Source organism: Methylibium sp. (genome assembly GCF_013817345.1).
In the GTDB taxonomy this organism is placed as follows: domain Bacteria; phylum Pseudomonadota; class Gammaproteobacteria; order Burkholderiales; family Burkholderiaceae_C; genus Methylibium.
This window is the reverse complement of record NZ_JACDCW010000023.1, coordinates 1-44910: the sequence shown is the minus strand read 5'-3', so window position 1 is coordinate 44910 and position 44910 is coordinate 1. Positions and strand designations below refer to the sequence as shown.

The 44910-nt window shown below is 66.9% G+C and carries 35 protein-coding genes and 3 pseudogenes; 19 read left to right on the top strand and 19 right to left on the bottom strand.

All coding sequences use genetic code 11. The features are described 5' to 3' along the window. Positions 1 to 62: 62 nt before the first annotated feature. Positions 63 to 236 (bottom strand): hypothetical protein, encoded by a 174-nt coding sequence (locus H0W40_RS06585; RefSeq protein WP_292444500.1) that lies wholly within the window; start codon positions 234 to 236, stop codon positions 63 to 65. Between the two features lie 609 nt (positions 237 to 845). On the opposite strand from H0W40_RS06585, the gene H0W40_RS06580 reads away from it, so the two are divergent. From H0W40_RS06580 to H0W40_RS06570, 3 genes are all read left to right on the top strand, one after another. Further along, positions 846 to 4340, top strand: coding sequence for a PAS domain S-box protein (locus tag H0W40_RS06580; protein ID WP_292444492.1), 3495 nt, complete (start codon positions 846 to 848; stop codon positions 4338 to 4340). 114 nt (positions 4341 to 4454) lie between these two features. After that, a complete protein-coding gene (locus H0W40_RS06575; protein ID WP_292444490.1) occupies positions 4455 to 4739 on the top strand; it encodes a hypothetical protein in 285 nt (94 codons plus the stop codon). Between the two features lie 271 nt (positions 4740 to 5010). Further along, a complete protein-coding gene (locus tag H0W40_RS06570; RefSeq protein WP_292444487.1) occupies positions 5011 to 7086 on the top strand; it encodes an ATP-binding protein in 2076 nt (691 codons plus the stop codon). 429 nt (positions 7087 to 7515) lie between these two features. On the opposite strand, the gene H0W40_RS06565 is transcribed toward H0W40_RS06570, so the two are convergent. Together H0W40_RS06565 and H0W40_RS06560 are read right to left on the bottom strand one after the other, a co-directional pair. Continuing rightward, complete coding sequence (locus H0W40_RS06565) at positions 7516 to 8142, bottom strand: PEP-CTERM sorting domain-containing protein (RefSeq protein ID WP_292444484.1); 627 nt, start codon at positions 8140 to 8142, stop codon at positions 7516 to 7518. Between the two features lie 862 nt (positions 8143 to 9004). Continuing rightward, positions 9005 to 9985, bottom strand: coding sequence for a chemotaxis protein CheB (locus tag H0W40_RS06560; RefSeq protein ID WP_292444482.1), 981 nt, complete (start codon positions 9983 to 9985; stop codon positions 9005 to 9007). A gap of 146 nt (positions 9986 to 10131) precedes the next feature. Here H0W40_RS06560 and H0W40_RS06555 point away from each other — a divergent pair, with 146 nt between their 5' ends. After that, on the top strand, positions 10132 to 10563 hold the full coding sequence (locus H0W40_RS06555; RefSeq protein ID WP_292444479.1) for a chemotaxis protein CheB: 432 nt from the start codon (positions 10132 to 10134) through the stop codon (positions 10561 to 10563). On the opposite strand, the gene H0W40_RS06550 is transcribed toward H0W40_RS06555, so the two are convergent. Beyond that, positions 10461 to 11543, bottom strand: coding sequence for an IS630 family transposase (locus H0W40_RS06550; RefSeq protein WP_292444477.1), 1083 nt, complete (start codon positions 11541 to 11543; stop codon positions 10461 to 10463). The genes H0W40_RS06555 and H0W40_RS06550 overlap by 103 nt on opposite strands. 17 nt (positions 11544 to 11560) lie before the next feature. On the opposite strand from H0W40_RS06550, the gene H0W40_RS06545 reads away from it, so the two are divergent. Continuing rightward, on the top strand, positions 11561 to 15502 hold the full coding sequence (locus H0W40_RS06545; RefSeq protein WP_367153753.1) for a CheR family methyltransferase: 3942 nt from the start codon (positions 11561 to 11563) through the stop codon (positions 15500 to 15502). 1160 nt (positions 15503 to 16662) lie between these two features. On the opposite strand, the gene H0W40_RS06540 is transcribed toward H0W40_RS06545, so the two are convergent. From H0W40_RS06540 to mfd, 7 genes and pseudogenes are all read right to left on the bottom strand, one after another. Then, entirely contained in the window at positions 16663 to 17622 is a 960-nt protein-coding gene (locus H0W40_RS06540) for a GTP-binding protein (protein WP_292444474.1), read from the bottom strand. Positions 17623 to 17627: 5 nt separating this feature from the next. Next, positions 17628 to 18020, bottom strand: a pseudogene (locus H0W40_RS06535) (amidohydrolase family protein); the annotation flags it as partial. Positions 18021 to 18097: 77 nt separating this feature from the next. Next, positions 18098 to 18271, bottom strand: a pseudogene (locus H0W40_RS06530) (LysR family transcriptional regulator); the annotation flags it as partial. 33 nt (positions 18272 to 18304) lie between these two features. Beyond that, the gene (gene serB / locus H0W40_RS06525) at positions 18305 to 19030 is read right to left on the bottom strand and encodes a phosphoserine phosphatase SerB (RefSeq protein WP_292444472.1); all 726 of its coding nucleotides are present in this window, start codon (positions 19028 to 19030) and stop codon (positions 18305 to 18307) included. A gap of 23 nt (positions 19031 to 19053) precedes the next feature. Further along, entirely contained in the window at positions 19054 to 19350 is a 297-nt protein-coding gene (locus H0W40_RS06520; protein ID WP_292444468.1) for a type II toxin-antitoxin system RelE/ParE family toxin, read from the bottom strand. Positions 19351 to 19352: 2 nt separating this feature from the next. After that, entirely contained in the window at positions 19353 to 19637 is a 285-nt protein-coding gene (locus tag H0W40_RS06515) for a CopG family ribbon-helix-helix protein (protein WP_292444466.1), read from the bottom strand. Positions 19638 to 19687: 50 nt separating this feature from the next. Further along, on the bottom strand, positions 19688 to 23305 hold the full coding sequence (gene mfd, locus H0W40_RS06510; RefSeq protein ID WP_292444464.1) for a transcription-repair coupling factor: 3618 nt from the start codon (positions 23303 to 23305) through the stop codon (positions 19688 to 19690). Between the two features lie 198 nt (positions 23306 to 23503). Between mfd and H0W40_RS06505 the strand changes: the two genes are divergently transcribed. The 4 genes from H0W40_RS06505 to ispF are packed head-to-tail and all read left to right on the top strand — an operon-like array spanning position 23504 to position 25570. After that, positions 23504 to 23860: a type II toxin-antitoxin system Phd/YefM family antitoxin gene (locus H0W40_RS06505; RefSeq protein WP_292444461.1), complete on the top strand. Its 357-nt coding sequence runs from the start codon at positions 23504 to 23506 to the stop codon at positions 23858 to 23860. Continuing rightward, a complete protein-coding gene (locus H0W40_RS06500; protein WP_292444458.1) occupies positions 23857 to 24243 on the top strand; it encodes a type II toxin-antitoxin system VapC family toxin in 387 nt (128 codons plus the stop codon). The genes H0W40_RS06505 and H0W40_RS06500 overlap by 4 nt, the downstream gene beginning before the upstream one ends. A gap of 5 nt (positions 24244 to 24248) precedes the next feature. Further along, positions 24249 to 25085: a 2-C-methyl-D-erythritol 4-phosphate cytidylyltransferase gene (locus tag H0W40_RS06495; protein WP_292444456.1), complete on the top strand. Its 837-nt coding sequence runs from the start codon at positions 24249 to 24251 to the stop codon at positions 25083 to 25085. Continuing rightward, positions 25082 to 25570, top strand: a complete 489-nt coding sequence (ispF, locus tag H0W40_RS06490; RefSeq protein WP_292444453.1) for a 2-C-methyl-D-erythritol 2,4-cyclodiphosphate synthase — start codon at positions 25082 to 25084, stop codon at positions 25568 to 25570. The genes H0W40_RS06495 and ispF overlap by 4 nt, the downstream gene beginning before the upstream one ends. A gap of 140 nt (positions 25571 to 25710) precedes the next feature. On the opposite strand, the gene H0W40_RS06485 is transcribed toward ispF, so the two are convergent. Both H0W40_RS06485 and ompR read right to left on the bottom strand, forming a co-directional pair. After that, entirely contained in the window at positions 25711 to 27165 is a 1455-nt protein-coding gene (locus H0W40_RS06485; protein ID WP_292444450.1) for a sensor histidine kinase, read from the bottom strand. Positions 27166 to 27278: 113 nt separating this feature from the next. Then, positions 27279 to 28016 (bottom strand): two-component system response regulator OmpR, encoded by a 738-nt coding sequence (gene ompR / locus H0W40_RS06480; RefSeq protein WP_292444447.1) that lies wholly within the window; start codon positions 28014 to 28016, stop codon positions 27279 to 27281. Positions 28017 to 28332: 316 nt separating this feature from the next. On the opposite strand from ompR, the gene H0W40_RS06475 reads away from it, so the two are divergent. From H0W40_RS06475 to dusA, 3 genes are all read left to right on the top strand, one after another. Beyond that, positions 28333 to 29049, top strand: a complete 717-nt coding sequence (locus H0W40_RS06475; RefSeq protein ID WP_292444444.1) for an SIMPL domain-containing protein — start codon at positions 28333 to 28335, stop codon at positions 29047 to 29049. 312 nt (positions 29050 to 29361) lie between these two features. Further along, a complete protein-coding gene (locus H0W40_RS06470) occupies positions 29362 to 29874 on the top strand; it encodes a hypothetical protein (RefSeq protein WP_292444442.1) in 513 nt (170 codons plus the stop codon). A gap of 238 nt (positions 29875 to 30112) precedes the next feature. Continuing rightward, complete coding sequence (dusA, locus tag H0W40_RS06465) at positions 30113 to 31114, top strand: tRNA dihydrouridine(20/20a) synthase DusA (RefSeq protein WP_292444495.1); 1002 nt, start codon at positions 30113 to 30115, stop codon at positions 31112 to 31114. A gap of 94 nt (positions 31115 to 31208) precedes the next feature. On the opposite strand, the gene galE is transcribed toward dusA, so the two are convergent. The 6 genes from galE to H0W40_RS06435 all read right to left on the bottom strand — a co-directional run bounded on the left by galE (position 31209) and on the right by H0W40_RS06435 (position 38900). Next, positions 31209 to 32216 carry a UDP-glucose 4-epimerase GalE gene (gene galE / locus H0W40_RS06460; RefSeq protein WP_292444440.1) on the bottom strand — a complete coding sequence of 336 codons (1008 nt, stop codon included), beginning with the start codon at positions 32214 to 32216 and terminating at the stop codon, positions 31209 to 31211. Between the two features lie 72 nt (positions 32217 to 32288). Continuing rightward, the gene (locus tag H0W40_RS06455) at positions 32289 to 33785 is read right to left on the bottom strand and encodes an aldehyde dehydrogenase (protein ID WP_292444438.1); all 1497 of its coding nucleotides are present in this window, start codon (positions 33783 to 33785) and stop codon (positions 32289 to 32291) included. 82 nt (positions 33786 to 33867) lie between these two features. Beyond that, a complete protein-coding gene (locus tag H0W40_RS06450; RefSeq protein ID WP_292444435.1) occupies positions 33868 to 35256 on the bottom strand; it encodes an aspartate aminotransferase family protein in 1389 nt (462 codons plus the stop codon). A 14-nt stretch (positions 35257 to 35270) separates the two neighbouring features. Next, on the bottom strand, positions 35271 to 36638 hold the full coding sequence (locus H0W40_RS06445; RefSeq protein ID WP_292444431.1) for a glutamine synthetase family protein: 1368 nt from the start codon (positions 36636 to 36638) through the stop codon (positions 35271 to 35273). A gap of 86 nt (positions 36639 to 36724) precedes the next feature. After that, positions 36725 to 37510 carry a gamma-glutamyl-gamma-aminobutyrate hydrolase family protein gene (locus H0W40_RS06440; RefSeq protein ID WP_292444429.1) on the bottom strand — a complete coding sequence of 262 codons (786 nt, stop codon included), beginning with the start codon at positions 37508 to 37510 and terminating at the stop codon, positions 36725 to 36727. A gap of 52 nt (positions 37511 to 37562) precedes the next feature. Then, positions 37563 to 38900, bottom strand: coding sequence for an aspartate aminotransferase family protein (locus tag H0W40_RS06435; RefSeq protein WP_292444426.1), 1338 nt, complete (start codon positions 38898 to 38900; stop codon positions 37563 to 37565). A 211-nt stretch (positions 38901 to 39111) separates the two neighbouring features. Between H0W40_RS06435 and H0W40_RS06430 the strand changes: the two genes are divergently transcribed. From H0W40_RS06430 to H0W40_RS06400, 7 genes and pseudogenes are all read left to right on the top strand, one after another. Continuing rightward, on the top strand, positions 39112 to 39603 hold the full coding sequence (locus H0W40_RS06430) for an Lrp/AsnC family transcriptional regulator (protein ID WP_292444423.1): 492 nt from the start codon (positions 39112 to 39114) through the stop codon (positions 39601 to 39603). 197 nt (positions 39604 to 39800) lie between these two features. Beyond that, a complete protein-coding gene (locus H0W40_RS06425) occupies positions 39801 to 40832 on the top strand; it encodes a MoxR family ATPase (protein ID WP_292444421.1) in 1032 nt (343 codons plus the stop codon). A 22-nt stretch (positions 40833 to 40854) separates the two neighbouring features. Then, entirely contained in the window at positions 40855 to 41742 is an 888-nt protein-coding gene (locus H0W40_RS06420; protein WP_292444419.1) for an MxaS protein, read from the top strand. Continuing rightward, positions 41714 to 42841, top strand: a complete 1128-nt coding sequence (locus H0W40_RS06415; protein WP_292444415.1) for a hypothetical protein — start codon at positions 41714 to 41716, stop codon at positions 42839 to 42841. The genes H0W40_RS06420 and H0W40_RS06415 overlap by 29 nt, the downstream gene beginning before the upstream one ends. Before the next feature lie 184 nt (positions 42842 to 43025). Next, the gene (locus H0W40_RS06410) at positions 43026 to 44069 is read left to right on the top strand and encodes a vWA domain-containing protein (RefSeq protein WP_292444413.1); all 1044 of its coding nucleotides are present in this window, start codon (positions 43026 to 43028) and stop codon (positions 44067 to 44069) included. Further along, positions 44060 to 44662, top strand: coding sequence for a hypothetical protein (locus H0W40_RS06405; protein ID WP_292444410.1), 603 nt, complete (start codon positions 44060 to 44062; stop codon positions 44660 to 44662). The genes H0W40_RS06410 and H0W40_RS06405 overlap by 10 nt, the downstream gene beginning before the upstream one ends. Continuing rightward, positions 44659 to 44910: pseudogene (locus tag H0W40_RS06400) on the top strand (hypothetical protein); the annotation flags it as partial. The gene H0W40_RS06405 and the pseudogene H0W40_RS06400, both read left to right, overlap by 4 nt.

The following is a 44910-nucleotide window of genomic DNA, read 5'->3' as shown; positions in this document are numbered from 1 at the left end:
GTCGGTCGTGCGTTCGTCGCAAACGACGCCCGCCCGCCGCCGTGGACAACTCTCCACCGATATCAAACCCGCAGGGCTCCACTTATCGAAGCCGATTCGGTGTTCGAACAACCGGAGCCACCTCTGACGAAGACATCAACGACTCGCACTGGGTTGTCGTCTGCGATGTAGTCGTCCAGACACTCTGGCAGCAGCGTGATCTGGCTGCGCTCCTCGCCTTCGATGAATCGCTTCATGTGGCCCGCCCCAAGTCGCGTTGCCTCACCTTAGGCGATCACCTCAGCCAATCAAGGCGTTTTCACACAGCCTCGACTGTGAGCGGACCCTCAAGTTGGACCCGATGAACGACCGCTTCCGCTGCGAAGCCGCCGCTTAGAGCGCACCTTCAACTTTTGCTTGGGTTCGCGTGCGTGGATTCGGCGCCGTGAGCAGCAATCGTCGGCCCGAGCTTTGAAAGGCACAGTTCCTGCGCTGCTGCTGGCTAGTTCTGCAGTAGGTCCGACACCGGCCCTTGGCGTCGCAGCCGGCTGGGCTTGAACGACCGCAATGTGGCCCGGACCGTAGCTGATGGTGCGGCAGTCGCCGGCCGCAACCCTCGCGAAGCATCGATTGGCTTGAGCTCGCTAGGGACTGTTCAGGGTCGATACCCGCTGCACCGCCACTAAAGCGGCGCTGATCTACACCCGAGAAGCAGCGTGCGGGTGCCGCGGTGGCGCCAATTCGGTCACGAAGCGTTCGAGGAGGCACTCTTTCTTGTACAGCCGGCCGACCTGCTGTCGATAAGCTCGATGATGAACCCACTGGCGGCAGTCACCAGGGCGAGCAGGCACCGAGACCGAGCGAAGATGATGAAGAGCGATTCGCCCGCGGGCTCCGGCCAGCCCCCTAAATGCCCCCACGAGCAGGCGGCCCGTAAGCTGAGCGATGTCGTGCAGGCGCTGCGCGACAGCGAGGAGCGCCATATTGCGCTGGTGGACGTAGCGCTTGACGCCATCATCAGCATCGACTGCGACGACCGAATCCTCGAGTTCAACCCGGCAGCCGAAAAGATGTTCGGCTACCCGCGCGCGGAGGTGCTCGGGCGCGAGATGGCCGAGATGCTGATTCCGCCGCGGCTGCGCAAGGGGCATCGCGACGGCATGGCCCGGCACTCCGCTACGGGCGAGACGTCGGTCCTAGGCCGACGCGCCGAATTCGAGGCCCTGCGGCGCGACGGCAGCGAGTTCCCGGTCGAGCTCACGGTGACCCGGCTGGGTCGCGTGTCGCCGCCGCGCTTCACTGCGTTCATCCGCGACATCACCTCGCGCCGTGCGTTCGAAACGGCGCAGCGCGGACGCGTGGATCGCTTCGTTCGGCAGCGCGACGCCCTGCTGGCGCTCATGATGGGACCGCGCACCAACGCTGACGACGCGCCCGGTGCGTTCCGCCGCATCACTGAAGTCGCCGCACGCACGCTAGACGTGGCGCGCGTCAGCGTGTGGCGCTATACACCCGACCGCGCGGCAATCCACTGCATGGATCTCTACGATCGTCTGACCGACGTTCATTCGGCCGGCATGGAACTGACCGCCGCGGCGCATCCCGCCTATTTCGCGGCGCTATCGCGTACCGAGGTGATTGCGGCCGACGACGCGCACACGGACCCCAGCACCGCCGAGTTCTCGGCCGACTACCTCCGGCCGTTGGGCATCGGCTCCATGCTCGACGCGCCCATTCACCTGCGCGGTCAGGCCGACGGCGTGCTTTGCCACGAGCATGTGGGCCCGCCGCGGCATTGGGAGGAGGACGAGAAGACCTTTGTCCTCGCCCTAGCCAACCTCGTCTCGCTGGCCCTGGAAGGCAGCGATCGCGCCACCGCCGAGGCGGCGCTGCGCGATCGCGAGCAGCAGTACCGATCGCTGGCAGAGAACCTGCCCACGGCGGTGGCCCGCTTCGACCGGCAGCTGCGCCACCTCTATGTGAACCGCGTCATCGAGCAACTCACCGGCCAGCCGGCGGCAGAACTCATCGGCTGCACACACGCCGAATGCGGCCTGCCGCCGGCCCTGGTCAACGTGTGGGAAAGCGGGCTGCGCAGGGTGTTCGAGACCGGCCAAGTCGAAACCATCGCGTTCGAGATCGAGTTACATGGCCGCAAGCTCCACATCGAGTCGCACCTAGTACCCGAGACCGCACCTTCAGGCGAGGTCGTTACGGCGCTGGCCCTATCGCACGATGTCAGCGCCGTCAAGCGCGCACTGTTGGAGAGCCAGACACGCGCGCGCCTGCATGCTTCGCTCACCCGACTAACTCAGGAGGCCCTGGCTGGCGTCCCACTTGCCCGGCTGCGCGCCAGCGCGGTGGCGGCCAGCGCTCAGGCCCTCGAGGTCGAACTCGCCCTGCTGCTCGAATGGCTGCCGGAGCCCGGCGCCTGGCGGCTCGTCGCGGGCAGCGGTCTGAAGAGCAGCACCGTCGGCGATCTCGTCTTCGACCTCGACGAGCGAGCCCTCGCCCGTCGCAGCTTGGCCAGCACGGAGCCGCTGGCGGTGCGTGATCGTCGCTGCGACGGCCGCATCGCCGACTGCCGCGTGCTCGCCGAGCATGGGGCGATCGGCGGCTTGAGCCTGGCTATTCCTGGCGAACTCGAGCCCTGGGGCGTGCTGTGTGCTTGGGCCAACCGCGAGCGCGACTTCAGCGTCGACGAGGTCAATTTCCTGCAAGGCGTTGCCAAGCTACTAGCCGACGCGGCCTGGCGCGCGCGTGCCGACGAGGCGCTCAGGCGCAGCGAAGGCTTGCTGCGCATAGCCAGCCGAGCCGCGCAGCTTGGCGGCTGGAGGCTGGAACTCGCCGACGGCCGTCTGACGCGCTCCGACGAACTGTGCAGGGTGATCGACGTGCCGGTCGGCTCCGTAGTCATGTTCGAGCACGTGATCGGGCTCTATGCAGCGCCATGGCGCGAGGCAGTGGCCGAGGCGTTCCGACGCTGCGCTTCCGACGGCAGCCCCTTCGACGTCGAAGGCGAGTTCGTCACCGCTGCTGGCCGGCGTCTGTGGGTGCGCGAGATCGGTCATGCCGAGCGCGATGAAGCCGGGAACATCGTGCGCCTGCACGGCGCGCTGCAAGACATCACCGACCGCAAGAACGCCGAGGCTGAACGCGCCCGGCTCGCCACGCAGCGGGGTCAGTCGCAGAAGATGGAGTCGCTCGGCACCCTGGCCGGCGGGATCGCGCACGATTTCAACAACATTCTTGGCGCCATCCTCGGAAACTTGGTCCTGGCGCGCGCTGAGTTGGGCGACACGCATGCGGCGCATGGCAGCCTGTTGCAGATCGAGCGCGCCGGATGGCGTGCGCGCGATCTAGTGCGCCAGATTCTCTCCTTCAGTCGCCAGCAACCGCAGGTGCTGGTGAGTCAGCCGCTGCGGCCGCTCATCGAGGAGGTGCTCGCGCTACTGCGCACAACCCTGCCCGCCGGGGTGGTGCTCGATGCGTCGCTGGCCGGGGCGCCGCTCTTCGTGCGCGCCGATGCCACTCAGATCCAGCAGGTCGTCATCAACCTGTGCACTAACGCCTGGCACGCGCTGGGCAAGAGCGGCGGCTGTATCGACGTGAGCCTGGACGCGGTCACCCTCGACGAACTGGCGGCGCGGGGCCTGAGCGGCCTGCCTGCCGGCCACTACGCGCGCCTGTCAGTTAGCGACACCGGCCAAGGCATGGACGAGGCGACGCGCACACGCGCCTTCGAACCCTTTTTCACCACCAAGCCGGCCGGCGAGGGCACCGGACTGGGACTGTCGGTGGTGCATGGGATCGTCACGTCCTGTGCCGGTGCCATTAACTTCGATAGCACTCCGGGCCGAGGCACTTGTTTTCGCATTTTCCTGCCGGTGCAACCGGAAGGCCCCGGCGTTCCCTGTGTACCCACGCCCCGTGTCGAACACGCCGACGCCGGGGGCCGGCATGTGCTCTACCTCGACGACGACGAGGTGATGCTCCTCACCGTCGAGCGCTTGCTGCAGCGCGCCGGTTACCGCGTGACGGTCTGTCCGGATGCCACAGCGGCGCTGGCGGCCGTACGCAAAGCGCCTTCCAGCTTCGATGCGGTGGTCACCGACTTCAACATGCCGGGCCTATCGGGCCTCGACGTGGTGGGAGAACTGCTGCGGCTGCGCGCCGATCTGCCGGTCGTTATTACCTCAGGCTACATCTCGGATGCGCTTCGAGCCGAGGCAGCCCGGCTTGGCGTACGCCAGGTGATCGGCAAGGAACGCCTGCACGAAGCACTCATCACGGTCCTGCATGAAGTGCTGCAAGTGGCGCCAGCCCGGGCCGCGCTTCCACTGCCGATAGCACTCAGCTAAGACGCCGCACATCACGCACATCATCTTGACCGCGCAGGGTGCCGGTTTGCCGCGATGAAGGCGAAGACTTCCGCTTTCGATCTGAGGCAAACTGGATAGCTTTTTTTTCAGGTCATGCTCTATCTGCAAGCGCTTGAACTCCTGCTCGACTTCGCGCAGGCGCTGAAGCTCTGCGACGGCAGCCGGCTCGAGCGGCGGTGGCTTGCCTACCAGCTCGCCCTCGCGCACCTGCTTGCGCCACTTCGACAGCATGAACGTTTGAATGCACAGCGATTAGGCAACGTCCTTGATCAGCACGCCGGGCTGATTGCTCATCTGCACGGCCTAGAGCTTGAACGCGACGCCATATCGGTTGATCTTTTGAGGCCCAGGCATTCCCATCGAACACTCCATCATTAAGTCAGAGTGTCAACGAAACCGTTACAAGCTCCCGGTCCGCTGGAACAACGGGTTAGGCCTCACTGCGGCCTTCCGGATGTTTAAAGCTGATACCGCATGAGGCGCATGCGTTGGGCCAAAAGCCGACCACGAAAGAGTAGTTGGCCTCTGAGCCTTCCAAGACCAAGTGTTCGTGCGCGAGGCGCATTTCCACATGCTGGGCAACGATAGCCAAACATGGACCAGACGACTATCCCGCCCGACGGGAGCGCGCCCAGGGCGGTGCTAAGGCATGATTGATCGCATGCTAGAAGCAATGAACCCAGCGGGCGGCGAGTACCGAAGAAAAGACGAGCGCCTTCGCGCACTGGCAACGACGACGCTTGCGATTGTCTGGACGGCCGGACCCGACGGTGTCATCCATGTCGACAACCCTTCGTGGGCGGCTTTCACCGGACAATCGCGCGCCAGTTACGAGGCCAACGGCTGGCTTGATGCGCTTCACCCAGACGACCGCTCTCGTGTCGTTGAAGCGTGGCGGCAGGCCGTCACTGACGCCTGCCGCTTCGTCGCAGAGTACCGGCTTCGCCGCCACGACGGTCAGTACCGTGAGGTGGCTGCCGAAGGTGCTCCGGTGTTCGAAGACGGGCGACTGGTCGAATGGGTTGGGTACTGCGTCGACATCACCGAGCGCAGGCGAGCCGAGGAGCTGCGGCAGGAAAGCGAGTCTCACCTGCGCTTCCTCGATCGCCTGAGCGTGGCTTCGCGTGGCGTCGTCGATGCGACGGAGGTCATGGGCATCACAGCGCGCCTGCTGGGGGAGCATCTCGGCGCGACGCGCACGGCGTACGCCGACGTGGAAGCCGACAGCGACCGTTTCCACATCCGCAACGACTGGGCCATGCCCGGGGTAGCTAGCTCCGTCGGCACGTATTCGCTGTTGCTGTTCGGGCCCCAGGCGGTCGCCAACCTGCACAAGGGCATCAACCTCGTGGTGGGCGACGTCGACCGCGAATTGGGCGACGAGGGCGGTGCGCTCATGTTCAACGCCATCGGCATCAAAGCCATCATCTGTGCGGGCTTGGTCAAGGATGAGCGGCTGGTGGCCATGATGGCGGTGCATCAGTCGCAGCCACGCCTTTGGACGGACAACGAGGTAGCCATCGTCAGCGAGGTGGTCGAGCGCTGCTGGGCACACATCGAGCGTGTACGCGATACCGCAAAGCTGCTGGAACAGGACCGTCGAAAGGACGAGTTTCTCGCCACGCTGGCGCACGAACTGCGCAATCCGCTCGCGCCCATGCGCTATGCGAACGCGATTCTCCGCAAGGTCCCTCCGGGGAGCAATCAGGCGCTGCGGGCGCAAGCCGTGATGGAGAGACAGGTGAGCCACATGGCGCGTTTGGTCGATGACCTGCTTGATCTGTCGAGAGTCAACAATGGCTTGATCACTCTCAAGCGCGAACCGGTCACGCTGCGTAGCCTGATGCAACAGGCGGTCGAGACGGTCCAGCCGGCACTTGAAGCCGCCCGGCACACGCTCGATCTGCGGCTGCCCGCCGAGGATCTCGTCATTGAGGCTGACCCCGCGCGCATCGTGCAGGTGATCGGCAACCTCCTCAGCAACTCCGCGAAGTACACGCCGGACGGCGGTCACATCCGGCTCGCGGCCAGGCGCACGGGCGAGCGTGTGGCGATCGAGGTGTCGGACAACGGCATCGGCATTCCGCCCGAACAACAGGGGCAGTTGTTCCAAATGTTCGCTCGGCTTCAGCACAGTGCTGACCGCTCCCAGGGTGGACTGGGCATAGGTCTTGCGCTGGTGAAAACGCTCGTGCAACTTCACGGCGGCGATGTGAAGGTTTTCAGCAAGGGCATTGATGAAGGGACCACCTTCACCATCGACTTGCCGCTGCAGGAGCCGCTGCAAGCAGTGCGGGGTAGCTTGACTCATGACGAGGCTGCCCAGCGGGGCAGCGACGCTGCTTCGAACACCCAGCTGCGCGTGCTCGCGGTCGAAGACAACGTCGATGGGCTTGCTTCGCTTCTCGTTCTATTGGAAACGATGGGGTTCGAGGCCTCAGGCGCCGCTGACGGAGAGTCCGGCATCCTCAACGCCGCCTCGTTCCGGCCGGACGTCGTTCTGCTCGACCTGGGGCTTCCTGGCATCGATGGATTCGAAGTGGCCCGGCGCCTGCGCGCCGACCCAGCGCATGCCAGCGTCAAGTTGATCGCAGTGACGGGCTGGGGCGCGGACGCGGACCGCCGCCGCACCATGGAGGCCGGCTTTGATTGTCATCTGACGAAACCGGTCGAGCCAGAAGCGCTGGGAGAGACGGTGTCGCGGCTGGCCGCGGCTCGGGGATGATCTACGGCCTGCATCGCTGAAGGGCGCTCTTGCCGATTAGGTTTCCCTGCGGATCCTTGACTCCACAGATGTCAATCGCAAGCATGCCTTTGCCGAGCTGGTAGCTGCGTTTGATCTCGTGTTTCATCCCTCAACGCCCGCGGGCTGCGCAACGGGCGCTAGCTGCTGCCGAGTAGGCCGCCGGCTCCTTCAGCCTCAGGCCCGACCTTCGGCATGCTGCTCGGGCGCTTGAAAAGCGGTCGGCCGACGGGCAGTGGCGCCCGCGGCGCAGCAGCTAGATGACGAGGAGGTAAACCCGTTAACCGGGCGATGCGAGCGCCGCCCTTTCGGGAGTCATGCCGCCCGCGCTACTGCCGTTCCCTCTCCAAACTCGACCTAGGCGGGGAGAGGCGGAAAGCCCGGCTAGGAGCTTATCGCCAATAGAGAGGCCTACTGCTTCTTGCGCCGCCGCACCATAAAGCCCATGGCGCCAAGGCCGGCGAGCATCAGTGCGTAGGTGCCCGGTTCCGGGATCGGTGCTGTGGCGTCCCCGAGCTCGAAGCGCACCTGCCGGGTGTCGGCCACGATATCGCTCTCAGTCCCGATCTGGTCAGAGAAGGTGGTGTAGCTCAGGGTTTGGAAGGGGCCGGTGATGGTGAAGAAGTTCTGGCCGTTAGCATCGAGCGAGAACAGTGAGGAGGTGTCGAGGCCATCGCTGAAGGACACGAAACCGTCCTCCGAGGCGTTGATGTTGAGCACGAGCAGGTCAATGACCTGTCCTTCTACGGCGATCGACAGGCGGGAGTAAGGGCTGTCCGTGCCCGCGATGAAGGCTTGTCCGCCCGCCTCGTAAGTCAACGATTCGTCCGAGCTGAGCGTGACGACCTGATTCTGGTCGTTGTTCAAGCAGCCGGTTACGCTGTTGCCCGTGTCGGTCGTACCGAAGTTGCAGGCGTTGTTGACGAGGTTGGTGCCAGTGCCGGACGGACTGGCGATCACACTGAGGGCGTTCGCCGCGCTCCCGATAGAGAGCAGGACGGCGGCGAGGGCGAGGGGTCGAGCGAATCGTTTGGTCATGTGAACTCCATTGGGGGCGGGATCGGTGTCGGTGGCATTAGGTGGCAACTGGCGAGCCTAGATCTATCGGGCGGCCCCCTCGTTTAAGGGGCGCTTGCAGCCCCGTCCTAGCTGGGCCGTCCAAAGGGCGTACCTCTTTGACAATCAGAAGGTCAGCCTCCGAGCGATGTGGCAACACTTGCGCAGACCTTTTTACAGTAAGTCATGCCGCCATCGGCCTCGCGCCGGAAGCGCGGCGGCGGTCGCCGTCCCACGCCGGCCGAATTCCTCGAGCTACGCGGCGACAGAGCGGTCTAGCGACCGCCGAAAGCTCGGGCAACGGGCATTCCGCCCTGTGGCCCGCTCTTTTGCTGCCCACAAAAGCACAGGGCAGCCTCGCGATCGCACGTCTTGTCGAACTTGTTCCACCCTGAACCAAGATGCGGTCTGGATCGCATCCAGAAGGCAACGGAGAGCGGCCTGGTGAGAGTGCTGTGGCCGCAGCAGGTTCGACAGCCGCCATTCGATTCAGCGTCGTCCGCTGGGTCTAACGGCCGCTTGGTGGCAGCCAGCGTGAGTTCGCCCGCCGACGGCCAGCGTCAGCAACCACTGCAAAGCGGCCCGCTCGTGACGCGGCTCGACTCTCACCTTTAGACTCCGTGCCGCCGGTCGGGTTTGGAGGTTGGATGACAGCGGCCACCAACAGCAGTGGTGACCACCCGCGTGTTTCTTGGAAGCGCAGCCCTTTTGCGAGAGGACCGGCTGCCCTCCTCAGGCGCAACTGCGGAGTTCGGCGCCTAATCTAAGCGCTGCTCGGAATGGGTAGGCTCTCAACGGAGAGCTGGGCGCGATGAAGCGCCCTCTGCCGTTGTGCCCGTTGGTGTTATTCGAGCGGATCGGGCGCCTGCTCCATTAGTCGCTCGAGCTGGTTCAGCTGGTGTTGAAGCTGTGAAACGGCGGATTCAATCGTCGCGTGTGGAATCGTTTCCGGTTCGACCGATCGCTTCATCTCGCGCAGCAAGAGCAGGCGTTCCTGGAGGGCGCGGCGCGCGCTCCACAGCGATTCGTCCGAAGTCGTCGCCAGCGTGTCCTGCAAGGTGCGGATTGTGAAGGCATGGCCGGTATGACATCGGAATCGGCGAGGCTGCGCATCGACGATTTCCCAAAGCGAGCCGTGGCAATCGGGGCAGACAAAGCTCGAGGGCGTAGCAATCGCGCCGAGGTGTTCCATGGGGTCCCCTTCGGCGAGAAGGATCGCCTGCTCGTGGGCAGGCCACTGGCGTTGCGGTTGGTGGGCGGCGGCTGGCGCGCGCTTCGTCAGCGTCACCAGTAGCTCCGGCAATGCGGCGAGGGCAACGCAATGGTCGACGTTAACGAAGCGGCAAGCGCTGGCCGGCATGTCGGGCGCCTCCGCTTCATCAGGATCTTGGACGATGGCTGTGCCGCCACATTCCTTGATCGCCTGCAGGCCAGCGGTACCGTCATCGAGCCTGCCGGTGAGAACCACGCCGATCGCGCCCGGTCCGTAGGCCAGCGCCGCCGAGCGAAAGAGCGGATCGATCGCCGGCCGGGAGTGGTGCTCTTTCGCGCCGCGGCTCAGTTGCAGCCGCTCGTCGGCGAGGAGAAGATGATGATCCGGCGGCGCGACATAAATCCGGCCCGGCTCGACGCGCTCTTCGTGCCGAGCGTGTGTCGCAGGCAACGGTCCGGCGCGCGTCAGTATCCCGGGCAGGACACTCCGGTAGGAGCCGACGTGTAGAACGACGACGAGCGCCGCCGGAAAGTTGCGGGGAAGGTTGTGTGCTAGCGTGGTTAATGCCTTTACACCTCCGGCGGACGCCCCGATTACAACAATCTGGTTCACAGTGCTCTCCGAATGCTCTAAGTCTCAGCAAGCGGCTTGCCTGGCTTCGTGCCGCAGGCGCGCGCCTTGCTCGCAAAACCACTTCTTCACTGCTTCGGGTAAAGCCGCGTCGAGCGACTCGCTAGCGAACGGCATGACCGGCGACCATGTCTAAAGAGCCCGCTACATTCGGCACCGAGCCGCTTCGCTCCACCCGAACCGGCGCCGCGGTCGAGGCAGGCGACCCGCTGAAGCAGGTCAGCCATCTCGACTTCCCGGTCGTCGGCATCGGCGGCTCCGCGGGCGCATTGCCTGCCCTTCTGAGCCTGTTCGAAGCGCTGCCCGAGCACCCGGGTATGGCGTTCGTCGTAGTGATCCACCTTTCTCCCGACCACGAGAGCCACATCGCCGCGATCCTGGGCCGCGCGACGTCGATGCCAGTGATACAGGTCGTGCAAAGGACCGCGCTAGTGCAGTGCGCCACTCTGTTCTGTACTTATTTTGCGGAGGCGACGAGTGCGGCCTTTGCCCGCGTGACCTTGGCCAGGATGTCGGACGCGCGGGCGGTCCAGATGAACGGCTTGGGATCGATGTTGTGATGGGCGACGTACAGATCGATGGCCAGCTCCAGTTCTGCCACGCTGGTGAAGCTGTCGCGTCGGATGCGCTTGTCGGTGATGTCGCGGAAGAAGCGCTCGACCATGTTCAGCCACGACGCGCTGGTCGGTGTGAAGTGCATGACGAAGCGCGGGTGCCGGGCCAGCCACGTCTGCACGTCGGGATGACTGTGCGTGGCGTAGTTGTCCACGATCAGATGCAGGCTCAGGTGCTTGGGCGTGCGGCGGTCGATGAGCCGCAGGAACTTGAGCCATTCACCGTGGCGGTGCCGCGGCTGGCACAGCGAGATCACGCTGCCGTCGAGCGTGTTGAGCGCCGCAAACAGCGTGGTCGTGCCATGGCGCTTGTAGTCGTGGGTGACGGTGCCGGCACGGCCGCGCTTCATCGGCAGGCCCGGCTGCGTGCGGTTGAGCGCCTGGATCTGGCTCTTCTCGTCGCAGCTGAGCACCAGGGCGTGCTCGGGCGGATTCATGTACAGGCCCACCACGTCCAGCAACTTGTCCTCGAAGCGTGGGTCGCGCGAGAGCTTGAACGCCCGGCTCAGGTGCGGCTTCAGGCCGTTGCTGCGCCAAACGCGGCGGATGGTCGTGGCACCCACGCCCAGGCGTTCGGCCAACGTGCGGGTGCTCCAGTGGGTGGCGTCGATGGGCTTGTCATGCAGCGTGGCGTGCACGATCCGCGACTCCATCTCGCCTGTGACCGTGGCGGGCCGACCCGTGCGCGGCGCGTCCTTGCGAAGCGCATCGATGCCGCCGTCCAGGAAGCGCTGACGCCACAGCGCCACCTGGCGGCGATCAAGCCCCGCCTGCACAGCGATGTCCTTGTTCTGCAAGCCCTTGGCGGCCAGCAAGACAACCAGCGCCCTCTGCTGAAGCCGGGCCTCCACTCGCCGGCGCTTGGACAGCACACGAAGCTCCCGCTCGGTGTGCTCGTCCAGCTCGATCGTCTTGGCAACACGCATCGCTCCAGCCTCCTGGGCTGTACGAGTATGCCGAGATCGATAAGTTCTATAACTTCACGTGCACTGCACTAGAGCGTGACCACGTCTACGTGATCGCCCCAGGGGTCAACTTGGTGACCGATGACGGCCACGTCCAGCCGGCCGTGCCCAGCGGCAGGCGCCGCCCCTCAACGGCGATCGACGTCTTCTTTCGAGCCCTTGCCGACGTCCACCTCGAGCGAGCAATGTGCGTCGTGCTCTCCGGCACGGGAAGCGATGGGGCCATCGGGGTCGGTCGGGTGAAGGAAATGGGCGGTCTGTCGGTTGCCCAAGCCCCGCAGGAAGCCCAGTTTGCGCAGATGCCACGCTCGGCGATCGACACCGGGTTGGTCGACCTGGTATTGCCCGCGGCGGAGATCGGCCCGCGCCTTGTCGAGCTCTGGCACCTCGCTACGAACTCGCCGGTGGCAGCCGCCGAGCCGACGTCCACGCCACAAGACCCGTTTCAAGCACCGAAGCGAGGTGCAGGGGCCGAGGGTCCGGTGGCCGAGATCCTATCGCTGTTGCGCTTCCACACGCGGCACGATTTCAGGCACTACAAGCGCTCGACGGTGCTGCGACGGATCGCCCGACGGATGCAAGTCAATGGCGCTGCCGACCTACTTCAATACCGCGACTTCCTGGCTGGCAACCCCCAGGAAGCGGTGCCGCTTTTGCAGGACATGCTGATCAGCGTGACGAACTTCTTCCGCAACCCGGAGGCATTCGCGGTACTGCAGCGCGAGGTCGTGCCGCAGCTCTTCGAAGGCGTGCGAAGCGGCGAAGACCTTCGAGCTTGGGTCGTGGGCTGCGCGACGGGGGAAGAGGGCTACTCGATTGCCATGCTGCTCCAGGAGGCGGCCGAGCGGCGCGCACAGCCCGTGAACGTGCAGATCTTCGCGACCGATATCAACGAAGCGGCACTGGCCGTCGCCCGGCGCGGCACCTACCCCGCCGCCATCGCCGCCGACGTATCGACGTCGCGGCTGACGCAGTTCTTTGAGCAACAGGGCGAGGAGTACCGCGTCGTCCATTCGGTCCGCGACCCCGTGCTGTTCGCCAAGCACAACCTCCTGGGCGACCCGCCTTTCTCAAAGCTGGACCTGGTCTGTTGCCGCAACGTGCTGATCTACCTTGACACCGTCGCGCAGGCCGCCGCCCTCGAGACGTTCGCCTATGCCCTGAAGCCGGGAGGTTTCCTCTTTCTCGGCGATTCGGAATCTGCGGATTCCGGTGGCGACCTGTTCACGCCAGTTGACAAGGCACGGCGGATCTTCAGGGCCAACGCCGGCGCGATCCGAACGCCCCGTGTGGCGTTTCATTCCCCGACCCCCTTCGCTCAAGCGCCGCGGCAGCCCGCGCCTGTGCCGGTGCCCGGCGAATCGGCTGATGCGGCGATGCTGCAGCACCAGCTGGCGCTCCTGAACGTCTCGGCGCCGAGTGCGCTCATTAACGGCGAGTACGAGATCCTTCACATGTCTCCGGGCGCCGCCGAGTTTGTCGGCCGCAGCGACGGCGTGCCGAGCGACAATTTGCTCGCAAACGTCGCGCCCGACGTACGCGTCGAGCTTCGCGCCGCACTTTTCAAAGCCGAGCAAACGCAGTGTCTGGCGCATGCGCGGGTGGAGCGCGAGGCGGATGGGAAGCAGCGCGAGCTGTCGATTGCCGTGCACCCTGTGCAGGGCACGTCTAACGAGCCGCGACGTTGGTTGATCGTTTTCGAACCATGGCGCGGCCTGCCCACTGGCGTCTCGGGCGTGACCGCCGACGAGGCCAGCGAAGGCCTGCTCGAGCGCCTACAGGCGGATAACAAGGAACTGAAGTCTCAGCTGCAGGACACCCTCGACCGCTTTGCCGTCTCCGCCGAGGAGTACAAGGCAGCGAACGAGGAGCTGCAGGCGATCAATGAGGAACTGCGCTCGGCTACGGAAGAGCTCGAGACCAGTCGCGAAGAGCTCGAGTCGATGAATGAGGAGCTCGGCACGGTCAACTTCGAGCTGCGCGTCAAGGTTGATGACGCCGCCCAGGTCAACGACGATCTGAAGAACCTCATGTCCGCATCTGACATCGCGACCGTGTTTGTCGACAGCGGCTTGCGGATCAAGCGCTTCACACCACAGGCAACTAGGCTGTTCCATCTGATCCCGAGCGACATCGGCCGACCGCTTACGGACATACGCAGCCGCCTTCGCTTCGATGAAATCGGCGAGGACGCTGCGACCGCTTTCAAGGAGCTGCGAGCCGTTGAACGGCAGGTCGAGAGCGTCGAAGGCCGCCGCTACCTCGCGCGGGCGCTGCCGTACCGCACGACCAGCAACAAGATCGAAGGTGCCGTGCTGACATTCGTCGACCTTTCGGAGCAGCTTGCCGCTCAGGATCGGGCGCGCGAGGCTGAGGACAGGCTGATGCGCGCAATCATGGTCAACGAAGACTTCGCGGTGATGACGACCGACGAAAGTGGAGTGATCACCACCTGGAATCTCGGCGCCGAGGCGATCTTCGGTTACCGACCCGAGGACATCATCGGGCGCAACATCGACCAGCTCTTCGTCCCTTCGGATCGCGCAGCAGGGGCCCCAGCCGTGGAGCGCCGTACCGCCCTCGACAGGGGTCGTGCCGAGGATGAACGCTGGCACGTGCGGGCGAACGGCACCACATTTTTCTGCAGCGGTGTGGTGACGCCTCTGCAAAGCGGTTCCGGCGCGGGCTTCGTGAAGATCGCGCGCGACGTGAGTGAGGCCAAACAGATGCAGCTCGGCACAGAACGCGAGCTCCGCGATCAAAGGCACGTCTCGGCGGGCGCCCAGATCGCCGGCGAGGTCAAGGACAAGTTCCTGGCCGTGATGTCGCACGAGCTGAAGCAGCCACTCAACCTCATCCAGGTCAACGCCGAGCTGCTGACGCGGCTGCCCGAGGCGCAGTCCATCGCGCCCATCATGCGCATTGGCCAGACCATCCAGAGGGCCATCTCCGCTCAGACCAAGATCGTCGACGATCTCCTCGATCTCTCTCGCATCCAGACCGGCAAGCTGAGCCTTGCGTATGAGGACGTTGACCTGCTCGAGCTAACGCACACGCTGGGCCAGGCGCTAGCAGGTGACATGGAGAAGAAGGGCGTCGCCTTCACCATGACGCTTGGTGCGACCCCCCTCCTATGCCACTGCGATCGCGTTCGCGTTGAGCAGATTATCTGGAACCTGCTCGGCAACGCCGCGAAGTTCACGCCATCGGGGGGCCGGATCAGCGTAGACCTGTGCGAAGACGGCGATTACTTAAAGCTGAGCATCACCGACACGGGCAACGGCATCGCGCCCGAATTTCTGCCGCGCGTGTTCGAGATGTTCAGCCAGGCTAGCCAGCCCACTGCGCGCGGCGGAACGAATAGCGGTGGCCTTGGAATCGGCCTGGCCCTTGTCGACGAGCTTGCGCGTGCGCACGGCGGTCGCGTCGACGCGCAATCGGAGGGGCTTGGCCGGGGAACCACGTTCGTCCTCACCTTGCCGCTGCACAGACCCGCTGGCTTCCCTCCACCAGCTCCTCAGGTTGCGAACGTCGGGCTGGCCGGTGCGCGCGTCCTTGCCGTCGACGATGATCATGACAGTCTGTCGACCTTCGCAATGCTCCTGCAGTACGAAGGCGCAGTGGTCGACATCGCCCCCAGCGGCAAGGAAGCGCTCGCGCTCTTGGCCGCCAAGACCTACGACGTGCTCATCTCCGACGTCGGCATGCCCGAAATGGACGGGTTTGAGCTCGTTGCTGCGGCGCGCAAGCTGTCGACTCGTCACCGCCTGCTTGCGATCGCAGTTACCGGCTACGGGCGAGACGTCGATATTCGCAAGGCTTTGGAAGCCGGCTTCGACGCCCACGTGGCAAAGCCGGTGTCCATGGCGCAGTTGCAGACGGCGCTCCACTCGCTCGGAGGGCCTCCTCGGCTTGAATAGGCCGCTCCGGCGTTGCCGGCCTGAGGCTGGCGGTGTTTCTCAGCATCAGCTCGCTGCCGTGTGGTTGCTGGACCCGCTGGTCAAGGGCATGTTTTCGACAAGCTGCTGCTCGTGCTAATAGGCGTGGCGCTTGTGTTCCTCGCTCCAGCCTTCTTGGGGCAGGTTTCCGTCCAAAACAAAAGGGGCAGTGCCTTGGAACTTCTTCTCGGAGCTGCGGGCGAGGTCGGCGAGTACCTCGCAATCCGGTCATCCAAACGAACTTGCCGTAGTCCAACGAACGGCCGCAATGTCGCCGCGACGGTGAATAACGGCGATGGCGTCCAAAGGCTGCAACCGCTGCACTACAGAAGTTGGTGCGGCCGACTCGACAGGCAGCAAAAGGGGTCGCAAGCAGTTCCCTGCACAGCCTGAGCTTGCCGGTGTAACGCCCGCCGTGTGAAGCAAAAGTGCGTGCGTGCTTTGCAGACTGATCGACCTACGTAAGCGTGTCGGGTGGCGGGGCTGTCGATCTCCGACTCGGATAGAGGCGGGCAGACCGCCTTCAAGGGAAGGGTAGGGCGATCACCGCCAAGCTTCCTGGTTCTTGGGAAGATCGCCTTGGGGGTTATAAACCTCGAATCGGCTTGACTGCGGCGGCATTTGAAGCCGGGCGGCCGGCCGCTGTTCTGCTTGCTCCGCAGGAGTCATCACGCCGACGCCCGCTTCCCATCGACGCGAATGGCTTTGTGGCCAGGCGCTGCCGACCGAAAGGCGGCGTGTCCGTGCCGGTAGAGCCCAGCAACGACGTCCAAAGACCGCCGATCCCGGCGGGAGCAAGCCCCGCTGCTGACCGCAGTCGAATTTGCGGGCCGCAACATCGGCGCTGGGCGATCTACCTGGCGGCGCCATGCAGCGGCACGGCTGGTGTCATTCCCTTCAACAGGCGCGGCATCCCTGCTCAACGGCTTGCCCACTAGACTGCTCCGCATGCAATCGCCGCCGTCACGGTGGGCAGGCGCTCCGCAAGGTGCACTGCAATGAAGTCTGCCGCTGAACGCCGCGCGCCGGGCGCCGCTCAGCCATTCATCGGACGCGAGCGCGAGCTGGCCGCCTTCGACCGCGCGTTGCAGCAGACCTGCGCAGGTTGCGGGGGCGTGGTCCCTTGCGACTCGGAGCTGTCATCATCTCTGAGCGTCGATCGACGAGAACAGCGATTCGAGGACCGCGCGGGGAAGCTGCCCGCGCAGGCCGACGGCCACGACGCCGACGCCGTCATCGTCCAGAAACGGCGCCTTGCGCAGCGAAAGATGACGGCCAGCAAACTGCAACTCCCACCCCACCACGCCTTTGTCGCTACGGACAAAGCCCTTGAGCCTGAGCATGCCGGCCGGCATTCGGGTGAGTCGCTTGCGCAGGGCCTCCATGTCGAACGCGTGCTTCGGCCGAATGGACCAGCTCTCGAACTCGGTTGCATGGATGTGGGTTGGCTCGCCTGGAGCGCTCCCCGCACCGGAGGTCGTTCGCCTCGGCAACCCCGGGCGGTCCTCTAGAAGTTCGGCGAGCGAAACCACCGGCGCCGAAGGGGCGATGCACGGTGTGTACGGCGCGTGCGCCTGCACCCAGTTGCGTGCCATCCGGGTGGCCGAGTCGTCGTCGGCAAGATCCGTCTTGTTGAGCACCACCAGGTCGGCCGACTTCAACTGCCGCACCAGGGTGTCCGCGAGCAGCGGATCGCGCGACTGCTGTGCTGCCACGCTGGCATCGACCAGCACCACGACGCCGGCCAGGGCCAGTTGCGGCTCCGCAAGCGCGATCTGCGCGATGCGCCAGGGGTCCGACACTCCGCTGGCCTCGACGACGATCGCGTCCACCGCAACGTCCGCGTCGAGCACGCGCATCAACGCGCCTGCCAGGTCGTCTCCGATGGAGCAGCACACGCAGCCGTTGGTCAGCGCAATGACATCGCCGCCGCGTGAGGCGATGGAGGCGACGTCGATGTTGATCGCGCCGAAGTCGTTCACGAGCACGGCCAGACGCAGCGGTGGCTTGCCGGTCTCGGTCAACCAGTGGTTGATCAGCGTGGTTTTACCTGCGCCCAGGAAGCCGCCGACAACCAGCAGCGGCAGTCGCTCGATCGACACGGGCCTCAGTGCCGCCGGGCAGGAAAGATGCGGCCCGACAGGACGGTGCCCCACACCGCAATGTCCTTAAGTGCGGCCGGGTCGACGGCCAGCGGGTCGTCTTCCAGAACGCAGAAGTCGACGCGCTTGCCGCATTCCAGGCTTCCGATCTCGTGATCGAGCCTGAGCGTGAACGCGGCGCCGAGCGTGATCGCATGCAGCGCCTTGGGCACCGTAATGCGCTCGGCCGTGCCGAGCACGCGGCCCGAAGGCGTGAGGCGGTTGACGGCACACCATGCCGTGAACAAGGGTCCGAGGGGCGTCACTGGTGCATCGGAATGGATCGCGAGCGGCACGCCGGACTCGAGAGCGGTGCGGCAGGGGTTGATGCGTTCGGCGCGGTCCGGGCCCATCGTCACTGCCGCAACTCCTGTCTCATGTTGAACAGCGAGGCCGTGGCTTCCCGCGCGGCATCGCGGAATTTCCCCCCGCCCGAAGTGAGGCGCGTGGGGTAGGAAGAGCGGTCGATCAACGCAACGCCGACCCACTGTTCGAGCGCCTTGATGCGGCGGCTGAAGGCTGATTGCGTCACGTGGCGTTCGATCGCCGACTGCGAGAAGCTGCCCGTGCGCGCGACGCTCAAGAAGTCTTCGAGCCATTTGGCTTCCATGTGCATTTCCCTGCGTGTCCCGAGAGCCGAGAGCTACTCGGTCAACTCGAGCAGCCTCGCCAGCCCCCCTTCGTCGATCGAGACCATCGCCTGGTCCCGCACCGCAGGCTTTGCGCAGTACGCCACGCTCAAACCGGCCGCTCCCATCATCGGCAGGTCGTTCGCGCCGTCGCCCACGGCGATGGCCTGTTGGGGGCTGATCCTCAGCCGCTCACAGGTCTGCAGCAGCATGCGCCGCTTTTCCGCACCGTCGCAGATGTCGCCCCAGGACTGGTCCACCATGCGGCCGGTGAGTCGCTCGTCGGCGTTGCGACCTTCGACCTCCAGCACGTTGCTGCGCGTGTCGTCGAGCTGCAGTCGATCACGGATTCGATCGGTGAAAAAGGTAAAGCCGCCCGAGACGAGCAGCGTCTTCAGGCCGGCGGCCTGGCAGGCGCGCACCAGCGTTTCGGCGCCGGGGTTGAGCTGCAGGCGTTGTTCGTACACCTCGTGCAGGGCCGAGACCGGCACGCCCTTCAGCAGCGCGACGCGCTGGCGCAGGCTGGCCTTGTAGTCGGCGATCTCGCCGCGCATCGCCGCCTCGGTGAGGGCCGCCACCTCGGCCTTGCGCCCCGCCGCATCGGCGATCTCATCGACGCACTCGATGTTGATCAGCGTCGAATCCATGTCGAAGGCGATGAGCTTGAAGTCGGTCAGCCGAAGCGGCGGCGTGAAGCCACGCAAGGTGAGGCCGGGGGCGAACTGTAGTGGTGCGCTCATGTGTTCGTGCTGTGGAATCGGCGTCATGGCCGTGCGTAGCCGGCTTCGCCCTGGCTTCGGATGGCGAGGATGAAGACGGTATCGAGCTCTGGCACGTAGCGGTACAAGGCGACGTAGCCGCGCGAGCGGCGCCCGATGACGAGTTCGCGGTGGTGGGTGCCTGACAGCCGGCCGATCAGCGGATTGCGCACGAGCACGTCGGTGGCGGCAATGATGTCCTGGATGCGCGAGGGCGCGTTCTCGACGTCATGCAATGCAAGATGATCGAAGATGCGGTCGACGTCTTCTGTCACCTGACCGGCGAACTCGATGCGAGCCATTCTCAGCGGGCCAATTTTCTGGCCTTGGGTCGTGCCGGCTTCTTGCCGGCGATGCGATCCTCCAGATAGCGGCGCATCTCGCTCCAGGGAATGGCGCGACCGGTGGCGACAATCTCCGCGTACCGCTTTTCGGAGGTGTCGTGAAAGTCGGCGCGGCGTTCTTCCTGCTCCGCCTTCTCTGCAATGGCCTCGAGGATGAAGCCATGGGTCGAGGTGCCCGCACGCTCTGCCGCGGTGGCGATGCGGGCCTTGAGGTCATCCGGCAGACGAATCGTCGTGGTGGACATGTTTTGCTCCTTCGGAGCCTCGAATGTAGCACTCGAGTGCTACTGAGCTGTCAAGCCGCCTCAGCCACCTGCGGCGTTCCCAGCGACTTCAACACATCCCGCAGGAACTGCGCCCGCGAAGCCGGCTCGGGCAGCGCCTTCTCGATGCGCAGCTTGTCGTTGCCGGCAAGCTTGATGTGGCGGTTCTTCTGCACCAGCTCGATGATGCGCAGCGAGTCGATCGGCGGGTTGGGGCGGAAGGTGATGCTCATGGCCTGCGGGCCGGCGTCGATCTTCTGCACGCCGTAGGCCTTGGCCTGCACGCGCAGGCGGTGGGTGTCGAACAGGGTCTGCGCCTGCGTCGGCAGCTTGCCGAAGCGATCGACGATCTCTTCCAACATGGCGTCGATCTTGTCGAGCTTGTCGGCCGTGGCCAGGCGCTTGTAGAGCGAGAGGCGCACGTGCACGTCGCCGCAGTAGCTGTCTGGCAGCAGGGCGGGAGCGTGCAGGTTGATCTCGGTCGTGACGTTGAGTGGGCTCAGCAGATCGGGCTCGCGGCCGGCCTTGAGCTCGCGCACGGCCAGGGCCAGCATGTCGTTGTAGAGCTGGAAGCCCACCTCCATCATGTTGCCGCTCTGGTTCTCTCCCAGCACTTCGCCGGCGCCGCGGATTTCGAGGTCGTGCATGGCGAGGTAGAAGCCGGAGCCGAGCTCTTCCATGTCCTGGATGGCCTGCAGGCGCTGCGCGGCCTGCTTGGTCAGGCCCTCCACGTCGGGCACCATCAGGTAGGCATAGGCTTGGTGGTGCGAGCGGCCGACGCGGCCCCTGAGCTGGTGCAGTTGCGCGAGGCCGAACTTGTCGGCGCGGCTCATGACGATGGTGTTGGCGGTGGGCACGTCGATGCCGGTCTCGATGATGGTCGAGCACAGCAGCAGGTTGTGCTTCTGCGCAACGAACTCGCGCATCACGCGTTCCAGTTCACGCTCGGGCATCTGGCCATGCGCCACTGCGATGCGTGCCTCGGGCAGCAGCTCTTCGAGTCTCTGGCGCCGGTTCTGGATCGTCTCCACCTCGTTGTGCAGGAAATAGACCTGCCCGCCGCGCTTCAACTCGCGCAGCACCGCCTCGCGGATGGTGCCGTTCGACTCGCCGCGCACGAAGGTCTTGATCGACAGGCGCCGCTGCGGCGCGGTGGCGATGACGCTCAGGTCGCGCAGGCCTTCGAGCGCCATGCCCAGCGTGCGCGGGATCGGCGTGGCGGTGAGCGTGAGCACGTCGACCTCGGCGCGCAGCGCTTTCATCGCCTCTTTGTGGCGCACGCCGAAGCGGTGTTCTTCGTCGATGATGAGCAGACCGAGGTTGGCGAACTTCGTGTCCTGGCTCAGCAATTTATGAGTGCCGATCACGATGTCGATCGTGCCGTCGGCCAGGCCCGCGAGCGCCGCCTTGATCTCCTTGGCCGAGCGAAAGCGGCTCATCTCAGCCACCTTGACCGGCCACTTCGCGAAGCGGTCGGAAATGTTCGCGTAGTGCTGCTCCGCCAGCAGCGTGGTGGGGGCGAGCAGAGCCACCTGCTTGCCGCCGGTCACGGCCACGAAGGCGGCGCGCAGGGCCACTTCGGTTTTGCCGAAGCCGACGTCGCCGCACACCAGCCGGTCCATCGGCCGCGGCGAAATCATGTCCTGGATCACCGCATGGATGGCGGCGCGCTGGTCGGGCGTTTCCTCGAAGCCGAAGCTGGCGGCGAAAGCCTCGTAGTCCTGCGGCGCGAAGCGGAACGCAAAGCCTTCGCGCGCGGCGCGGCGTGCGTACAGGTTGAGCAGCTCGGCAGCGGTATCGCGCACCTGCTCGGCGGCCTTGCGCTTGGCCTTGTCCCACTGAGCCGAGCCCAGGCGGTGCAGCGGCGCTTCTTCCGCGCTCACGCCGGTGTAGCGGCTGATGAGCTGCAGTTGTGCGACCGGCACGTAGAGCGTGGCCTTGTCGGCGTACTCGAGATGCAGGAATTCGGTGTCGCCTTCGCCGAGGTCGATGTGGATCAGGCCCACGTAGCGGCCGATGCCGTGGTTGGCATGCACGACAGGGTCGCCGGGCTTGAGCTCGGACAGGTCCTTGATCAGCGCATCGACGTCACTCGTCTGCTCCTGCTTGCGGCGGCGGCGCTGCGTAGGGGCGGCGTCGAAGAGCTCGGTCTCGGTGATGAGCTGGATGGCCGGCTCGCCCTCGTCGCGCTGCCAGTGGAAGCCGGCGGCGAGTGGTGCGACGGTGATGGCGTAGGGATGGTCGCTGGCCTCGAAAGCCGCGAGCGACTCCACCGGAGGCGGCTCGAGTTTGTGATCGCGCAGCAGCTCCAGCACGCTCTCGCGACGGCCCTGGCTCTCTGCGACCAGCAGCACGCGGGTGCCGCTCTTGGCGGTCCTTTCCAGGTGCTGTTCCAGCTTGCGCAGAGGGTCCTGCGTAGCGCGCTCGATGGCGAGGTCGGGCAGGGGGCGAGCCCACGCACCGCCATCCTGTCGCGGTTGCGCGAGGTCTTCCGGCTCCCTCGCCCCCGGAGGGGCAGAGGGTTGGGGTGAGGGGGTGCTTGGCGCGGCACCTCCCACCCTCACCCCAGCCCTCTCCCGCCCTGCGGGAGAAAGGGAATCCGGCGACTGCTCGACGACCGCGCCGCGCACGGACAGTTGAGCGTGTGTATTGCACCGCCCGAAGAACTCCTCCGGCGGCAGGTAGATCGCCGCCGGCGGCAGGATCGGCCGCTCCGGGTCGTGCTGCAAGAAGCGATGCCGCTCCCGCGTCTCGGTCCAGAATTTCTGCAGCGCCTCGTCCACCTCGCCATGCAGCACCACGTGCGCTTCAGCGCCGAAGTAGTCGAACACCGTCGCCGTCTCGTCGAAGAACAGCGGCAGGTAGAACTCGATGCCGGCAGTGGCGATGCCCGCGCCGATGTCCTTGTAGATGCGCGAGCGCGTGGGGTCGCCCTCCACGCGCTCGCGCCAGCGCGCACGGAACGCCGTGCGCGCGGCTTCGTCCATGGGGAACTCGCGGCCCGGGAGCAGCCGCACTTCGGGCACCGGGTAGAGGCTGCGCTGGCTGTCGGGGTCGAAGGTGCGGATGGAATCGACCTCGTCGTCGAACAGGTCGACGCGAAAGGGCACGGGCGAGCCCATCGGGAACAGGTCGATCAGCCCGCCGCGGACCGCATATTCGCCCGGCGAGACGACTTGGCTCACATGCTGGTAGCCGGCCAGCGAGAGCTGCGCTTTCAAGCCAGCCTCGTCGAGCTTTTGCTTTTGCTTGAACTGGAAGGTGTAGGCAGCCAGAAAGGCGGGCGGCGCCAGGCGCACCAGGGCGGTGGTGGCCGGCATGAGCACCACGTCCACCTCGCCCTGGCCCTGCGCGTGAAGCACCCGCCACAGCGTGGCCAGCCGCTCCGAGATCAGGTCCTGGTGCGGCGAGAAGTTGTCGTAGGGCAGCGTCTCCCAGTCGGGGAAGACGGCAATGCGCAACTCCGGTGCGAAGAAGGCCAGCTCGTCCTGCAGCCGCTGTGTATCGGCCGGCTCGGCGGTGACGATGGCGGTGAGCTGCCGTGCTGCCTTGCGGGCCTGCGCAAAGCGCGCGAGCAGCAGTGCATCGGCCGAGCCGACGGGGCGGGGCAGGGTGTAGCGCTTGCCGAGGGCGAGGGAAGGGAGCTGCATCGAAAAACCGGGCAATGAAGAACGCTCCGCGGAGGACCACGGAGCGCTGCACGATTGTAGGCAGCCGCCTGCTTCGGCGCGCGCGACAGGGGCGGGACGCAGTCCCGGTTCGAAGCGCGCTGCCGCTCGCAGTACGTTGCTTCCGACTCGTGTGCCGCGGCGTTAGACTTGTACATCTTGTTGTCCGGAGCAGCGTCCATGCACCGCCCCAACATTCACAAGGTCCGCGAAAACCTGGCCGAGTACGTCGCCGCAGCGGAGCGTGGCGAGGAGGTGCTGATCTGCCGGCGCAACCAGCCGGTGGCCAAGCTGGTTGCGCTGGGGCCGCAGCGCTCGAGCCGGCCGAGGCCGCTGGGCCGTGCGCCGGACGCCGGCGAACCGTTGCCGGACGGCTTCTTCGAGCCGCTGCCCGTGGAGTTGCTGAGCGCGCTGAGCGGCACAACGGGCGCGGTCGATTGCCCGAGCGCAGCCAACTCGGCTCGATCGACACCGGCGGTGCGGGGCGCAAAGGCGCCTGCCAAATCGGCGTCGCGCCGCACCAGGGCGCGCCGATGAGACTGCTGCTCGACACCTGCAGTTTTCTTTGGGCGGTGCGCGGCGATGCGCTGTTCAGCGCCGAGGCGGCCGCTTTGTTCCGCGACCCGGCCAACGAGGTTTATCTCTCGGCTGTGTCGGCCTGGGAAATTGCAGTGAAGCACCAGCTCGGCAAACTGCCGCTGTCCGAAGCGCCGTCGCGTTACGTGCCGCGCGAGCGGCAGCGCCACGGTATCGAGCCGCTGCCGCTGAGCGAGGCGGACACCCTGCTGCTCGACCGCCTGCCGGCCGTGCACACCGATCCCTTCGACCGTCTGCTGGTCTGCCAGGCGGTCCAGCACGGCATGACCTTGCTCACGCCCGACCCGATGATTCACCGCTATCCGGTGCCCGTGGCATGGTGAGCGCAATGGACAAAGCCGAGTCCTCCTCAACGCGCTGCTATGCCTTGGTGCCCAGCGCAGGCATCGGTGCACGGGCGGGCGCCGAGCAACCCAAGCAGTACGTGCGCGTCGCCGGTCGTGCTGTGGTGGACCACACATTGCAGGCGCTCGACCGCGTGCGCCGGCTGACCGCAACGCTGGTCGTGCTTGCGCCGCAGGACCAGCGCTTCGAGCGCGACGTGCCGGGCTGGGGGCGAGACGCGGCTTGCGAGGCGCATGTGCCGAGCCCCTCGAGCGGCTCCGGCGTGCAAGCCGGGGCGCGCGCTGCAGGCGACATCCCTGCGGGAGCGCGGCGCCGGTGGGCGGTGCGCTGCGGCGGCGCCACGCGTGCCGCGAGCGTGGCGAACGGCTTGGCTACCTTGATCGAACGCGGCGCGCTGCCCGAGGACTGGGTGCTCGTTCACGACGCCGCGCGCTGCCTGGTGCAGCCGGCCGACATCGAACGCCTGATCGCCGCCTGCGAGCTCGACGCGGTCGGCGGCCTTCTCGCGCTGCCGCTGGCCGATACGCTCAAGCGCGAGGCCGATTCGGTGCGTGCTTCGACCATCGCTGCAGGCGCCAGCCGCGTGGCGCACACCGTGGATCGCCGCGGCTTGTGGCAAGCGCAGACGCCGCAGATGTTTCGTATCGGCCGCCTGCGCGAGGCGTTGGCCGCGGCAGGCGATCAGGTCACCGACGAGGCCAGCGCGATGGAAGCGCTCGGCGATGCGCCGCTGCTCGTGCCGGGCACGCTGGAGAATTTCAAACTCACCTGGCCGGCGGATTTCGCGCTGGCCGAACGCCTGTTGAGGACGCGCGCATGAACCCGATCGACATCCGCATCGGCGAGGGCTGGGATACCCACGCGCTGGTCACCGGCCGCAAGCTCGTCCTCGGCGGCGTGGAGATCGCGCACAGCCACGGCCTGGCCGGGCATTCCGACGCCGACGCGCTGCTGCACGCCATCACCGATGCGTTGCTCGGCGCAGCGGCACTCGGCGATATCGGCCGCCATTTTCCCGACACAGACGTGCGCTTCAAGGGCGCCGATTCGCTCGTGCTGCTGGTGGAGGCGCTTGCGCGGGTGCAGGCGGCCGGTTGGCAGATCGGCAATGTCGACGCCACCATCGTCGCGCAGGCGCCGAAGATGGCGCCGCATATTTCGGCCATGGTCGAGCGCATCGCCGCAACGCTGGGCGTGGCGCCGAGTCAGGTGAATGTGAAAGCCAAAACGGCCGAGAAAATGGGGCCGGTGGGCCGGGGCGAATCGATCGAGGCGCGCGCCGTGTGCCTGTTGGTGCGCGGCTGACAGGCGAAGCACAAGCGCGCACGGAGGGCCGGGTATTGCGGGTATTGCTCCTCTCCCCTCTGGGGAGAGGCGGGGTGAGGGGCTACCGAAGAGGCGTCGACAGTGTGCTCGGCGCGCTGACTTATCCCGCAGTTAGTTCCTTATGGCGCCTTCTTCAGCCGGATATGCGCCAGCAATCCGCCATCGCTCGCGTTCGTCAGCTCGAAGCTGCCGCCCATGCGCTGCACGGCCTTCTCCACGATCGCCAAGCCCAGGCCAGCGCCCGTGGCCGCCGTGCGCGCGGCGTCGCCTCGGAAGAACGGCGTCGTGAGCTGCTTGAGCTTTTCGGGCGCCACGCCGGGCCCGTGGTCGCGCACGCTCAGCACCACCCACGGCCCCGTGCGGGCGTAGCTCACCTGCACCCAGGCCACGCCGGTGTCGTTGCTGCGGCCGTAGCGGCGCGCGTTCTCGAACAGGTTGGCGAACACGCGACCGAGCTCGGTATCGTCGGCCATGACCCGGGCGTCAATGGCCACGCGCGACTCGATGCGGATCTGCGTCGGGTCGCGGAAGGCCGCGCTCTCGCGGTCGACGATGCTCGACAGGTGCACCGGCACCAGCCGCACTTCGCCCGGCCGCGCGTAATCCATGAACTTGTCGATGATGGCGTCGAGCTGGTCGATGTCGGCCGCCATGTAGCGTTTGGCCTCCTCGTCCACCACGCTCATCTCGGTTTCCAGCCGCATTCGCGCCAGCGGTGTGCGCAGGTCGTGGCTGATGCCGGCCAGCATCACGGCACGGTCTTCCTCCACCTTGGCCAGCTCGCGCGCCATGCGGTTGAAGCCCATGTTGACTTCGCGGATCTCGCTGGTCATGGTGTGCTCGTCCAGGCGCGAGTCGTATTCGCCGTCGCGGATGCGGCTGGCCGCGAACGAGAGCTGCTTGAGCGGCTGGTTGATCAGCCCGGCGATGGCTGCGGAGCCGAACACCGTGGCCAAAAGCGCGATGCTGGTCCACACGAAGTAAGTGCTGCCCGCCACCGGCTCCACCCGCTTCGGGTCGGCCTGCAGCCAATAAGGATCGGTCTCGATGTTGAAGCCCACCCATAGGCCCGGCACCTTGTTGACGCTGCTCGCCACAACCGTCTCGGGCCCGAGCCGCGTGCGCAACTCGTGGCCGACGGCGCGGCTGAAGCGATCGACCTCGAACGGCTCGAACAAGTCTTTCGCTTCGCGCGGCACGATCTTCACCGCCTCCTGGTCGCTCATGTCCTTGACCAGGGTCACGCGACTGATCGCGTCCGAATAGCGCAGGGCCGCGCGCGACAGGTTCACCAGGCTCGCGATCTGCTGCGCCGCCTGCACGGCGCGCGGCTCGAACTCGAGCGCCCGGAAGGTCTGCAGCCAGGCGAAGATGCCGCCGCCGAGCAGCACCGCCAGCAGGATGAAGGTGCGCCAGAACAGACTCAGCGCGATGCGCGGTAGCTGCAGCCGCGGGGTATTGGAGGGGCGAAGCGGCCGGGTGGTCGCGCCCGCCGTGCGCGAGCCACGGCGCGCGCGTTCATCGCGGGCCGCCCGCGCCGACGCTCGGGTGCTGCCCGCTTCCGACTCAACCATGACCGCGCAGCCTCTCGAGAAAATGCAACTCTGCCACTTTCCTCGATCCCCGTGTGGGGCGGGCGCCGAAAAGCGGCGTTCTGGGAGCGCTTAAACCCGGCACATTGATCCGCTCATGCCGCGCCGTCCGGCACGAACACATAGCCTACGCCCCACACCGTCTGGATGTAGCGAGGCTGGGCGGGGTCGGGCTCGATCATCTTGCGCAGGCGCGAGATCTGCACGTCCAGGCTGCGGTCGAAAGGTTCGAACTCGCGGCCACGGGCGAGCTGTGCGAGCTTGTCGCGCGACAGCGGCTGGCGGGGGTGGCGCACCAGCGCCTTGAGCATGGAGAACTCGCCGGTGGTCAGGGCCATCTGCTCGCCGTCCTTGGCCAGGCGTCGCAGCGCCAAGTCGAACTCGAAGGGACCGAAGGTGACTGTCTGGGCCTCCTTGGCCGGCGCGCCGGGGGCTTCGAGCTGCGGGCGACGGCGCAGCACGGCGTGGATGCGCGCCAGCAGTTCGCGGGGGTTGAAGGGCTTCGGAAGGTAGTCGTCTGCGCCGACCTCCAGGCCGACGATGCGGTCCACGTCTTCCACCTTGGCCGTCAGCATGATGATGGGCGTGGTGTCGTTGTTCGCACGCAGCCGGCGGCAGATCGACAGACCGTCCTCGCCGGGAAGCATGAGATCGAGCACGATCAGATCGATGGTGTCGCGCGTCATCACGCGGTTCAGAGCCTTGGCATCCTCGGCCAGCAGCACCTCGAAGCCTTCTTGCGTCAGGTAGCGGCGCAGGAGGTCGCGGATGCGGGCGTCGTCGTCGACCACGACGATGCGATCGGCCCGCTGGTTGGTGTTGGAGGCGTTCATCTAGACCTTTCCTGCATTTGTAACAACGGCATTGTGCGCAGCGGAAGAGGGGCAAAAGAGCCGAATGACCCTCTGTTACAACTATTGCGCCGCCCTTCGGAAAGCGTCATGAACTGCTCTCCTGCGGCCCACGCGAGCCGCTTTTCTTCACCGTGCAGGCGCTCCGATGCCGCCGACTGCCGGCGCGCGCCAGTGATGTTGCCAGCCACTGCCGTCAAGCGCGTTCGGCATTGGGCGATGATCCTGCGCCGCTCACTCTTGCGTCGCCGCATGCCCCAGCGGCGCCTCCGATTCCTTCGTTGCTCGAAAGGCTCTCATGAAACTTCGATTCCCGGTCCTTGCCATGCTCGGTGCGGCTGCTATTGCGTGCGGCGGCGCAGCAGTTGCTGCAGAGGCGACCCCTCGCGAGAACCTGCTCAACTTCAGCGCTAGCGCCCGACTGGAAGTGGTGCAGGATTTGCTCGGCATCACGTTGGCCGTCACGCGAGAGGGCAGCGATGCGGCGGCCGTGCAGGCGCAGCTCAAGCAGGTGCTCGATGCGGCGCTCTCCGAGGCCAAGCTGGCCGCAAAGGCGGGCGCCATGGAAGTGCGCACGGGCGGCTTTTCGCTTTACCCGCGCCACGACAAGAACGGCCGCATCAACGGCTGGCAGGGCCGGGCCGAACTCGTGCTCGAGGGCAAGGACACGCAGCGAGTCGCCGCCGCGGCGGGCCGGCTCGCGGGCATGAACGTCACCAGCGTGGGGTACAGCCTTTCGCCGGAACTGACGGACAAGCACGAGGCCAGCGTCACCGCCGAGGCGATACAACAGTACCGCGCCCGAGCCGCAGAACTGGCGCGGCAGTTCGGCTACGGCGGCTACACGCTCGGCGAAGTGTCGGTGCACAGCGGCCAGCAGGACGGCAACCCGCGTCCGGTGATGTACCGAGCCCAGAATGCCGACATGGCGATGGCCGAGGCGCCGGTGCCTACCGAGCCCGGAAAGGGCGTCATCAGCGCCACGGTGAGCGGAAGCGTGCGCTTGACGAACTGAAACGTGTGCGGGGCAAGCGTTATCCCGCCCCGCGACTCGGTTGTTTGCGGCACAGACGGACGGCGTCAGCAGATTTAAAGTTCACGCCAGACGGCGGTGTGGCGAACTGGCTCTTCCATCCACATCGGGCAGACCAGCAATGTCGTGCTGGCGCCGTCACCATATTTCGGGCAAGAAAGGCCGGGTTCGTCGCCCGGCCTTTTTGCGTTCTGCGGGCACATCGCTTGCCGGTTAAGTAACTACCCAGGCCGGCGCCGCTGCGAACGCAACGCGTGAACCCGGTGGGTTGGTCATTCACTTAGGAGATAACCGATGAAGACAGTACGCACCAAGCTCGTTACCACGACCGCCGCTGCGGCCTTGTTCGCCGCGTTCGGAATCGCCCAGGCCCAGACCGGGGTGGCCGACACCAATGCACCGCCGGCCGGAACCGGTACGGGCGCTGGCGTCGGTACCACGGACAAAGGCGTCGGCCCGGGCGGCGGAGGAACGGGCACACCCACTCGAACCGACCCGGGCGCTGCAGGCGGCACGATGGACAACAGCAGCACCCCCTCGGGCAGCGGCGCCGGCAGCATGGGCGCAGGCTCGGGCACGGCCGCTCCTGGCGCGACGGATACCAACGCGCCGCCAGGAGGCACGGGCGGCGCCGGCACGGGCGTTGGCACCACGGACAGGGGCATCGGCCCGGGTGCGGGCGGCACCGGGACCGCGACCGGCGCTGGCGCAGGCAGCACGGGGGGCACGTCCAGCGGCACGATGGACAGCGGCGCCACGTCCGGCGACGGCACGATGAATCGGGCGCCGCGCTCCGATCGCAACTAGTAAGAAGCTCCCGGTACGCTGTGCGGAGCCGCTTCGATGGCGGCCCGCCAGCATGCCAGGCGTGACGGCACGCGGCTGATGGTGATCGCGCGTGCCGTTTGCATGGGTACTTCGCGGCTCAACGATGACAATGCCGGTTCGGGGCCCGCCCCTTTATCCGGCGCTCGGCGGTGCTCACAAAGTGCATTGCCGCCATCCACGTCCCCGCATACCGACTTCCGTGCAAGAAAACACGCCACTGCATCGACAACAGGCCGCGTGGCGACTCAGTGTCGCCCCGATGATGGACTGGACCGATCGCCACTGCCGCTACTTCCACCGGCTGCTGAGCCGGCACACGCGCCTGTATACCGAGATGGTCACGACGGGCGCTTTGCTGCACGGCGATGTGCCGAGGCATCTGGATTTCAATGACGAGGAGCATCCCGTCGCCTTGCAACTCGGCGGCAGCGAGCCGGCCGATCTGGCCGCCTGCGCCAAGCTCGGCGAGCGTTGGGGTTACGACGAGATCAATCTCAACTGCGGCTGCCCCAGCGAGCGCGTGCAGCGCGGCGCCTTCGGTGCCTGCCTCATGGCCGAGCCCGAACTCGTGGCCGAGGGCGTCAAGGCGATGGTCGATGCGGTGAGCATTCCCGTGACGGTGAAACACCGTATCGGCATCGACAAGACGGAAAACTACGGCTTCGTGCAGGACTTCGTCGGTACCGTGGCGGCCGCCGGCTGCACCGTTTTCATCGTGCACGCGCGCAATGCCTGGCTCAAAGGCCTTAGTCCAAAGGAAAACCGTGAAATGCCGCCGCTGCGCCACGAACTCGTGCACCGGTTGAAGCACGATTTTCCGGCGCTCACCATCGTTCTCAACGGCGGCATCACGACCAGCGAGCAGATCGAAGAGCAGTTGCGCCACGTCGATGGTGTGATGCTCGGCCGCGAGGCCTACCACCACCCGTGGACGATGGCTTCGTGGGACGCACGCTTCTTCGGCGCAGCGCCGCACGAACGAGAGCGCACCGAGATCGAGACGCGCATGGTCGAGTACATGGAGCGCGAGCGGGCCTTGCGCGGCGAGCCGTGGTCGCACGTATCGCGTCACATGCTGGGGCTTTGGAACGGCACCCCGGGTGCACGCAAATGGCGACAGGTTTGGTCGGATCACCGGCTCAAGGGCGAATCGCCACGGGCCGTGTCGGCACTGGCGCGGCGCAGTGCGCGGCAAACCGAGGCCGTGTTCGCAGGCTGAGAGCGCATCAGCCGCGCGTGCTGCTTGCGCAGCGCTGATTGGCAGCAGCATCAAAGCGCCCGCCCGCCGTGCGGCGTGGCCGAAAGACGAAAGACTATCGGGATTCGCCGGCGCGGCCGCTCTGCCAGCGCCAGGCATCGGCGCACATCGCCGCCAGATCGCGCCGCGTGGTCCAACCGAGCCGCTGCTGCGCAAGCGTTGGGTCGGCCCAGCAGGCGGCCACGTCGCCGGGCCGGCGCGCGACGATGCGGTAGGGCACGGCGCGTCCGCTGGCTTGCTCGAAGGCCGCCACCATTTCCAGCACCGACACGCCGTGCCCGGTGCCCAGGTTGACGGTCAGCAGGCCCGGCTCGCGCGCCAGGCAATCGAGCGCAGCGACGTGGCCTTCGGCGAGATCCATCACGTGGATGTAGTCACGCACGCCGGTGCCGTCGGCGGTGGGGTAGTCGCCGCCGAAAACCTGCAGCTGCCCGCGCTGCCCTGCGGCGACCTGCGCGACGAATGGCATCAGGTTGTTCGGCAGGCCCGACGGGTCTTCGCCGATGAGACCGCTCTCGTGCGCGCCCACCGGGTTGAAGTAACGCAGCCGGGCGATGCGCCACTGCGGCTCGGCGTGCGAGAGATCGGCCAGGATCTGCTCGGTCATGAGCTTGCTCCAACCGTAGGGGTTGGTGGCGCTAAGCGGAAAGTCCTCGCGAATCGGCACCGTGGCCGGATCGCCGTAGACCGTGGCCGAGGACGAGAACACCAGGCTGTGGACCTTCGCGCGCTGCATCGCTTCGACCAGCCCGATCGTGCCTGACACGTTGTTCTCGTAGTAGGCCAGCGGCTGCTGCACCGATTCGCCCACCGCCTTGAGCGCGGCGAAGTGGATCACCGCCTCGATGTCGTGTTCGGCGAACAGGCGGTCGAGCAGGGTCGCGTCGCGGATGTCGCCTTCGACGAACGGCACCGGCCTGCCGACGAGGGCTTCGATGCCGCCCAACACGCTGCGCCGGCTGTTGCGCAGGTTGTCGAGGATTAGGAATTGCTTGCCTGCCGCCGCCAGCGCCACGCAGGTGTGCGAGCCGATAAAGCCGGTACCGCCGGTGACGAGGATCAAGCGGGTTCTCCTGGGTCGCTCAGTGTTGCGCGCGATTGTGCCGGCTGGCACTGGCGGCGTTTGCGTGCAGGATCAACTATTGATCCGCAGCCAGGTCGTCTTCAGCTCGGTGTACTTGTCCAGCGCGTGCAGTGACTTGTCGCGCCCGTTGCCGCTTTGCTTGTAACCGCCGAAGGGCACGGTGATGTCGTCCTCGTCGTACTGGTTCACGTGCACCGTGCCGGCACGCAAGGCGCGAGCGACGCGGTGCGCGCGGTCGATGTGCGAACTCCACACGCTGGCCTGCAGGCCGTAGGGAGAGTCGTTGGCCAGGCGGACCGCCTCGGCCTCGTCCTTGAAGCAAATGATGCCGAGCACCGGCCCGAAGATCTCCTCCCGCGCGATGCGCATGTCGTTGCGCACGCCGCCGAACACGGTCGGCTCCACATAACAGCCGCCCGTTTCCGCGCGCGTCTGGGCGCCGCCGGCCAGCACTTGCGCGCCTTCGGCGCGGCCGGCCTCGATGTAGCTCATCACCGTGCGCAACTGGGCGTGATCGACCAGCGCACCCATCACCGTGGCGGCATCGAGCGGATCGGCCGGCCGGTACTTCGACGCCTCGGTCGCGACGCGTTTTGCGAAGTCATCGACGATCGCTTCGTGCACCAGCAGACGGGACGGTGCGTTGCAGCTCTCGCCCTGGTTGTAGAAGATGCTCGCGGCCACCGTTTCGGCGCAGCGGTCGAGATCGTCGAAATCCGGAAAGACGAGAAACGCGCTCTTGCCGCCGAGCTCGTTGTACACGCGCTTGAGGTTGCTGCGCCCGGCGTACTCGAGCATCTTGCGGCCCACACGGGTCGAGCCGGTGAAGCCAATGGCATCCACCTCGTCGTGCAGCGCCAGCGCCTCGCCGGCCTCGTGGCCGTAGCCCGGCACCACGTTGAACACGCCCGGCGGCAGGCCGGCTTCCATCGCCAGCTCGGCCAGCCGCAGGGCCGTGAGCGGGCTCTTCTCGCTGGGCTTGAGCACCACCGAATTGCCGGCGGCAAGCGCTGGGCCTAGCTTCCATGCGGCCATGAGCATCGGGTAGTTCCAGGGCACGATGGCGCCGATCACCCCCATCGGCTCGCGCTGGATGAGCGCCAGCGCATGCGGCCCCGTCGGCGCGATCTCGCCATAGATCTTGTCGATCGCCTCGGCGTACCACGCGATGCAGCGCGCGGCTTGTGGCACGTCGGCGCTCAGCGCATTGCCGATCGGCTTGCCCATGTCCAGCGTTTCCAGCAGGGCCAGCTCTTCGCGCGCCGCGAGCATCTTTTCCGCAAAGGCCTGCAGGATGCGTTTGCGCTCTGACGGCGGCCGCTGACCCCAGCGGCCGTCGCCGAAAGCGGCGCGGCCGTCGCTCACTGCGAAATGCACATCCTCAGCGCGGCATCGCGCGACCGGCCCGAGCAGCCGTCCATCGATGGGCGAGATGCAGTCGAAGGTTTCGCCGCTTGCCGCGGCGACGCGCTTGCCGCCGATGAATGCGCGGCCGTCGGGTTTGAGGGTGGCGGCGCGTTCGTGCCAGTCGACTGCGGTGGTGGTCATGAGAGCTCCTCGAAATCTTGGCGATGCCTCGGAGAGAGTAGGCGAAATCAAGGCGACAGGCGTCGTGGGCGACTTGTCACGCTCAGCCTTGGGCTCGCACGTCAGCCCAGGTCAGGTCCAAACACCGCCGGATCAGACCCAGCATCTCGTCGATCTGCTCGCCCGTGATAACCAGCGGTGGCGCGATGATCATCCGGTCGCCCACCGCTCGCATGATCAGTCCGTTGGCGAAGCAATGGCCTCGGCAGATCATGCCGACTTCGAGTTCGGGAGCGAACGGCGCGCCGCTCGCCTTGTCCTTGACGAGCAGCAGCGCACCCATCAGGCCGCAGGTCTCGGCGTCGCCGATCAGCGGATGCTCCTTCAGCGCCTCGAAGCCGCGAGCGAGATGCGGGCCGAGGTCGTTGCGTACCTTCTCCACCAGCCGCTCGCGCTGAATCAGCCGAATGTTCGCAAGTGCCACCGCGCAGGCCACCGGGTGGCCGCTGTAGGTATAGCCGTGGTTGAACTCGCCACCGCGCTCGATGAGGACCTTGGCGATGCGCTCGCCCACCATCACGCCGCCGAGCGGGATGTAGCCCGAGGTCACGCCCTTGGCGAAGGTCATGAGGTCGGGCCGCGTGCCCATGGTTTCGCAGCCCCACCAGTTGCCGGTGCGACCGAAGCCGCAGATGACCTCGTCGCTCACCAGCAGCACGCCGTACTTGTCGCAGATGCGTTGCACCTCGGGCCAGTAGGTTTCGGGCGGAATGATCACGCCGCCGGCACCCTGGATCGGCTCGCCGATGAAGGCGGCGACGCGCTCGGCGCCCACTTCCAGGATCTTCTTCTCCAGCCAGCCGGCCGCCACGATGCCGAACTCGTCGCGGCTCATGCTGCGGCCCAGCTCGTACCAGTAGGGCTGCTCGATGTGCGTGATGTCGGGAATCGGCAGCCCGCCTTGTGCATGCATGCCGCTCATGCCGCCCAGCGACGCGCCCGCCATGGTCGAGCCGTGATAGGCGTTGTTGCGGCTGATGATGACGCGGCGCTCGGGCTGACCGAGCAGGTCCCAGTAGCGGCGCACCATGCGCACGATGGTGTCGTTGCCTTCGGAGCCCGAGCCGGAGAAGAACACGTGCTTGAACTGCGGCGGCGTCAGCTCGGCCAGCAGTTCGGCCAGCTCGATCGCGGGAGGCGTGGCGGTCTGGAAGAAGGCGTTGTAGAAGGGGAGCTGTTCGAGTTGCTTCGTCGCGGCATCGATCAACGTGCGCTGACCGTAGCCGACGTTGACGCACCACAAGCCGCTCATCGCGTCGAGGATCCTGTGGCCCTCGGTGTCCCACAGGTGGATGCCCTCGGCCTTCTCGATGATGCGCGAGCCCTTCTTCGCCAGCGCACCGAAGTCGGTGAAGGGGTGCATGAAATGCGCCGCGTCCGCGGCCTGCCATTCGGCGGTGCTGCGCTGGGCCGTAGTGCGTTCGTGCTTCATGCTTCGTCGCCCCCTCAAACGTGCAGCAGCAGGTGCTCGCGCTCCCAGGGCGAGATGACCTTCATGAACTCTGCGTACTCGATCTCCTTGACCTCGGTGTAGACGGTCACGAAGGATTCGCCCAGCACCTCGTGCAGGTCCTTCTCGTTGCGAAGCAAGGTCAGCGCCTCGCTCAAGCTGCGTGGCAACTGGTACTCGCCGAGGTACGCATCGCCTTTGCACTCGGCGCTCGGCTCGATGCGGTTCTTCAAGCCCAGATAGCCGCAGGCCAGGCTGGCGGCCAGCGCCACGTAGGGGTTGGCGTCGGCGCCGATCACGCGGTTCTCGATGCGGCGTGCGGCCGGCCCGGCCACCGGCGAGCGGATGCCCACCGTGCGGTTGTCGATGCCCCACTGAATGTTGATCGGCGCGGCGGTGAAGCGCGAGAGGCGCCGGTAGCTGTTGACGTACGGCGCGAACAGTGCCATCGCTGCCGGCACGTACTTCTGCAGGCCGCCGATGTACCAGTAGAAGGCCTGCGAGGGCGTGCCGTCGGGATTGCTGAAGATGTTCTTGCCGGTGGCCTTGTCGAGGATGCTCTGGTGGATGTGCATCGAACTGCCCGGCTCGCCGGCGATCGGCTTGGCCATGAAGGTGGCGAACATGTCATGGCGCAGGGCGGCTTCGCGCACCGTGCGCTTGAAGAAGAACACCTCGTCGGCCAGAGCCAGCGGATGCGCGTGGAAGAAGTTGATCTCCATCTGGCCCGCGCCGATCTCGTGGATCAGCGTGTCGACGTTCAACTCCATCTGCTGGCAGTAGGCATACACGTCCTCGAACAGCGGGTCGAACTCGTTGACCGCGTCGATCGAATAGGCCTGGCGCGAGGTCTCGGCGCGGCCGCTGCGCCCGATGGGCGGCTTCAGGGGGATGTCGGGATCGGTGTTGCGCGCGACCAGGTAGAACTCCAGCTCGGGTGCCACCACGGGGTCCCAGCCCTCGGCGTCGAACAGGCTGCACACGCGGCGCAGCACCGAGCGGGGCGCGAAGGGCACCATCGTGCCGTCCTTGTAGTAGCAGTCGTGGATGACCTGCGCCGTCGGGTCCGTGGCCCAGGGCACGATGCGCACCGTGCTCGGGTCGGGCTGCAGGTGCATGTCGCGATCGGTCGGGCTGATGACGTCGTAGTAAGGCCCTTCTTCAGGGAACTCGCCCGTCACGCCCATCGCCACCACGGCCTCGGGCAGGCGCATGCCACGGTCTTCGGTGAACTTTTCGCGCGGCAGGATCTTGCCGCGGGCCACGCCCGTGAGGTCGGGCACCAGGCACTCAATTTCGGTCACGCGGCGCTCGTTGAGCCAGTTCTCGAGTTCGCTGAATGTAAATTTGTCGCGGACCACCATGTGTCACCTGTCGGTTGCTGCGCGCATCAGGACTTGGAGGCGGCGCGCCGTCGCATCGGCCGCCGCAGGGCGGCGGCAGACAGGGGCTAGGGTACCGGCAAGCGCACGACCGCCTCGTGCGCGGTCTTCTGCCGGCGCTCGCGAAAGGATTGGCACGCATCGCCGAAGGCGCGCAGCAGCTTCATCGACACCGGGTTGTCGCGGGCCTGCCATTCAGGGTGCCACTGCACGCCGAGCGTGAAACCGCTGGCGTCGGCGAGCGAGACGGCCTCGATCACGCCATCGGGGGCCCTCGCTTCCACACGCAGCCGGTCGGCCAGGCGCTTGATGCCCTGGCCGTGCAGGCTGTTGACCTGAAACGACGCATTGCCGATCAGCGTGTCGAGCAGCCCGCCCGGAACCACCTGCACCGGATGCGAGGGGCCGTACTGCACCTCGGCCGGCTGGTCCTCGCGGGCCCGGTGGTCCTGGAAGCCGGGTTGATCCTGCACCGCCTGGTGCAGCGAGCCGCCGAGCGCCACGTTGAGTTCCTGGCAGCCCCGGCAAATGGCGAACAGCGGCATGCCGAGTGCCAGCACGCGCGGAATCAGCGGCAGGGTCCAGTCGTCACGGCGGGTGTCGAGGGGCAGGGCGGTGTCGTGCACCACTTCGTCGAAATGACGGGGATGCACATTGCTCGGCGAGCCGGTGAGGCACACGCCGTCGGCGAGCGCCAGCAGCTCGTCGAGTTCGTGCAGTTGAACCGAGGGCACGACCAGCGGCAGGCCGCCGGCGAGCCGCACTGCGTCGACGTACTTCTGCCCGATGACGTGCAACTGCTGGCCGCTTGCGCTCTGGCAGGCGGGCATCAGCACGACCGGGCGGGCAGTCACGGCGAACTCCTCGTGCCGCCGCCGTTGTTCAGCCGGCGCCGTGTCCTGCGATTCACGCAGCGCGCTTGATCGCATCGCCCAGCGTGCCGACGATCTGGTCGATGTGCTTCTTCTCGACGATCAGCGGCGGCGACAGTGCCACCGTGTCGCCGGTGGTGCGCACGAGCACCCCACGCTCCCAGCAGTCGAGGAAGACGTCGAACGCCCGCTTGCCCGGCTGGCCTTCGATCGGCGCCAGCTCGATGCCGCCCACCAGGCCGATGTTGCGCACGTCGATCACGTTGGGCAGGCCCTTCAGGCTGTGCAGTGCCTCGGCGAAGCAGGGCTCCATCTCCAGCGCCCGCGTGAGCAAGCCTTCCTCGGCGTAGGTGTCGAGCGTGCCCAGCGCTGCGGCGCAGGCGAGTGGGTGGGCCGAGTAGGTGTAGCCGTGGAAGAACTCGATCAGGTGCTCCGGGCCTTCCATGAACGCGTCGTGGATGTGCCGCTTGGCGAACACCGCACCCATCGGCACGCTGCCGTTGGTGATGCCCTTGGCCGCCACCATCAGATCGGGCGTCACGCCGAAACGTTGCGCAGCGAAGTTCGCGCCGGTGCGGCCGAAGCCGGTGATGACCTCGTCGAAGATCAGCAGGATGCCGTGCTTGTCGCAGATGGCGCGCAGCTTCTGCAGGTAGCCCTGCGGCGGCACCAGCACGCCGGTGGAGCCGGCGACGGGCTCGACGATCACCGCGGCGATGGTGCTGGCGTCGTGCAGCGCGACCAGGCGCTCGAGGTCGTCGGCCAACTCAGCCCCGTGCGCAGGCTGGCCGACCGAGAAGGCGTTGCGCGACAGGTCGTGCGTGTGGCGGATGTGGTCCACGCCGGCCAGCAGCGTGCCGAACATCTTGCGGTTGGCCACGATGCCGCCGACCGAGATGCCGCCGAAGTTCACGCCGTGATAGCCGCGCTCGCGGCCGATGAGCCGCGTGCGGGCGCCATCGCCGCGCGCACGGTGGTAGGCGATGGCGATCTTGAGAGCGGTCTCGACCGACTCGGAGCCCGAATTCGTGTAGAAGACCTTGTCCAGCCCCGGCGGCGTGAGCTGCACCAGTCGCTCGGCGAGTTCGAAAGCTTTCGGGTGCGCCATGTTGAAGGGCGGCGCGAAATCCATCTCGGCGGCCTGGCGCTGGATCGCCTCGACGATCCTGGGTCTGCCGTGACCCGCATTCACGCACCACAGCCCGGCGATGCCGTCGAGGATCTCGCGGCCCTCGGGGGTCCAGAAGTGCATGCCCGAGGCCTTGGCCAGCAGGCGCGGCGCCTTCTTGAACTGGCGGTTGGCTGTGAACGGCATCCAGTACGCGTCGAGCGCGGTCGCGGCCTGGGGGCTGGTCTTGAGGTCGTTGTACATGGCGCGGCTTCCAGACAAGGGGCGCGGCGCAAGGGCCGGCGTGACAGGGGCGCAGCGGGCGGATGAACACGCTGCGCGCTTCGATGCTGCCCAGCTTGCGGGCGCCGGATCAGTCTAGTCTTGCCCTCGCGCAATGGGGTTGCGCAAGAACAAAGGGACTACCCGCGTCTGCCGCATAAGATTCGGCGTCTGCACAGTTCAGCGCAATGAAATGCAATTAAGCCGGTTCGACAAGAAATCGCGTGCGACGCTGGACGTGACGGACCGCGCCATCCTGCGCGAGCTGCAGATCGACGGCCGCGTCTCCAATCTGGCCTTGGCGCAGCGCGTGCACCTGTCGCCCTCAGCCTGCCTGCGCCGCGTCAAGCAGCTCGAGGACAGCGGCGTGATCGCGCGCTATGTGGCCCTGGTCGATCCCCGGGCGGTGGGCCAGCCGGGCACGAGCTACACCATCGTCAACCTGGAGCGGCTGACGACGCCGGCAATCGAAGCCTTCGAGCGCGCCGTGCAGGCCGAGCCTTCGATCCTCGACTGCTTCTATGTTGCCGGCACCAACGATTACCTGATCCGCTTCACCTACAACGACGCGGCCGATCTCGAGCGCTTCCATACCGACGTGCTGATGCGCCTGCCGGGCGTGCTGCGCTCGAACTCGATGCTGGTGCTGCGCACCGTCAAGAAGACGACGGCGCTCGAGGTCTGAGCCCCTGCTTGACAGCAAGCTGTCACCGCACGGTCGGTGCCCGCCGCGGCCAAGCCCCGCTTGTCCCTGTGCGTCGAGGCACTGTTCCATGCCTGCACACTTCAGGGCCTACCCGCGCTTGACGCTGCCCTGCGGCTGAACGGAGCATCCATGCCATTGCGGTCGCGCGTGCCGGCCGCACCCACGGAGTACGAGTGATGGACCGAAACGACGCGCTGCTGCACGACTGGCGCGAGCGCGCCTTGCAGCTCGAGGCGCAGGCGGCGCGGGCGGTCATCGGCCAGCAGCGCGTGATCCGCCTGGTCACTACGGCCGTCTTCGCACGCGGCCACGTGCTGCTGCAAGGCGACGTGGGCGTCGGCAAGACCACCTTGCTGCGGGCTTATGCGCGGCTGATCGGTGGCGCCTTCGCGCGCGCCGAGGGCACCATCGATCTGATGCCCAACGACCTGATCTATCACACCCACATCGGCAAGGACGGCCGCCCGGCCATCGACCCCGGCCCGCTCACCGAGCACGGCGAAGAGCTGGCGATCTTCTTCTTCAACGAGATCAACCGCGCCCGCCCGCAGGTGCATGCGCTGCTGCTGCGCGTGATGGCCGAGCGCAGCCTGAACGCCTTCAACCGCGAACAGCGCCTGCCGCACCTGCTGGTGTTCGCCGACCGCAACCGCGTCGAGCGCGAGGAGACCTTCGAGATTGCCTCGGCCGCACGCGACCGCTTCATGATGGAGATCACCATCGACGCGCCCGAGGCCGACGACGAGCGCTTGGCGCTCATGTTCGAGCCGCGCTTCCACGACACCGACGCGCTGATCGCGCAGTTGCCCGAGGGCGTCGTGCCGTACCAGGCGCTGGGCGAGGTGGCGGCCGCCATTCAGCACAGCATCCAAGCCACGCCGGCGCTGCAAGACTACGCGCTGCGGCTGTGGCGTGCCACGGCGCAGCCCGGCGAATACGGCGTGCGGCTCACGGACGCCGACGTGCACGACGCGAACGAGGTAATGCTTGCGGGGGCCAGCCCGCGCGGCATGAGCCAGTTGCTGCGTGCGGCGCGCGTGTGCGCGTGGCTGCACGGCCGGGGGCACGTCACACCGGAAGACGTGCGCGCCGTGTTCTTCGAGACCATTGCGCACCGGCTGTGCCTGCAGCCGGTGTACGAGTTGCGGCGCCCGGAGATCGTCGGCGCGCTGGTGCGCGGCATCCTCGGGCAGGTCGCCGCACCTTGAACCACAGCGCACGGCCGAGGCGATGAAGGAGTTCGTCTACCGCGTCGCACGGCCGGCGCTCGCGCACTTTCCCGGCCACCACCGCAGCCGCCGCGGCGACAGCGGCCACGAGTTCCGCGCCCATGTGCCGCTGCACGACGCGCCCGATGTGCGCCGGCTCGATCTGCATGCGAGCCTGCGCGATCCGCTCGGCCAGTGGCTGGTGCGCGTGGCCAACGAGCGCAAGGCGGTGCCGGTGTACGCGGTGGCGGACCTGTCGGCATCGATGGCGTTTCAAGGCGAGCGCCGCAAGCTCGACGTGCTGGCCGATTTCACGGAAGCGCTGGCGTGGTCGGCCTGGCGCACGGGCGACGCCTTCGGCTTCGTCGGTTGCGACGAAGCGGTGCGCCGCGACTGGCTGCTGCCGCTCGTGCGTTCGCAAGGCGCGGGCAGCGCATTCGCCCGGCGCTTGCGCGCGTTCGCGCCCGCCGGGCGCAACGCCGACGGACTGAAGGAGGCGCACCGGCTGCTGCGGCGCGAACGCTCGCTGGTGTTCTTGCTGTCGGACTTTCATCTGCCGCTGCCGACGCTCGATGCGGTACTCGGCTCGCTGGCTCATCACGAACTGGTCCCGGTGCTGCTGTGGGACCGCGCCGAGTTCGCACAGCCGGGGGACGAGCCGAACGCTGCGGGCTCGCCCGGTGGGATCGGCCTTGCCGACCGCATCGGCCGCCTGGCCTCGTTGGTCGACGCTGAAACCGGCCAGCGCCGCCTGCTCTGGCTGCGTCCGGCGCTGCGCGAACGCTGGCGCCGCCAGCTCGAAGCGCGGCGCGGCACGCTCGATGCACTGTTCCGGCGCCACCGGCTGCGCCCGCTCTACCTGCTCAATGGATTCGACGCCGATGCCGTCACTGCGCATTTCCACCGCTAGCGCTGCTGCTCGAGTCACTGCGGCCGCACTCGCGCTGGCTGCGGGGCTGGCATGCTGGCCAATCATCGGCTGGGCGCAGGCCGAACCCGAGCCGCTGCGTCTCACCGTGAGCGAGCCGCGCGCCTACGGCTACCAGGTGGGCGATACCGCCACGCGGGAGATCGTCATCGAACTGCCGCGGCGCCTGCGCCTGGACGAAGAATCGCTGCCGGCGATCGGCCGGCACGGCCCGGCCCTGGAGCTGCGCTCGATGCGCCGCGAATACGATGCGAACGCCACCGGCACACGGCTTACCCTGTGGCTCGAGTACCAGGTCTTCGCCGCACCGGTCGCCGCACGGGTCTACGAGCTGCCGGCGCTGCGGCTGCGCTTCGAGGGCACGCCGCGGGCGGAGGATCTGTTCGTGGAGTCCTGGCCGGTCGCGGTCGCACCGCTGGCGCCCGAGCAGGCCCCGCAACGGCGCGGCCTCGGCGATCTGCAGCCCGACACCGCTCCGATGCCTCGCGGTATCGGGCCGGAGCGTCTGCTGATTGCCGGGGGCGCGACTCTGGCGCTGTGTCTCGGCGGCTATCTGGCATTTGTCTACTTCGGCCTGCCCTGGCTTTCCGCACGAAAGCGGCCTTTCACGCGCGCCTATCGGCGGTTGCGCGCCGCCCGCAAGGCGCCGGCCCCCGTGCAGACATGGCAGGACGCTTGCCGCGCGATCCACGCGGCGTTCAACGAGACGGCAGGTCAGGTGGTCTTTGCCGATACGGTGGACGGCTTCATCCGTCGGGTGCCTCGCTTCGCGCCGCTGCGCGAGGACATCCGTGACTTCTTCATGCGCTCGCAAGCCACCTTCTTCCAAAGTCGGAGCGGTTTGCCGCTCGCGGCTTGCGCCGCAGGCGCCGACGATTGCGCGGATCGCGAGCATCTCGCGCATCGGGCACATCCCGCAGACCTCAGGGACCGCACAGAACGTGCAGAGCCTGCAGAGCTTGCAAACAGGGCAGACGCGGCAGACGTTGTGGACATCGCAGACGTTGACGGGCCCTCCGAGCGCCAATGGTTGCTTGCCTTCGCGCGCGCCTGCCGCAATGCCGAGCGCGGCACGGCCTGAGAACCTGAGAGCCTTTCGCTCATGCCCGCTCATGCCCGCTCATCACGCCATAAGTCGCCTGCTCGTCGTTGCAAATGCTCGACATAGCCCGAGCTATGGCTGCGCTTTGCGCCTAGATCAGCCGCCTTCTGGCGCGCTGCTCGGGCACGCCCAAAAAGCTCTCAGGCTCTGAGAACAAGCCGCCATGCCTTTCAACGAACTGCCTTTCACCGCGCCCTGGCTGTTGCTGGCCTTGCCGCTGGCGCTGCTGGCGCTGTGGCGGCGCCCGCAGGCGGTGTTGGTGCACTCCTGGTCGGCGCTGCTGCCCCGCGACCGCCTCTCGGAGGCGCTCGATGTGTTGCTGCGCGCATTGGCTGGGTTGGCCGTCGCTGCCGTGCTGCTCGGACTCGCCGGCCTGTACCGGCCCGCCTACGAGGTCGAGCGCGTGGGGCAGGGCGCCGAGATCGTGCTGCTGGTCGACCGCAGCCGCAGCATGGATCAGGCCTTCATCAGTAACACGCCCTCGGGTATCGCCACGCAAACGCCGGGTCTGGCCAACTTCAACATCAGCCGGGAGCGCGCCGATCGAGGCCGGCCGTCCAAGCAGCAGACCGCCCGCGTCCTGCTCGGCGAGTTTGCGGCCCAGCGCAGCGCCGACCGTTTCGCCATGCTGGTGTTCAGCACCTTGCCGATCCGCGTGCTCGACTTCACCGAAAAGCCCGCCGCCGTGCAGGCCGCCATCGCCGCCGGGGAGATCGGCCGCGGCTTGGCCGAGACCGACATCGGCCTGGCGCTGGAGGCGGGCCTGGCCTCCTTCCACAACCGGCCCTACACCGGCTCGCGCATCATGATGCTGGTCTCCGACGGCGGCGACGACCTGACCGACGAGGCGCGCACCGAAATCGCCCGGCGCATGCGCGACTACCGCGTCACGCTGTACTGGTTCTACATCCGCTCCTTCCGCAGCCCCGGCCTGAACGCCGAGCCCGCAGAGGAAGCGGTGGCGCCCGAGGTGCATCTGCACCGCTTCTTCGGCAGCATGGGCACGCCCTACCGCGCCTACGAAGCCGAGAACCCCGAAGCGCTGCAGCGCGCGATCAACGACGTGAACCGGCTCGAGAACCTGCCCATCACCTACCTCGACACCGTGCCGCGGCGCGAGCTTTCACAGTGGTGCTATGGCGTCGCCCTGGCCTGCGTGCTGCTGCTGTTGACTGCGAAGCTCATGGAGTTGCGCGCATGGCGCTGAACCCGCTCGCCCCGCTGCCAGCTTCATACGCGCCGGACCGTCGCCGCCGCGTGCGCGCGGCCTTCGTCGCGCTGATCCTGACGGCGGCCGCCGCGCTGGCGGGCGGCATCTCCTGGTGGCACAAGGCGCAGGACAACGCGCTGATCGCCAGTGGCCAGGCCTCGCAGCAACTCGACATCAAGGCGCCGCTCGCACCGGCCTTGCGCTTCGCCCAAGCCCATGAGCTGGCGGCGCGCGGTGAAGACGAAGCGGCGCTGACGCGCTACCGCAGCCTGCATGGCGACCGCCAGTTCGGCGTGGCGGCACGTTTCAACAGCGCCAATCTGCTGATGCGTCAGGCGCTCGGGCTCGCTGCCGACAGCAATGCCACCGAGGGCGCGGGCCAGTCGGTCGCGCTGACCGAGCTGGCCAAGCAGGGCTATAGAGAGGTGCTGCACGCCGATCCCGGACACTGGCCTGCACGCTACAACCTCGAGCGCGCGCAGCGGCTGCATCCCGACCCCGACGAGAGCGACCCGGCCATCGCCGAACCTCGCAACGATGCGGAACGGGCCGCGACCAAGATGCGCGGCATCGAGCCGGGTCTGCCATGAGCAGCGGCTCAGGCTGGCGCGAGCGCACGGCCGGTGTGCGTGACACCTTGCGCGGCCGTTGCGACGCGCTGCTGCTCGGCCTGGCCGCCGCGGCGCTGGCTGCAACTTTCCTGCGGCCCTCGGTGCCGATGCAGCGCCCCGAACTCGAGGTGGTGGTCGTGCTCGACGTGACGCAGAGCATGAACGTGCCCGACCAGCAGCTCGGCGGCAAACCCGTCTCCAGACTGACCCACGCCAAGGCGGCGCTG

Excerpts from the sequence above, each read along its gene's own strand:
- H0W40_RS06585 (WP_292444500.1), bottom strand. The coding sequence starts at position 236 with ATGAAGCGATTCATCGAAGGCGAGGAGCGCAGCCAGATCACGCTGCTG.
- H0W40_RS06580 (WP_292444492.1), top strand. The coding sequence starts at position 846 with ATGATGAAGAGCGATTCGCCCGCGGGCTCCGGCCAGCCCCCTAAATGC.
- H0W40_RS06575 (WP_292444490.1), top strand. The coding sequence starts at position 4,455 with ATGCTCTATCTGCAAGCGCTTGAACTCCTGCTCGACTTCGCGCAGGCG.
- H0W40_RS06570 (WP_292444487.1), top strand. The coding sequence starts at position 5,011 with ATGATTGATCGCATGCTAGAAGCAATGAACCCAGCGGGCGGCGAGTAC.
- H0W40_RS06565 (WP_292444484.1), bottom strand. The coding sequence starts at position 8,142 with ATGACCAAACGATTCGCTCGACCCCTCGCCCTCGCCGCCGTCCTGCTC.
- H0W40_RS06555 (WP_292444479.1), top strand. The coding sequence starts at position 10,132 with ATGTCTAAAGAGCCCGCTACATTCGGCACCGAGCCGCTTCGCTCCACC.
- H0W40_RS06550 (WP_292444477.1), bottom strand. The coding sequence starts at position 11,543 with ATGCGTGTTGCCAAGACGATCGAGCTGGACGAGCACACCGAGCGGGAG.
- serB (WP_292444472.1), bottom strand. The coding sequence starts at position 19,030 with ATGAGCGCACCACTACAGTTCGCCCCCGGCCTCACCTTGCGTGGCTTC.
- H0W40_RS06520 (WP_292444468.1), bottom strand. The coding sequence starts at position 19,350 with ATGGCTCGCATCGAGTTCGCCGGTCAGGTGACAGAAGACGTCGACCGC.
- H0W40_RS06515 (WP_292444466.1), bottom strand. The coding sequence starts at position 19,637 with ATGTCCACCACGACGATTCGTCTGCCGGATGACCTCAAGGCCCGCATC.
- mfd (WP_292444464.1), bottom strand. The coding sequence starts at position 23,305 with ATGCAGCTCCCTTCCCTCGCCCTCGGCAAGCGCTACACCCTGCCCCGC.
- H0W40_RS06505 (WP_292444461.1), top strand. The coding sequence starts at position 23,504 with ATGCACCGCCCCAACATTCACAAGGTCCGCGAAAACCTGGCCGAGTAC.
- H0W40_RS06500 (WP_292444458.1), top strand. The coding sequence starts at position 23,857 with ATGAGACTGCTGCTCGACACCTGCAGTTTTCTTTGGGCGGTGCGCGGC.
- H0W40_RS06495 (WP_292444456.1), top strand. The coding sequence starts at position 24,249 with ATGGACAAAGCCGAGTCCTCCTCAACGCGCTGCTATGCCTTGGTGCCC.
- ispF (WP_292444453.1), top strand. The coding sequence starts at position 25,082 with ATGAACCCGATCGACATCCGCATCGGCGAGGGCTGGGATACCCACGCG.
- H0W40_RS06485 (WP_292444450.1), bottom strand. The coding sequence starts at position 27,165 with ATGGTTGAGTCGGAAGCGGGCAGCACCCGAGCGTCGGCGCGGGCGGCC.
- ompR (WP_292444447.1), bottom strand. The coding sequence starts at position 28,016 with ATGAACGCCTCCAACACCAACCAGCGGGCCGATCGCATCGTCGTGGTC.
- H0W40_RS06475 (WP_292444444.1), top strand. The coding sequence starts at position 28,333 with ATGAAACTTCGATTCCCGGTCCTTGCCATGCTCGGTGCGGCTGCTATT.
- H0W40_RS06470 (WP_292444442.1), top strand. The coding sequence starts at position 29,362 with ATGAAGACAGTACGCACCAAGCTCGTTACCACGACCGCCGCTGCGGCC.
- H0W40_RS06455 (WP_292444438.1), bottom strand. The coding sequence starts at position 33,785 with ATGACCACCACCGCAGTCGACTGGCACGAACGCGCCGCCACCCTCAAA.
- H0W40_RS06450 (WP_292444435.1), bottom strand. The coding sequence starts at position 35,256 with ATGAAGCACGAACGCACTACGGCCCAGCGCAGCACCGCCGAATGGCAG.
- H0W40_RS06445 (WP_292444431.1), bottom strand. The coding sequence starts at position 36,638 with ATGGTGGTCCGCGACAAATTTACATTCAGCGAACTCGAGAACTGGCTC.
- H0W40_RS06435 (WP_292444426.1), bottom strand. The coding sequence starts at position 38,900 with ATGTACAACGACCTCAAGACCAGCCCCCAGGCCGCGACCGCGCTCGAC.
- H0W40_RS06430 (WP_292444423.1), top strand. The coding sequence starts at position 39,112 with ATGCAATTAAGCCGGTTCGACAAGAAATCGCGTGCGACGCTGGACGTG.
- H0W40_RS06425 (WP_292444421.1), top strand. The coding sequence starts at position 39,801 with ATGGACCGAAACGACGCGCTGCTGCACGACTGGCGCGAGCGCGCCTTG.
- H0W40_RS06420 (WP_292444419.1), top strand. The coding sequence starts at position 40,855 with ATGAAGGAGTTCGTCTACCGCGTCGCACGGCCGGCGCTCGCGCACTTT.
- H0W40_RS06415 (WP_292444415.1), top strand. The coding sequence starts at position 41,714 with ATGCCGTCACTGCGCATTTCCACCGCTAGCGCTGCTGCTCGAGTCACT.
- H0W40_RS06410 (WP_292444413.1), top strand. The coding sequence starts at position 43,026 with ATGCCTTTCAACGAACTGCCTTTCACCGCGCCCTGGCTGTTGCTGGCC.
- H0W40_RS06405 (WP_292444410.1), top strand. The coding sequence starts at position 44,060 with ATGGCGCTGAACCCGCTCGCCCCGCTGCCAGCTTCATACGCGCCGGAC.